54 protein-coding genes (1 of these 54 only partly in view) are annotated in these 51,470 nt (G+C 64.6%); 28 read left to right on the forward strand and 26 right to left on the reverse strand.

The annotated features are described in order from the left end of the window. The 6 genes from IVB07_RS38315 to dnaK all read right to left on the reverse strand — a co-directional run. Nucleotides 1-246: the 5' portion of a DUF1330 domain-containing protein gene (locus tag IVB07_RS38315; protein ID WP_018459601.1), read on the reverse strand. The gene continues 66 nt to the left of window position 1, outside the view; 246 of the gene's 312 nt are visible here — the first part of the coding sequence; the start codon lies at nt 244-246; its stop codon lies off the left edge, out of view. Nucleotides 247-269: 23 nt separating this feature from the next. After that, the gene (gene pyrF / locus IVB07_RS38320; RefSeq protein ID WP_018459602.1) at nt 270-980 is read right to left on the reverse strand and encodes an orotidine-5'-phosphate decarboxylase; all 711 of its coding nucleotides are present in this window, start codon (nt 978-980) and stop codon (nt 270-272) included. A 6-nt stretch (nt 981-986) separates the two neighbouring features. Continuing rightward, on the reverse strand, nt 987-1,565 hold the full coding sequence (locus IVB07_RS38325) for an NAD(P)H-dependent oxidoreductase (protein WP_026233850.1): 579 nt from the start codon (nt 1,563-1,565) through the stop codon (nt 987-989). Nucleotides 1,566-1,622: 57 nt separating this feature from the next. Next, nucleotides 1,623-2,222, reverse strand: coding sequence for an rRNA adenine N-6-methyltransferase family protein (locus tag IVB07_RS38330; protein ID WP_007598495.1), 600 nt, complete (start codon nt 2,220-2,222; stop codon nt 1,623-1,625). 88 nt (nt 2,223-2,310) lie between these two features. Beyond that, entirely contained in the window at nt 2,311-3,444 is a 1,134-nt protein-coding gene (dnaJ, locus tag IVB07_RS38335) for a molecular chaperone DnaJ (RefSeq protein ID WP_018459605.1), read from the reverse strand. A gap of 275 nt (nt 3,445-3,719) precedes the next feature. Further along, complete coding sequence (gene dnaK, locus IVB07_RS38340) at nt 3,720-5,621, reverse strand: molecular chaperone DnaK (protein WP_007598490.1); 1,902 nt, start codon at nt 5,619-5,621, stop codon at nt 3,720-3,722. 394 nt (nt 5,622-6,015) lie between these two features. On the opposite strand from dnaK, the gene IVB07_RS38345 reads away from it, so the two are divergent. Then, nucleotides 6,016-6,957, forward strand: a complete 942-nt coding sequence (locus IVB07_RS38345; RefSeq protein ID WP_018459606.1) for a hypothetical protein — start codon at nt 6,016-6,018, stop codon at nt 6,955-6,957. Nucleotides 6,958-7,103: 146 nt separating this feature from the next. Next, a complete protein-coding gene (pncA, locus tag IVB07_RS38350) occupies nt 7,104-7,826 on the forward strand; it encodes a bifunctional nicotinamidase/pyrazinamidase (RefSeq protein ID WP_026233851.1) in 723 nt (240 codons plus the stop codon). A gap of 142 nt (nt 7,827-7,968) precedes the next feature. Here the strand turns inward: pncA and grpE are convergent, their stop codons facing one another. Further along, nucleotides 7,969-8,586, reverse strand: a complete 618-nt coding sequence (gene grpE / locus IVB07_RS38355) for a nucleotide exchange factor GrpE (RefSeq protein WP_018459608.1) — start codon at nt 8,584-8,586, stop codon at nt 7,969-7,971. Nucleotides 8,587-8,682: 96 nt separating this feature from the next. Next, nucleotides 8,683-9,771: a heat-inducible transcriptional repressor HrcA gene (gene hrcA / locus IVB07_RS38360; protein WP_007598483.1), complete on the reverse strand. Its 1,089-nt coding sequence runs from the start codon at nt 9,769-9,771 to the stop codon at nt 8,683-8,685. Nucleotides 9,772-9,952: 181 nt separating this feature from the next. On the opposite strand from hrcA, the gene rph reads away from it, so the two are divergent. Genes rph through hemW form a run of 3 tightly spaced genes read left to right on the forward strand, consistent with a single transcriptional unit; the run spans nt 9,953 to nt 12,454 of the window. After that, complete coding sequence (rph, locus tag IVB07_RS38365) at nt 9,953-10,666, forward strand: ribonuclease PH (RefSeq protein ID WP_007598482.1); 714 nt, start codon at nt 9,953-9,955, stop codon at nt 10,664-10,666. 11 nt (nt 10,667-10,677) lie between these two features. Further along, nucleotides 10,678-11,313, forward strand: coding sequence for an RdgB/HAM1 family non-canonical purine NTP pyrophosphatase (gene rdgB / locus IVB07_RS38370; protein ID WP_018459609.1), 636 nt, complete (start codon nt 10,678-10,680; stop codon nt 11,311-11,313). Further along, on the forward strand, nt 11,300-12,454 hold the full coding sequence (hemW, locus tag IVB07_RS38375) for a radical SAM family heme chaperone HemW (RefSeq protein WP_018459610.1): 1,155 nt from the start codon (nt 11,300-11,302) through the stop codon (nt 12,452-12,454). The genes rdgB and hemW overlap by 14 nt, the downstream gene beginning before the upstream one ends. A 51-nt stretch (nt 12,455-12,505) precedes the next feature. Here the strand turns inward: hemW and IVB07_RS38380 are convergent, their stop codons facing one another. Further along, nucleotides 12,506-13,696, reverse strand: a complete 1,191-nt coding sequence (locus IVB07_RS38380) for a penicillin-binding protein activator (RefSeq protein ID WP_018459611.1) — start codon at nt 13,694-13,696, stop codon at nt 12,506-12,508. A gap of 408 nt (nt 13,697-14,104) precedes the next feature. On the opposite strand from IVB07_RS38380, the gene rsmI reads away from it, so the two are divergent. From rsmI to IVB07_RS38415, 7 genes are all read left to right on the forward strand, one after another. Beyond that, nucleotides 14,105-15,055, forward strand: coding sequence for a 16S rRNA (cytidine(1402)-2'-O)-methyltransferase (gene rsmI / locus IVB07_RS38385; protein WP_018459612.1), 951 nt, complete (start codon nt 14,105-14,107; stop codon nt 15,053-15,055). Next, complete coding sequence (locus IVB07_RS38390; protein ID WP_018459613.1) at nt 15,042-15,443, forward strand: YraN family protein; 402 nt, start codon at nt 15,042-15,044, stop codon at nt 15,441-15,443. The genes rsmI and IVB07_RS38390 overlap by 14 nt, the downstream gene beginning before the upstream one ends. Nucleotides 15,444-15,453: 10 nt before the next feature. Further along, the gene (gene gshB / locus IVB07_RS38395; RefSeq protein ID WP_018459614.1) at nt 15,454-16,398 is read left to right on the forward strand and encodes a glutathione synthase; all 945 of its coding nucleotides are present in this window, start codon (nt 15,454-15,456) and stop codon (nt 16,396-16,398) included. A 364-nt stretch (nt 16,399-16,762) separates the two neighbouring features. Continuing rightward, entirely contained in the window at nt 16,763-17,566 is an 804-nt protein-coding gene (gene cpaB, locus IVB07_RS38400) for a Flp pilus assembly protein CpaB (RefSeq protein WP_247767431.1), read from the forward strand. A gap of 10 nt (nt 17,567-17,576) precedes the next feature. Then, nucleotides 17,577-19,094, forward strand: a complete 1,518-nt coding sequence (locus IVB07_RS38405) for a type II and III secretion system protein family protein (RefSeq protein WP_026233853.1) — start codon at nt 17,577-17,579, stop codon at nt 19,092-19,094. A 57-nt stretch (nt 19,095-19,151) separates the two neighbouring features. Further along, entirely contained in the window at nt 19,152-19,886 is a 735-nt protein-coding gene (locus IVB07_RS38410; RefSeq protein WP_018459617.1) for a pilus assembly protein CpaD, read from the forward strand. Continuing rightward, nucleotides 19,883-21,172: an AAA family ATPase gene (locus tag IVB07_RS38415; RefSeq protein ID WP_018459618.1), complete on the forward strand. Its 1,290-nt coding sequence runs from the start codon at nt 19,883-19,885 to the stop codon at nt 21,170-21,172. The genes IVB07_RS38410 and IVB07_RS38415 overlap by 4 nt, the downstream gene beginning before the upstream one ends. A gap of 69 nt (nt 21,173-21,241) precedes the next feature. On the opposite strand, the gene IVB07_RS38420 is transcribed toward IVB07_RS38415, so the two are convergent. Together IVB07_RS38420 and IVB07_RS38425 are read right to left on the reverse strand one after the other, a co-directional pair. Further along, entirely contained in the window at nt 21,242-22,027 is a 786-nt protein-coding gene (locus IVB07_RS38420; RefSeq protein ID WP_018459619.1) for a tetratricopeptide repeat protein, read from the reverse strand. Between the two features lie 80 nt (nt 22,028-22,107). Next, nucleotides 22,108-22,353 carry a PilZ domain-containing protein gene (locus tag IVB07_RS38425; RefSeq protein WP_007598461.1) on the reverse strand — a complete coding sequence of 82 codons (246 nt, stop codon included), beginning with the start codon at nt 22,351-22,353 and terminating at the stop codon, nt 22,108-22,110. A gap of 228 nt (nt 22,354-22,581) precedes the next feature. Between IVB07_RS38425 and IVB07_RS38430 the strand changes: the two genes are divergently transcribed. The 5 genes from IVB07_RS38430 to IVB07_RS38450 all read left to right on the forward strand — a co-directional run bounded on the left by IVB07_RS38430 (nt 22,582) and on the right by IVB07_RS38450 (nt 28,201). Beyond that, entirely contained in the window at nt 22,582-24,120 is a 1,539-nt protein-coding gene (locus tag IVB07_RS38430) for a YifB family Mg chelatase-like AAA ATPase (protein ID WP_085359551.1), read from the forward strand. A gap of 55 nt (nt 24,121-24,175) precedes the next feature. Continuing rightward, nucleotides 24,176-24,517 carry a hypothetical protein gene (locus IVB07_RS38435; RefSeq protein ID WP_018459621.1) on the forward strand — a complete coding sequence of 114 codons (342 nt, stop codon included), beginning with the start codon at nt 24,176-24,178 and terminating at the stop codon, nt 24,515-24,517. A gap of 119 nt (nt 24,518-24,636) precedes the next feature. Next, complete coding sequence (locus tag IVB07_RS38440) at nt 24,637-25,104, forward strand: hypothetical protein (protein ID WP_085349256.1); 468 nt, start codon at nt 24,637-24,639, stop codon at nt 25,102-25,104. A 140-nt stretch (nt 25,105-25,244) separates the two neighbouring features. Further along, the gene (locus tag IVB07_RS38445) at nt 25,245-27,470 is read left to right on the forward strand and encodes a PAS domain-containing hybrid sensor histidine kinase/response regulator (RefSeq protein ID WP_018459623.1); all 2,226 of its coding nucleotides are present in this window, start codon (nt 25,245-25,247) and stop codon (nt 27,468-27,470) included. Nucleotides 27,471-27,571: 101 nt separating this feature from the next. Further along, entirely contained in the window at nt 27,572-28,201 is a 630-nt protein-coding gene (locus IVB07_RS38450) for a histidine phosphatase family protein (RefSeq protein ID WP_018459624.1), read from the forward strand. Between the two features lie 84 nt (nt 28,202-28,285). On the opposite strand, the gene IVB07_RS38455 is transcribed toward IVB07_RS38450, so the two are convergent. From IVB07_RS38455 to hisB, 8 genes are all read right to left on the reverse strand, one after another. Then, nucleotides 28,286-28,525 (reverse strand): hypothetical protein, encoded by a 240-nt coding sequence (locus tag IVB07_RS38455; RefSeq protein ID WP_018459625.1) that lies wholly within the window; start codon nt 28,523-28,525, stop codon nt 28,286-28,288. 106 nt (nt 28,526-28,631) lie between these two features. Beyond that, complete coding sequence (coaA, locus tag IVB07_RS38460) at nt 28,632-29,588, reverse strand: type I pantothenate kinase (RefSeq protein WP_007598451.1); 957 nt, start codon at nt 29,586-29,588, stop codon at nt 28,632-28,634. A 20-nt stretch (nt 29,589-29,608) separates the two neighbouring features. Continuing rightward, nucleotides 29,609-29,935 carry a phosphoribosyl-ATP diphosphatase gene (locus IVB07_RS38465; RefSeq protein WP_007598445.1) on the reverse strand — a complete coding sequence of 109 codons (327 nt, stop codon included), beginning with the start codon at nt 29,933-29,935 and terminating at the stop codon, nt 29,609-29,611. Between the two features lie 100 nt (nt 29,936-30,035). Next, nucleotides 30,036-30,812 carry an imidazole glycerol phosphate synthase subunit HisF gene (gene hisF, locus IVB07_RS38470; RefSeq protein WP_018459626.1) on the reverse strand — a complete coding sequence of 259 codons (777 nt, stop codon included), beginning with the start codon at nt 30,810-30,812 and terminating at the stop codon, nt 30,036-30,038. A 10-nt stretch (nt 30,813-30,822) separates the two neighbouring features. After that, nucleotides 30,823-31,569 carry a 1-(5-phosphoribosyl)-5-[(5-phosphoribosylamino)methylideneamino]imidazole-4-carboxamide isomerase gene (hisA, locus tag IVB07_RS38475; RefSeq protein ID WP_018459627.1) on the reverse strand — a complete coding sequence of 249 codons (747 nt, stop codon included), beginning with the start codon at nt 31,567-31,569 and terminating at the stop codon, nt 30,823-30,825. After that, nucleotides 31,557-32,207: an imidazole glycerol phosphate synthase subunit HisH gene (gene hisH / locus IVB07_RS38480; protein WP_018459628.1), complete on the reverse strand. Its 651-nt coding sequence runs from the start codon at nt 32,205-32,207 to the stop codon at nt 31,557-31,559. Before hisH ends, hisA begins: the two co-directional genes overlap by 13 nt. After that, complete coding sequence (locus IVB07_RS38485) at nt 32,204-32,734, reverse strand: DUF2628 domain-containing protein (RefSeq protein ID WP_018459629.1); 531 nt, start codon at nt 32,732-32,734, stop codon at nt 32,204-32,206. The genes hisH and IVB07_RS38485 overlap by 4 nt, the downstream gene beginning before the upstream one ends. Before the next feature lie 66 nt (nt 32,735-32,800). Beyond that, entirely contained in the window at nt 32,801-33,394 is a 594-nt protein-coding gene (gene hisB / locus IVB07_RS38490) for an imidazoleglycerol-phosphate dehydratase HisB (RefSeq protein WP_007604059.1), read from the reverse strand. Nucleotides 33,395-33,583: 189 nt separating this feature from the next. On the opposite strand from hisB, the gene hslV reads away from it, so the two are divergent. Genes hslV through IVB07_RS38515 form a run of 5 tightly spaced genes read left to right on the forward strand, consistent with a single transcriptional unit; the run spans nt 33,584 to nt 37,758 of the window. Then, complete coding sequence (gene hslV / locus IVB07_RS38495; RefSeq protein WP_018459630.1) at nt 33,584-34,144, forward strand: ATP-dependent protease subunit HslV; 561 nt, start codon at nt 33,584-33,586, stop codon at nt 34,142-34,144. A 3-nt stretch (nt 34,145-34,147) separates the two neighbouring features. Further along, entirely contained in the window at nt 34,148-34,633 is a 486-nt protein-coding gene (locus tag IVB07_RS38500; RefSeq protein ID WP_018459631.1) for a GNAT family N-acetyltransferase, read from the forward strand. Further along, nucleotides 34,630-35,247 (forward strand): DUF2585 domain-containing protein, encoded by a 618-nt coding sequence (locus IVB07_RS38505; protein ID WP_018459632.1) that lies wholly within the window; start codon nt 34,630-34,632, stop codon nt 35,245-35,247. The genes IVB07_RS38500 and IVB07_RS38505 overlap by 4 nt, the downstream gene beginning before the upstream one ends. A 53-nt stretch (nt 35,248-35,300) precedes the next feature. Continuing rightward, on the forward strand, nt 35,301-36,605 hold the full coding sequence (hslU, locus tag IVB07_RS38510; RefSeq protein WP_018459633.1) for an ATP-dependent protease ATPase subunit HslU: 1,305 nt from the start codon (nt 35,301-35,303) through the stop codon (nt 36,603-36,605). Nucleotides 36,606-36,633: 28 nt separating this feature from the next. After that, nucleotides 36,634-37,758, forward strand: a complete 1,125-nt coding sequence (locus IVB07_RS38515; protein ID WP_018459634.1) for a hypothetical protein — start codon at nt 36,634-36,636, stop codon at nt 37,756-37,758. On the opposite strand, the gene IVB07_RS38520 is transcribed toward IVB07_RS38515, so the two are convergent. From IVB07_RS38520 to IVB07_RS38530, 3 genes are read right to left on the reverse strand one after another with little or no spacing between them, the layout of a single operon-like run. Further along, nucleotides 37,755-38,345 (reverse strand): Smr/MutS family protein, encoded by a 591-nt coding sequence (locus IVB07_RS38520; RefSeq protein ID WP_018459635.1) that lies wholly within the window; start codon nt 38,343-38,345, stop codon nt 37,755-37,757. The two genes, IVB07_RS38515 and IVB07_RS38520, sit on opposite strands and share 4 nt — an antisense overlap. Beyond that, nucleotides 38,342-39,865, reverse strand: a complete 1,524-nt coding sequence (locus IVB07_RS38525) for an MltA domain-containing protein (protein WP_018459636.1) — start codon at nt 39,863-39,865, stop codon at nt 38,342-38,344. The genes IVB07_RS38520 and IVB07_RS38525 overlap by 4 nt, the downstream gene beginning before the upstream one ends. After that, complete coding sequence (locus IVB07_RS38530) at nt 39,843-40,538, reverse strand: Tim44/TimA family putative adaptor protein (RefSeq protein ID WP_007604067.1); 696 nt, start codon at nt 40,536-40,538, stop codon at nt 39,843-39,845. Before IVB07_RS38530 ends, IVB07_RS38525 begins: the two co-directional genes overlap by 23 nt. A gap of 415 nt (nt 40,539-40,953) precedes the next feature. On the opposite strand from IVB07_RS38530, the gene secB reads away from it, so the two are divergent. Continuing rightward, nucleotides 40,954-41,436: a protein-export chaperone SecB gene (gene secB, locus IVB07_RS38535; protein WP_007598595.1), complete on the forward strand. Its 483-nt coding sequence runs from the start codon at nt 40,954-40,956 to the stop codon at nt 41,434-41,436. On the opposite strand, the gene dnaQ is transcribed toward secB, so the two are convergent. The 4 genes from dnaQ to IVB07_RS38555 are packed head-to-tail and all read right to left on the reverse strand — an operon-like array spanning nt 41,433 to nt 44,267. Then, entirely contained in the window at nt 41,433-42,149 is a 717-nt protein-coding gene (gene dnaQ, locus IVB07_RS38540) for a DNA polymerase III subunit epsilon (RefSeq protein ID WP_018459637.1), read from the reverse strand. The genes secB and dnaQ overlap by 4 nt on opposite strands. A gap of 28 nt (nt 42,150-42,177) precedes the next feature. After that, the gene (gene coaE, locus IVB07_RS38545) at nt 42,178-42,777 is read right to left on the reverse strand and encodes a dephospho-CoA kinase (RefSeq protein ID WP_085349243.1); all 600 of its coding nucleotides are present in this window, start codon (nt 42,775-42,777) and stop codon (nt 42,178-42,180) included. Nucleotides 42,778-42,800: 23 nt separating this feature from the next. Next, nucleotides 42,801-43,409: a Maf family nucleotide pyrophosphatase gene (locus tag IVB07_RS38550; RefSeq protein WP_247295824.1), complete on the reverse strand. Its 609-nt coding sequence runs from the start codon at nt 43,407-43,409 to the stop codon at nt 42,801-42,803. 18 nt (nt 43,410-43,427) lie between these two features. Next, complete coding sequence (locus IVB07_RS38555; protein WP_018459640.1) at nt 43,428-44,267, reverse strand: pyruvate, water dikinase regulatory protein; 840 nt, start codon at nt 44,265-44,267, stop codon at nt 43,428-43,430. Nucleotides 44,268-44,728: 461 nt separating this feature from the next. Here IVB07_RS38555 and hemJ point away from each other — a divergent pair, with 461 nt between their 5' ends. From hemJ to rsmG, 5 genes are all read left to right on the forward strand, one after another. Further along, nucleotides 44,729-45,163: a protoporphyrinogen oxidase HemJ gene (gene hemJ / locus IVB07_RS38560; protein WP_018459641.1), complete on the forward strand. Its 435-nt coding sequence runs from the start codon at nt 44,729-44,731 to the stop codon at nt 45,161-45,163. A 247-nt stretch (nt 45,164-45,410) separates the two neighbouring features. After that, nucleotides 45,411-46,676, forward strand: a complete 1,266-nt coding sequence (gene rho / locus IVB07_RS38565) for a transcription termination factor Rho (RefSeq protein ID WP_007598612.1) — start codon at nt 45,411-45,413, stop codon at nt 46,674-46,676. A gap of 309 nt (nt 46,677-46,985) precedes the next feature. Then, nucleotides 46,986-48,344: a tRNA uridine-5-carboxymethylaminomethyl(34) synthesis GTPase MnmE gene (gene mnmE, locus IVB07_RS38570; protein ID WP_247295821.1), complete on the forward strand. Its 1,359-nt coding sequence runs from the start codon at nt 46,986-46,988 to the stop codon at nt 48,342-48,344. A gap of 434 nt (nt 48,345-48,778) precedes the next feature. Next, complete coding sequence (gene mnmG / locus IVB07_RS38575; RefSeq protein WP_018459643.1) at nt 48,779-50,659, forward strand: tRNA uridine-5-carboxymethylaminomethyl(34) synthesis enzyme MnmG; 1,881 nt, start codon at nt 48,779-48,781, stop codon at nt 50,657-50,659. 7 nt (nt 50,660-50,666) lie between these two features. Then, nucleotides 50,667-51,440 (forward strand): 16S rRNA (guanine(527)-N(7))-methyltransferase RsmG, encoded by a 774-nt coding sequence (gene rsmG / locus IVB07_RS38580; protein ID WP_247364504.1) that lies wholly within the window; start codon nt 50,667-50,669, stop codon nt 51,438-51,440. The last annotated feature ends 30 nt before the right edge of the window (nt 51,441-51,470 follow it).

A 51,470-nucleotide genomic window follows, 5' to 3' on the forward strand; every position in this document is an offset into this window, starting at 1 on the left:
CTGGCGCACCTTGATGTTGGCCTGGTATTCCGGCGAGTTGTAGCAGGCGATCGCGGTCTCGTAGTCCGGGAATTCGATCACGACATTGCGGGTGCGGCTGGCGCCTTCGACGGTGGTGAACTTGCCGGCGCGGACGACGAAGCGGCCACCCCATTTCTTGAAGATCGGACCATTGGCGACGGCATAGGGCTTGTAGCCCTCGTCACTGCTCACGTCGACGCGTCCGATCCAGTAGCCTTTTGCCATTGTTCTTCTCCCTGTGTTGGTAGTTAGCCGAGCGCTTGCGCGATCTCGGCCTGGATGGCCTCGGCGATCGCCCTGGAGTCCGTGGCTTCCACCACCGGCCGCCCGACCACGAGATAATCCGCGCCGGCCGCAATCGCGCGGCCCGGCGTCATGATGCGTTTCTGGTCGCCGCTCGCGGCGCCCGCCGGCCGGATGCCGGGGGTGACGAGGCTCATCTGGTGGCCGACGATCTTGCGCAAGGCTCCGACTTCCTCGGGCGACGATACCAGCCCGTCGATGCCGAGCACCTGCGCCTGCTGCGCGCGCGCTTCGACGAGCTCGGAGACGCCGAGCCGGAAGCCTGCCGCGTGCAGATCGTCCTCGTTGTAGGACGTCAGAACAGTGACGGCGAGGATCTTCAGGTTCGAGCTGCCGCGACCTTCGACGGCACCCTTCATGGTCTGCGGATAAGCGTGCACGGTGAGGAAGGTCGCGCCGAGCCTTGTGATGCTGTCGACGCCCTGCGCCACGGTGTTGCCGATGTCGTGCAGCTTGAGATCGAGAAAGACCTTCTTGCCCTGGTCGGCGAGCTTGCCGACCAGCGGCAAGCCGCCGGCATAAGCGAGCCGATAGCCGATCTTGTAGAAGGTGACGCTGTCGCCGAGCCGGTTGACCATAGCTTCCGCGGCATCAACGCTGGGCAGATCGAGCGCGACGATCAGGCGGTCTTTCGGGGCAATCTCGGCTGGCGTCATGTCACCTCACATCATGCGTTGGGAAACGTCGATCAACTGCCGCACCAGTTCCTTCAACGCGGCGATATCGCCCTCGTGCTTCAGCCTGTCCATATCGTCATAGGCCTGGTCGGCAAAGGCGAGCGTCAGCTGGCTGGCAATCACATTGGCGTGGCAGGAGGTCAGGATCAGCCGCAACGCCTGCAGCGCGCGAGCCGCGCCAAGCCGGCTCTGCGAGGCGCCGGCGAGCGCGAAGACGCGGTTGCGGAACACCTCGCCGCGCGGCTCGTGCAGCTCATGCACGCGGCTGACCCAGTCGATCGCGTTCTTCAGCAGCGGCGGCACCGAGGCGTTGTATTCGGGCGAGACGATCAACACGCCATGATGCGCGCCGATCATGCGCTTGAGATTGATCGCGTGCTTCGGCACACCGGATTTGGCCTGCAGGTCGCCGTCATAAATCGGCAGCGGAAAATCGGCGAGCGAGATCCGGGTGACGTCGACACCGGCCTGATCGAATGCATAGGCAGCGACCGCTGCCAGCTTCGCATTTTGCGAGCCGGTGCGCAGGGAGCCGGGAATGATCAGAATTTTCGGTGCGGACATCCGCTTCCATGCGTTCGGCGAAACGAGACCGCCACGCAAACAGGAATGCCGGCGGAATTAGTCCTTGCGATACACCCAGACGCGGGCCGGCGGAAGGTTCATCCAGATCCGTTCGGAGGCCTCTGTGGACACGCCGGGCAGCGATTTCGGAATCGGCGGCACCACCGCATAGGTGAACTGGACGAAGGGCGCACCGGGCGCCAGGGCCGTGAAGGCGTCGCGGATGAGCCGCAGCCGCGTCAGCATCGGTTTTGTGACCAGCGGCAGGCCGGAGACGACCGCGGAGGCCGGCGCGCTCAGCACGTTCCACAGGGTGTCGCGCAGACGATAGGCATCGCCCTGCACCACCTTGGCCTGCGGATAGCGGTCGCGCAGCAGGGCGCAGAAGCCCGGATTGTATTCGACGAGGACGAGACGTTTCTGATCGACGCCGCGCTCGACCAGGGCCGAGGTGATGGCGCCGGTGCCGGGCCCAAGCTCGACCACCGGTGCGTCCGAATTGACGTCGACGTAATGGGCCATGGTCCGGGCCAGCAGCTTGCCCGACGGCATCACCGCACCCATGTGCAGGGGCTTTTCGATCCATGACCGGAGAAAACGCACCTCGTCATCGAGACGGGGCTTCTTCAACGCACGCGCGGACGATGGCAATGGCATGTCGGGACCGGCCGGGACCGCGGGACCGCGGCGTGTCAGAAAATGGTCATAAAGACGTATAGGCCGAAAGCGGCACGGTCAAGACGCGTCAACTCGCCCGATTACCGAAGAAATCCTTGACCTTGGTGAAGAAACCCTCGGATTCCGGCTGGGTGTTGCCGGAGGAGAGTTTGTCGAACTCGGCCAGCAATTCCTGCTGCTTTTTGGTGAGATTTTGCGGGGTCTCGACCACGACCTGAACGTACATGTCGCCCATCTGGCGCGAGCGCAGCACCGGCATGCCTTTTGATGCGATGCGGAATCGACGGCTGGACTGGGTCCCCGCAGGGACCTTCACCTTGGTCTTGCCCTTCTCGATGGTCGGCACCTCGAACTCGCCGCCAAGCGCCGCCGTCACCATCGAGATCGGCACGCGGCAATGCAGATCGGCGCCGTCGCGCTGGAAGAACTGGTGCTGGGCCAGCGACAGGAAGATGTAGAGGTCGCCGGGCGGGCCGCCGCGGACCCCGGCCTCGCCCTCGCCGGCAAGCCTGATCCTGGTGCCGTCCTCGACTCCAGGGGGAATGTTGACCGACAGCGTCCGCTCGCGGGTGACGCGCCCCTGACCCGAGCAGGACGGGCAGGCGTCCTCGATCATCTGGCCGCGGCCCTGGCAGCCCGGACAGGTTCGCTCCAGCGTGAAGAAGCCCTGCGACTGCCGTACGCGTCCGGCGCCGCCGCAGGTCGAGCAGGTCTTCGGCTTGGTACCGGCCTTGGCTCCGATGCCCGAGCAGGCTTCGCAAGTGACCGAGACCGGGATCTCGATCTGCGCGGTCTTGCCGCCAAAAGCTTCCTCGAGCGTGATTTCCATGTTGTAGCGCAGGTCGGCGCCGCGCTCGCGGCCGCCACGGCCCCCGCGCTGTCCGGCCATGCCGAACAAATCTTCGAAAATGTCGGAAAAGGAGGAGGCGAAGCCCGCGCCGAAACCGGCGCCGCCACCGCCGCCCTGCTCGAAGGCGGCATGGCCGTAACGGTCATAGGCGGCGCGCTTGTCCTTGTCTTTCAGGACCTCGTAGGCCTCGTTGATTTCCTTGAACTTGACTTCGCTGGTGTTGTCCCCGGGATTACGGTCGGGGTGAAACTTCATCGCCAGCTTGCGGAACGACGATTTCAGCGCGGAATCGTCGGCATCGCGTTCGACTTCGAGGGTTTCGTAGTAGCAGCGCTTGGTGGACGTGGACATGATGAGCTCGGTCTATCCGATCGCGATTCAAGTCGGAGCGAAGCAACGTCGCCATGCAGCGATATAAGCACCCTTCCGCCTCGCGGCAGAGGATTGCACGGCAGTGTTCAGAATAACGGCTGGGAATTGATCGATCGTAACGGCCCCGATTTTATCAGTGCCGATTTTATCAGTGCCTTGGCTTGTCGAGCCCGACACGATGGCCTCCCCCGCGAGGGAGGAGGCCGTTGGCGTGTGGAGGGTCCAAGCCGTCCGCATCATCACCCTCGCGGGGTTCAGGCGGACTTCTTGTTGGTCTTGTCGTCGTCGACTTCGGTGAATTCCGCGTCGACGACGTCGTCCTTGGCCGCATCCTTCTTGGCGTCGGCCTCGGCCTGCTGCTTGTACATGGCCTCGCCGAGCTTCATCGAAGCCTGGGCCAGCGTTTGGGTCTTGGCCTTGATCGCTTCGGCATCGTCGCCCTTCAGCGCTTCCTTGAGGTCGCTGACGGCATCCTCGATGGCGCGGCGCTCGGTCTCGGCGACCTTCGAACCGTGCTCGGCCAGTGCCTTCTCAGTCGAATGCACCAGTCCATCCGCGTCGTTTTTGGCAGTCACGGCCTCGCGGCGCTTCTTGTCCGCCTCGGCATTGGCCTCGGCGTCCTTGACCATCTTCTCGATGTCGGCTTCCGACAGACCGCCGGAGGCCTGGATGCGGATCTGCTGCTCCTTGGACGTGGCCTTGTCCTTGGCCGAGACGTTGACGATACCGTTGGCGTCGATGTCGAAGGTCACCTCGATCTGCGGCATGCCGCGCGGGGCCGGCGGAATGCCCATCAGGTCGAACTGGCCGAGCATCTTGTTGTCGGCCGCCATTTCACGCTCGCCCTGGAAGACGCGGATGGTGACCGCGTTCTGGCTGTCCTCGGCGGTCGAGAACACCTGGCTCTTCTTGGTCGGGATCGTGGTGTTGCGGTCGATGATGCGGGTGAACACGCCGCCCAGAGTCTCGATGCCCAGCGACAGCGGGGTCACGTCGAGCAGCAGCACGTCCTTGACGTCGCCCTGAAGCACGCCGGCCTGGATCGCGGCGCCGATCGCCACGACTTCGTCTGGGTTGACGCCCTTGTGCGGCTCCTTGCCGAACAGCTGCTTCACGACTTCCTGGACCTTCGGCATGCGCGACATGCCGCCGACCAGCACCACTTCGCCGATCTCGGCGGCGGTGAGGCCGGCATCCTTCAGCGCCTTGCGGCAGGGCTCGACGGTCTTCTGAACGAGGTCATCGACCAGCGCCTCGAACTTGGCGCGGGTGAGCTTCATCGTCAGATGCTTCGGGCCGGTCTGGTCCGCGGTGATGAAGGGCAGGTTGATCTCGGTCTGCGTCGTCGACGACAGCTCGATCTTGGCCTTTTCGGCGGCTTCCTTTAGGCGCTGCAACGCGAGCTTGTCGTTGCGCAGGTTGATGCCCTGCTCCTTCTGGAATTCGTCGGCGAGATAGCCGACCAGGCGCATGTCGAAGTCTTCGCCGCCGAGGAAGGTGTCGCCGTTGGTCGACTTCACCTCGAACACGCCGTCGCCGATTTCGAGAATCGAGATATCGAACGTGCCGCCGCCGAGATCGTACACGGCGATCGTGCCGGCCTTGGTCTTGTCGAGGCCGTAGGCGAGCGCGGCCGCGGTCGGCTCGTTGATGATGCGCAGCACTTCAAGGCCCGCGATCTTGCCGGCGTCCTTGGTCGCCTGGCGCTGGGCGTCGTTGAAGTAGGCGGGCACGGTGATGACGGCCTGGTCGACCTTCTGGCCGAGATGGGCTTCCGCGGTCTCCTTCATCTTCTGCAGGATGAACGCCGAGACCTGCGAGGGCGAGTAGGTCTGGCCGTCGGCCTCGACCCAGGCGTCGCCGTTGGAAGCCTTCACGATCTTGTACGGAACGAGCTTCTTGTCCTTCTCGACCATCGGGTCGTCGTAGCGGCGGCCGATCAGGCGCTTCACTGCGAAGAACGTGCGCTCGGGATTGGTGACGGCCTGGCGCTTGGCCGGCTGGCCGACGAGGCGCTCACCGTCGTCCGTCACGGCGACGATCGAAGGCGTCGTGCGCATGCCTTCGGAATTCTCGATGACTTTGGCGTTCTTGCCATCCATTACGGCGACGCACGAATTCGTGGTGCCGAGGTCGATCCCGATGACCTTTCCCATGGTCCTGTATCCTTGTTTTTGCGGCAGGCTGGCTGGGCCCAGAAGGCACCCGAACCGAAACCCCCTAAGATCAAACATTCGCGATATTGCGATGGTTGGGGGTCATATAGGAGGGGGGGAGGTGCCTGCAAGGACCGAACGCAAGTTTCGGCCGTGAAAACATTGGGTTTTGGAAGAACATATCCGGGCTGCACCGCCCTTGCGGGTGAGGAATTATTAACAGGTCCGCGATTGGCCGGCATCCGCTACCGCATCCCGCCCCGCCCTGTTGCGGCCAGACCAAAACCGTTAAAAGGCGGGCAGCCGGCCGGGCTCGTCCTCGGGCTGCCTCGCGCGACAAAGCGGCCGGCTGGCCACCATCGAACGGCCTCAATGTGAACCAATCAGAGTGCCCATGAAGCTGATCCGCCCCCTCGCCGCGCTCGCCCTCCTCGTCGCCTCTACGCTTCCGGCTCTGGCCGCCGACGCCGTTTTCCCACCCGGCTTGCGCCTCGGCATGGTGCCATTGGTCGGCCTCAGCACGGCCAAGACCTTTCCCGGCTTCGAGAGCGAGGACGGCAACGTCAAGGTGCTGATCACGGAGCTGCCGCCGGCCGCCTATGGCGAGGTCGTGAGCGCCTTCAACTCCAACCCGGCCGGCACCAACGGCGTCAAGCAGGACAAGATCGAGACGCCCGCGGGCGTGGCCTATTTCACCACGGAGAGCGGCAAGGCGGGCGAGACGCCAGTGCGGCGCTATTCGATGATCGTGCCGGGCGCCGGCTTCTCCGGCTACGTCGCGGTGCAGATTCCGGAGAATGCGATCAAGATCTACACCGACGAGGCGGTGCGGCAGATGTTCGCGAGCGTCGTCACCCGGAAGCAGGTCTCGGCCGAAGAGCAGATCGCACTGATGCCGTTCAAGATCACCGATCTCGCCGACTTCAAGGACGTCCGCACGCTGGCGCCGGGCTCGAGTATCATCCTGGCCGACGGCGACGAGAGCTCCGGCTATGAATCGAAGCCGTTTATCATCCTCGGCGTGATTGGCGCCACACCGCAAGCCGCCGACGACCGCGCCCGCTTCGCCCAAGAGGCGGCGCTCCAGATTCCCGGCGTGCGCGAGTCGCGCGTCACCATGTCCGAGCCGATCCGCATCAGCGGCCAGCAGGGTTTCGAGACCCGGATCGACGGCGTCAGCGGCAAGGACAAGACGCCGGTGACCGTGGTGCAGTGGATCCGCTTCAGCAGCGGCGGCGCCTCGCTGCGCATCATCGCCAGCGCCCCGCGCGAGCAATGGCCGGCCGCCTTCACCCGCTTCCGCGCGGTCCGCGACGGCATCCAGCCGAAGGGCTAGCAGCATCCGCAAGCGGGAGAGGTGCACCGAACCCGCGGCTCAAGCCCAACCACTCACCAAAGCCGGCTGCATTTTCGGGCTTCTGTTCGTATACGAACGGAACTAGGCTCCCCCTCCGTTGAGTTCATCCTGGAGGGAGGCGAATGATGCTGGATCGGCGACAAGTCTTGGCGGCGCTCGGGACGAGCGCGCTCGTGGCGCTCGCGCCAACCGCAATTCTGGCAGCGGCATCGATCAAGCCGGACGATGCATCCGCGCTGCTCGTGATCGACGTGCAGAATTGCTTCCTGCCCGGCGGCAGCCTCGCCGTGAAGGAAGGCGAGCAGGTGGTGCCCGTCATCAACAAGATCTCGAAAGCATTTTCGAACGTGGTGATGACGCAGGACTGGCACACGCAAGGCCATATTTCCTTCGCGTCAGTCCACGCCGGCAAGAAGCCGTTCGAGACCGTCGATCTTCCCTACGGCAAGCAGGTGCTGTGGCCCGACCATTGCGTGCAGGGCACCGACGGCGCCGCGCTGTCGAAAGACCTTGCGATCCCGCACGCCGAGCTCATCATCCGCAAGGGTTTTCACAAGGACGTCGACAGCTATTCGGCCTTCCTCGAAGCCGACGGCAAGACCTCGACCGGTCTCGCCGGCTATCTGAAGGCGCGCAAGATCAAGCGCGTCTTCGTCGCGGGGCTGGCGACGGATTTCTGCGTCGCCTGGACCGCGCTCGACGCGCGCAAGGCGGGCTTCGAGGTCTATGTGGTGGAAGACGCCTGCCGCGGCATCGACAATCAGGGTTCGCTGGCAAAAGCCTGGGCCGACATGGCAAAGGCCGGCGTGAAGCGGATTCAGTCCGCGGATATCGCGGCGAGCGCGTAGGCCCGGTCAAAAAACTGCAAGACCCTCAGCCTGAGGAGCGCGCTTCTTCGCGCGCGTCTCGAAGGATGAAGGCCGCGCTGCAGCAGCGCGGCCTGCATGGTTCGAGACGGCGCTGACGCGCCTCCTCGCCATCAGGATCGACTTAGTTGGCCGCGCCGTTCGGCTCGTTGCTGTTGGCAGCGGGCGCAACCTTGGCGCCGCCCTTGGCGACACCGACCAAGGCGGGACGCAGCACGCGCTCGCCGATGGTGTAGCCGGCCTGCATGACCTGCACGACCGTGCCTGCGGGCACCGACGCATCGGGCACCTCGAACATCGCCTGCTGGAAGTTCGGGTCGAACTTCTGGCCCGAGGGGTCGAACTTCTTCACGCCGTGTTTTTCCAGCGCGCTGAGCAGCGAGCGCTCAGTCAGCTCGACGCCCTCGATCAGCGAGGCGAGGCCTGCATCGGCCGCCGCACGGGCTTCGGCCGGAACGGCATCGAGCGCGCGCTGCAGGTTGTCGGCGATGTCGAGCACGTCGCGGGCAAAGCCGGTGATGCCGTAGAGGCGGGCATCCGCGACCTCCTTGGTGGTCCGCTTGCGCAAATTCTCCATTTCGGCCAGCGTCCGCAGCATGCGGTCGCGCGCCTCGGCGACTTCCTTCTGCAGAAGCTCGACGGAGCCGGGCTCGGGATCGTCGGGCATGATGTAGGGTTTTGACACCACGGGCTCGCCGGCCGCAGCACTCGTGTCTTCGGGTTGCCGGTCTCGATCGGTCATCGGCTCTCTTTTCGCATTCGTCTCAGGGGGTTTCTGGCCCGGATATCGTGCTTCGGGCGGCGAAAATCAAGCGCCCGTGATCGGCCCGGCCGCCGGTCAGCCCCCCAAGAGCCGGCTGACGATGCGGGCAGCGTAGTCCACGGTGGGGATCACGCGGGCATAATTCAGCCGCGTCGGCCCGATCACGCCCAAAACGCCGACGATATGGCCGGCGGCGTCCCGATAGGGCGAGATGATGGTGGACGAACCCGACAGCGAGAACAGCTTGTTCTCACTGCCGATGAAGATCCGCACGCCTTCCGCGGTTTCGGCCCGGCCGAGCAGGTCGATCACGCCGCGCTTGGTCTCGAGATCGTCGAACAGCAGGCGAACGCGCTCGAGATCCTCCAGCGCATGCAAATCCTCGAGCAGATTGGCGTGGCCGCGGACGATGAGCTGACGATCCTCGTTCTCGCCGCCGGACCAGCTGGCGATGCCGGCCGAGATCACCTTGTGCGTCAGCTGATCGAGCTCGGTGCGCGCCTCTCCGAGCGCGGTCTCGAGCTCCAGCCGCGCCTCGGCCAGGGTCCGGCCCCGAATGCGGGCATTGAGGAAGTTGCCGGCTTCGGTCAACGCCGAGGATGGAACTCCCGGCGGCAGCGTCAACACGCGATTTTCGACCTGCCCGTCCTCGCCGACCAGGATCACCAATGCCTTTTCCGGTTCCAAGCGGACGAATTCGATATGTTTCAGCCGCGCATTGGATTTCGGCGTCAGCACGACGGCGGCGGCGCGGGTCAGGCCGGAGAGCCGCGTCAATGCCTCCTCGAGCGCAGCCTCCACCGATTGCGCGTGGCCGACGGAGGTCAACTGGCTCTGGATCGCCTGCCGTTCACTGTCATTGAGGTCGCCGACCTGCATCAGGGCATCGACGAAGAACCGCAGGCCAAGTTCCGTCGGCAATCGGCCGGCGGAGGTGTGCGGGGCGTAGATTAGGCCAAGCTGTTCCAGATCGGCCATGACGTTGCGGACCGAGGCCGGCGAAAGCGGCATGGCAATCAGGCGCGAAATATTGCGCGAGCCCACCGGCTCCCCGGTCGCGAGATAGCTTTCGACGATTTGACGAAAGATGTCGCGGGAACGCTCGTTGAGCTGGGCGAGGCCCGCGCGCGGCGCGATCAGATGGATCGGATCGTGATGGGCCACAGACGGTAACTCCTCTAAGACACAGGTAATTTGTCTATCCCGGATGCTTCTGACAAGCGTGGCGTTGGCGGATTGGAAATCGGGGGTGAAGAAGGCCTCGATCTTCCCCCTTGCCGCCCACCCTCACCCCCCCTACAAGCACCGCCAACAGCACTTTTTTGAGAGTTTTGGAGGATTTCCCATGCGGCCAAGCCGCCGTGCGCCCGACGAATTGCGCCCCGTGACGCTGGAGCGCGGCGTGGTCAAATATGCGGAAGGCTCGTGCCTGGTGAAATTCGGCGACACCCACGTGCTGGTCACCGCCACGCTGGAAGACCGCCTGCCGCCATGGCTGAAGGGCCAGGGCCGCGGCTGGGTCACCGCCGAATACGGCATGCTGCCGCGCGCGACCTCGGAACGCACCCGCCGCGAGGCCTCCGCCGGAAAGCAGAGCGGCCGCACCGTCGAAATCCAGCGCCTGATCGGCCGCTCGCTTCGCACCATCATCAATCTCGAAGCGCTCGGTGAGCGCCAGATCACGGTCGATTGCGACGTGCTCCAGGCCGACGGCGGCACCCGCACCGCCTCGATCACCGGTGCCTGGGTCGCGCTCGCCGATTGCGTCAGCTGGATGAAGGCGCGCAACATGGTCAAGGCCAATGTGTTGCGCGACAACGTCGCCGCGATCTCCTGCGGCATCTACAAGGGCACGCCCGTGCTCGACCTCGACTATGCCGAGGACTCCGAAGCCGACACCGACGCCAATTTCGTCATGACCGGCGATGGCCGCATCATCGAGGTCCAGGGCACCGCGGAACGCGAGCCATTCACGGAAGCCGAGTTCCTGGCGTTGATGGCGCTGGCGCGCAAGGGCGTCGCGCGTCTCGTGGACTTGCAGAAACTGGCGGTAGCGTAGTCAATAGCCCGATGCACCGCCGAATCACCGGAAAGCTGGTTATCGCGACCCATAATCCCGGCAAGCTCGCCGAGATGAAGGAGCTACTCGCGCCTTACGGCATCGAAGCAGTGTCGGCCGGCGAGCTCGGCCTTCCCGAGCCGGAAGAAACCGGAAACGATTTCCGCAGCAATGCCGCGATCAAGGCGATCGCGGCGGCGCAGGCAACGAAGCTGCCGTCTTTCGCCGATGATTCCGGCATCGTGGTCGACGCGCTCGACGGCGCGCCCGGCATCTACTCGGCGCGCTGGGCCGGCCCGAACAAGGATTTTGCCGCAGCGATGGCGCAGATCGAGCGTCTGTTGCAGGAGCGCGGCGCGACCACGCCGGCCAAACGCAAGGCGCACTTCGTTTCCGCGCTCTGCGTTGCATGGCCCGACGATCATCTCGAAGAGGTCGAGGGGCGCGTCGACGGCACGCTGGTGTGGCCGCCGCGCGGCACCGCCGGCTTCGGCTACGACCCGATGTTTTTGCCCGACGGCCATAGCCGCACCTTCGGCGAGATGGAGAGCATCGAGAAGCACGGCCTGCCGCCGCTCGGTCTCGGCCTGTCGCATCGTGCCCGCGCCTTCGTGAAACTGGCGGAGATCTGCCTTGAGCCGCGCTAAGGAAGCCTTCGGCGTCTACGTGCACTGGCCGTTCTGCCTGTCGAAGTGCCCCTATTGCGACTTCAACAGCCACGTTCGCCACGCCCCGATCGACGAGCCGCGGTTTGCGTCAGCATTCGCGCGCGAAATCGCTGCGACCGCCGAGCGCGCGCCCGGACGCGAAGTCACCTCGATCTTTCTCGGCGGCGGTACGCCCTCGCTCATGCAGCCTGCAACCGTCGGCGCTGTGCTCGACGCCATCGGCAAGCACTGGACCGTGGCGAAAGACGTCGAAGTCACGCTGGAGGCAAACCCGACCAGCGTCGAGGCTACGCGCTTCGCCGGCTATCGCGCCGCCGGCGTCAACCGCGTCTCGCTCGGCGTGCAGGCGCTCGACGATGCCTCGCTGAAAGCGCTCGGCCGCATGCACAGCGCGCGCGAGGCCCTCGATGCCGTCGCTATCGCGCGCCGCTCGTTCGATCGCTATTCGTTCGACCTGATCTACGCCCGTCCCGACCAGACGCCGGCGATGTGGGCCGATGAATTGCGTCTCGCGATCGGCGAGGCGGCCGAGCATCTGTCGCTCTATCAATTGACGATCGAAGAAGGCACGCCGTTCTTCGGCCTACATCAAGCCGGCAAGCTGAAGACGCCGGATGAAGCGGTCGCACGCGCGCTCTACGACGTCACGCAGGAGACCTGCGACAGGCTCGGCCTGCCCGCCTACGAGATTTCAAATCACGCGCGGCGCGGCGCCGAGTGCCGGCACAATCTGGTCTACTGGCGCGGCGAAGAATATGCCGGCATCGGCCCCGGCGCCCATGGCCGCCTCGACATCGACGGTATCAGGCACGCGACCGCCACCGAGAAGCGCCCCGAAGCCTGGCTGATGCGGGTCGAGACCAACGGCCACGGCGTCGTCACCGACGATCTCCTCAACAGCGAAGAGCGCGCCGACGAATTCCTGCTTATGGGATTGCGCCTCGCCGAGGGCATCGACCCCGAGCGTTACAAAGCGCTCTCCGGCCGCTCACTCGATCCCAAGCGCATCACGCTGCTGAGCGAAGAAGGTGCAATCACGGTGGATGCAACGGGACGGCTGCGCGTGACGAGCAGCGGTTTTCCGGTGCTGGACGCGGTGGTCGCGGATCTCGCGGCGTAAAGTCTCTCCATCGTCGTCCTGGCGAAAGCCAGGACGACGTCGAGGAAACAGCTACGCCCCAAAGCTCTTCGGCGAGCCCGCGACCGCAACGCCGCCGCCGGTCGTGACCTTCATCACCGCCAAGCCCCGCTCATTGGTGCCGTCGGCGCGAAAGCGGAACAGGCCGTCGATGCCGGCAAAGCCAGAGGGATTGGTGAGCACGTCCGACGAAAAGCGCGTCGTGCCCTGCGTACGCGCCAGCGCGGCCACCAGGGCGACCGCATCATAGGCAAGCGTGGCGGTGCGCACGGGCTCGGCGCCATATTTGGTGCGATAGCGGCCGGAGAAGGCGCGGAAGCCGGCCGGGTCCGGCGCGGCGTAGAGGCCGCCTTGCAAGTTGGAGCTGGCATAGACGCGCGGACTGTCCCACAGGCCGGTGCCGAGCAGCTGGATATTGCGCAGATTCGCACCCGCCGCGCTCATCGCATCGGCGACCGAGACGACGGCGTCGCCATCATCGGCGATGAACAGCGCATCGGCGCTGCCGAGCTGCTGCGCCACGGTCCGGGCCGGCGTGGCGCGATCGGCGCCGTATTTCTCGAACGCGACGATGCGCCCTCCGCGGCGCGGCACCGCCGCCTTCACCGCGGCCTCGACCACATTGCCATAGGCATTGTCGGGCACGAGCACGGCGACGGAGCGCTTCCCGATGCTGGCGGAATATTCGACGATGCGGTTGACGTCGGACTCCGGCAGGAAGCTCAGCAGATAGACACCGCGGCCGGCGATGCTGGAATCGGTCGAGAACGCCATCACCGGGATGCCGCGCGTGCGCGCGATCTGCGCCACCGCAGGCACCGACTGCGCGAATAGCGGCCCCAGGATGATCTCGGCGCCCTCATCGACCGCCTGCTGCGCACTGGCCTGCGCGCCCTGCGGGCTACCATTGTCGTCCTTGATCAGGAGCTGGATGTTGGGATTCTGGAACTCGGCCAGCGCCATCTCGGCGGCGTTGCGCATCGACTGCGCGGCAAGGCCGGCATTGCCAGATGCCGACAGCGGCAGGATCACGGCAACCTTCACCCCGCCGGTGCCGGCGGTCGTCGCCTGTTGCGGCGGGCCGGCCGGCTGGGCCGGAGGCGGGGAGGAACTGCTGAACGGATTGGAGAACTGGCTCAGGCTCTGCTGCACGCCGGCGCAGGCCGACAGCAGCGGCGCGCCGAGCAACAGACCGAGCGCGCTTCGCCGCGTCGCCCCTGACATCAGGGGCCCCTGAACGGGAGACTCCTCCGAAAAGGAGGATCTGGGATCACGTGGGCCCGTCATGACAGTTTCTCTTCCGACCGACCGTCGCCAGCCGGTCACGACATTCTTTCCACGACACCGGCCATGGATTCAGGCATATTGTCGGCAAATAGTTAACTCAAACAAAAGGATAATGCCCGCTTAACGCGGCTTCCTTTCAAGTTCTGGCTAGCTGTCTGCCGTCCGTCACCCAGCATCAAGGCGGCGTTTCCGCCGCGAATATGGCGCTGACGCTTCATTCCCTGGGGAATGTGATGCCGAATGGATCACATTCCAGTCCTGCCTCGCCCCTTGCCTCGCCCAGGCACGATCTTTTTCCGGGGACCGGTTCCCAGCCCCGGGGATCATACCTAAGTTCGTCTGATTATGCGCGCAAAGCCGTCCCCGACAAACACACCTGAGACGACGGAGGCCGCCTCGCGCGGTTTCTCCGTCGACGCCCATCGGCTTGTCGCGCCGAAGGCCGCGCCTGGCCTGCACCTGGTGGCGACCCCCATCGGCAATCTCGGTGACATCACGCTGCGGGCGCTGCAGACCCTCGCCGGGGTCGACGTCATCGCCTGCGAGGACACCCGCATCACGCGGCGTCTGACCGAGCGCTACGACATCTCTGCGCAGCTCAAGCAGTATCACGAGCACAACGCTGAAGCGGCCCGTCCGAAGATCCTGGAGCGGCTTTCGCAGGGCGGCTCGATCGCGCTGGTGTCGGATGCCGGCACGCCGTTGATCTCGGACCCCGGCTACAAGCTGGTGCGCGAGGTCTGCGCCGCCGGCCACGCGGTCTACGCGCTGCCCGGCCCGTCCTCGGTGCTGGCGGCGCTATCGGTCGCAGCGCTGCCGACCGACCGCTTCTTCTTCGAAGGCTTTCTGCCTTCGAAATCCGCCGCGCGAAAGTCGCGCGTGGCCGAGCTTGCGCGCATCGATGCGACGCTGGTGATGTTCGATTCCGGCAACCGCGTGCAGGACACGCTCGCCGAGCTCGCCGAGATCATGGGGACCCGGGAAGCCGCGATTTGCCGCGAGCTGACCAAACTGCACGAGCAGATTTCGCGCGCGACGCTGCGTGAGCTGGCGCGCGATGCCGACACGCTGGAGACGCGCGGCGAATTCGTGCTGGTGATCGCTCCGCCTGCGGCGGATGCCGAGATGCTGACATCGGATGCGCTCGACGACGTCCTGCGTGAGCAGCTTGCCGCGAACAGCGTCAAGGATGCGGTGGCGCATGCGGTCGCCCTCTCGGGCCGGCCGCGCCGCGAGGTCTATGCCCGCGCGCTTGAGCTTGCCAAAGATCTGCGGGGCGGCGATGGCGAAGACTGACGTCCCGTCGGAACCGAAAATCGCCTCGCCCGAGCGCGTCGCCGCGTTCCACACCGGCATCTCTGCGGAAAGCCGCGCTGCGGCTTATCTCATGGCCAAGGGCTACCGCATCCTCGCCAAACGTTACCGCACGCCGCATGGCGAGATCGACATCGTGGCGCGCCGCCGCAATTTGATCGCCTTCGTCGAGGTCAAGGCGCGCGCGACGCTGGACGACGCCGCCTTCGCCGTGACGCCGCGCCAGCAGCAGCGCATCATCGATGCCGCGCAAGGCTGGCTCGTCGCGCATCCCGAGCATGCGGAATTTGAAATGCGATTCGATGCCATGCTGATTGCGCCGAAACGACTTCCACGCCATGTGTTGGCGGCATTCGACGCCTCGACCTGAAAGGCAGACCATGAAACTGAACGTCGCCGTCCAGATGGACCCCATCGCCCGCATCAACATCAAGGGCGATTCCACCTTTGCGCTGCTCCTGGAGGCGCAGAAGCGCGGCCACGGCCTGTCCTATTACACGCCCGACAAGCTCTCGATGGTCGGCGAGGAAATCGTCGCTCCGGTTCAGCTGCTCACCGTGCGCGACGAGCCCGGCAATCATTTCACCCTGGGCGAACCCAGGCGCGAGGCGCTCAACAGCTTCGACGTGGTGTTGCTGCGCCAGGATCCGCCGTTCGACCTCGCCTACATCACCTCGACGCACCTTCTCGAACGCATCCATCCGAAGACACTCGTCGTCAATGACCCCGCATCGGTGCGCAACGCGCCGGAAAAGCTGTTCGTGATGAACTTCCCGCAGCTGATGCCGCCGACGCTGATCTCGCGCGATCTCGACGAGATCAACGCCTTTCGCGACAGGCATGGCGCCGTCGTCATGAAGCCGCTGCACGGCCATGGCGGCGCTGCGGTGTTCCGCGTGATGCCGCAGGACATGAATTTCGGCTCGCTGTTCGACATGTTCTCGGTGACATTCAAGGAAGCCTGGGTGATCCAGCAGTTCATCCCCGAGGTGAAGCACGGCGACAAGCGCATCATCCTGATCAACGGCGAGTTCGCGGGCGCGGTGAATCGTGTCCCGGCCGCCGACGACCTCCGCTCCAACATGGTGCGCGGCGGCGCTGCGCAGGAGACCGAGCTCACGCCGCGCGAGCGCGAGATCTGCGCTACCGTCGGCCCGGCGCTGCGCGAGCGCGGGCTGTTGTTCGTCGGCATCGACGTCATCAACGGCAACCTCACCGAGATCAACGTGACCTCGCCGACCGGCATCCGCGCCATCGCGCGGCTCGGCGGACCGGACGTTGCCGCAAAGCTCTGGGACGTGATCGAGCAAAAGCGCGCGAAGTAGCCGCCGGCCCGTAGCCCGGATGGAGCGCAGCGAAATCCGGGATGCCACATCATGTTCAGCGGCCCCGGATTGCGCTTCGCTCCATCCAGGCTACGTAATGCATGCGCGGCATCACCCCACACACCACTAACCACCCATTCACCATGACGCCGCGCGCATCATTCGAACGCAGTGGCCGCACTGCGTGAAACTACGGGGCCGGTGGCCGACCGGCTAACGCGACGTTCACCATCTGCCGAAAGACCACAGCGCGGCCGTCGATCACATTCGGCCTCGCAACACCGCTTATACTTTTGCTGCCTACTCATCGATGTCGGGGAGCCCGCCAGGTGCGGTTCGAGTGCCCCGCGTAGAGTAGAAGCGTATGAACACCGCACGCATTGTCGTTCTCGTCATCGCACTGGGCGCCGGCGGCGTCGCTGCGTATCTGGCGAGCGGCTATGACAACAAGCCCGCGCCCGTTCTCCCCGTCGCCGAGAAGCTGCCGACGGTCGAGGTCCTGGTCGCCAAGAACGACATCCAGCTCGGTCAAGCCGTGAAGCCCGAGGACCTGCAATGGCAGCTCTGGCCGGCGGCGACCGCGAGCAGCGCCTTCATCCGCCGCGACAACAGGCCCGAGGCGCAGATCCAGATTGCAGGCTCGATCGCACGCGTGCCGTTTATGCAGGGCGAGCCAATCCGCGAGCAGAAGCTGGTCAGGGCCGACGGCTCCGGCTTCATGGCCGCGATCCTGCCGTCGGGCATGCGCGCCGTCTCCACCGAGATTTCAGCCGAGACTGCCGCCGGCGGCTTCATCCTGCCGAATGACCGCGTCGACATCATGCTGACCCGCCGCCTGAAGAATCCTGACGGGGCCGCCGGTAACGACCTCATCCTATCCGAAGCGATCCTGACCAATATCCGCGTGCTCGCGATCGACCAGGCGCCGAAGGAAAAGGAAGGCCAGAACGCCGTCGTCGGCAGGACCGTCACGCTCGAGCTTAAACCCGACCAGGTCGCCGCGCTATCGGCAGCGCGCCAGGGCGGCACGCTGACACTCGCGCTGCGCAGCATCGTCGATGCCAACTCGGTCGACAGCACGCCCGAGGACCAGGCGAGCAAGCGGTCCGGCGGGGTCAACGTGATCCGCTACGGCGTACAGGCGCGGCAACTGACGTCACAGAAGTGATGGGGACATGATGAACTACGGGGATGATCGGACGGGCATGCGCATTCGGGGGAATCGCGCGCGCTCGTTCTGGACGGGGACGATGCTGACCCTGGGGCTCCTCGCAGCCCCCGATGTCGTCAGCGCCGCAGATGCGCCGGTCGGCGACCAGGCGCCGATGCAGGCAGCCGATCTCGATGTTTCGCCGGTCGGGACGATCGCGCCGGCGAAGACGCGCTTCCTGTCGCTCGGCGTCGGCAAGTCCGCCGTCATCGACCTGCCGCGCGACGTCAAGGACGTGCTGGTCGCCGATCCCAAGATCGCCAATGCCGTGATCCGCTCGGCCCAACGCGCCTATATCATCGGCGGACAGGTCGGCCAGACCAACGTCGTGTTCTTCGCCGCAGACGGCCAGCAGGTCGCCGCCTACGATATCGCGGTGAAGCGCGATCTCAACGGCATGCGCACGGCGCTGCGCCAGTCGCTGCCGGGCGTGCAGATCGAAGGCGTCGGCGACAGCGTGATGCTGACAGGCTCGGTATCGAGCCCGGTCGAGGCCCAGCAGGCCGGCGACGTCGCCGCGAAACTGGTCGGCGGCTCCGACAAGGTGGTCAATAACATCATCGTGCGCGGCCGCGACCAGGTGATGCTCAAGGTCGTCGTCGGCGAAGTGCGCCGCGATATCGTCAAGCAGTTGGGCGTCGATCTCAGCGCCAGTCTGAACGCCGGCACCGCGGTGGTGAACTTCAACAATTCCAACCCGTTCTCGGTCAGCGGCGGACCGATCGTCAGCAACAACGGATTAGGTGTCGCCGGTCTCACCAAAGGCTTCGCGACCGTCAGCGCCACGATGCGCGCGATGGAAAGTGCCGGTGTCATGCGCACGCTCGCCGAGCCGAGCCTGACCGCGATCTCCGGCGAATCCGCCACCTTCATCGCCGGCGGCGAATTCCCCATTCCCTCGGGCTATGCCTGCGATCCCGTCACCCACGTTTGCACCACCCAGATCACCTACAAGAAGTTCGGCATCTCCCTGAACTTCACCCCGGTCGTGCTGAGCGAGGGACGGATCAGCCTGCGGGTGATGACCGAGGTGTCCGAGCTGTCGAACCAAAGCGCCATCACGGTGACCCAGGCGCTGTCGTCGAGCTCGACCAACTCGATCACCATCCCCTCGATCCAGACCCGCCGCGCCGAAACGACGCTGGAAATTCCCTCGGGCGGCTCGATGGCCATGGCCGGCCTGATCCAGCAGCAGACCAAACAGGCGATCAACGGCCTGCCCGGCGTCGACCAGGTGCCGATCATCGGCGCGCTGTTCCGCAGCCAGGACTTCGTCAACAACGAAACCGAGCTGATGGTGATCGTGACGCCCTATGTGGTGCGCGCGGTGGCTCAGAAGGAGCTGTCCCGCCCCGACGACGGCTTCGCCCCGGCGTCTGACGCCCAGACGGCGCTGCTCGGTCGCATGAACCGCCTCTATGGCGTCGCGCGCCGCGTCGATCCGATCGCGGGCACGCCCGGCGATTTCGGCTTCATCATCGACTGACGACGAACGGACAGGTTGGGGAACGGGGCAAGAGACGGGGCACGAGGGGATGAAGCGATGACGAAGACCATGGCCGATCGACGTCGCGGGTTGAGCGTCGCGCTGGCACTGACGGGGCTCTCCGTCATGCTGGGCGCCTGCAACACCACCGGCGAGATCGTCACCCAGACGGTGCCGACCGACTATCGCCAGCGTCACCCGATCGCGGTCGAGGAAGCCAAGAAGTCGATCGTGATCTTCGTCGGCAAGGCTCGCGGCGGCCTCTCGGCCGCGCAGCACGCGGACGTCGCCGGCATTGCCCGGGACTGGGTGCGCGAAGGCACCGGCTCGGTCGTGGTCGACGTCCCGGTCAACGCGGCGAATTCGCGCGCGGCGGCGGCGACCTATCACGAGATCCGTTCCGTGCTCGCATCCGTCGGCGTGCCATCGCGTGCCATCGTCCAGCATCCCTATCGGCCCGAGGATCCAGGGCTGCTGCCCACCATCCGCCTGAGCTATTCCCGGATCGCCGCGGTCGCCGGCCCCTGCGGGCTGTGGCCGGAAGATATCGGCCCCTCCATCCTCGACCCCGGCTACAACGAGAACCGGCCCTATTTCAATCTGGGCTGCGCCAGCCAGCGCAACCTCGCGGCCATGATCGACAATCCGGCCGACCTGGAGCAGCCGCGGTCCGAGACGCCGGTCTATAACGCACGGCGTGACATGGCCTTCGAGCGCTATCGCAAGGGCACGCCGATCGCGAGCAGCAATCCAGACGCCGACAAGGCCAAACTCAGCGATACAGGCAGATGACACGCGTCCACGACGAAGAAGCGGACGATCCGCAGCACCCCGAGGAACACATTGCGCCGGTTCCTCGCATCTCCGTGCAAGCCTTTTGCGAGACCGCGCAGACGCTCGCCGCGGTGACCGCGGCCGGGCAGGATCGCCGTCTCGCCAAGGCGCATCTCACGGCCAAGGACGGTGGCCTCGCGGCGGCAATCGAAGTCTATGAAACGATGCCGACGCCGAACGTCATCGTGATCGAATCCGACGGCACCCGCGACATCCTCGAGGGCCTCGACGACCTCGCCGGCGTCTGCGATCCCGGCACCCGTGTGGTCGTGATCGGCAATCCCAACGACACCGCGCCCTATCGCGAGTTGGTCCGCCGCGGCGTCAACGACTATGTGGTGGGACCGGTCGAAACGCTCGACGTCGTCCGCTCGATCTGCAGCCTGTTCTCGGCGTCCGAAACCATCATCACCGGCCGCGTCATCGCGGTGGTCGGGGCCAAGGGCGGTGTCGGTGCCTCCACCGTCGCGCACAATGTGGCCTGGACCATCGCCCGCGACCTCGCGCTCGATTCCGTCGTGATCGATCTCGACCTCGCCTTCGGCACCGCGGGTCTCGACTACAACCAGGACCCGGTGCAAGGCATCGCCAATGCGGTGCTGTCGCAGGATCGGCCGGACACGGCCCTGATAGAGCGTCTGCTCTCCAAATGCACCGAGCGTCTCAGCCTGCTTGCTGCGCCCGCCACCCTTGACCGCGTCTACGATTTCGGCGCGGAGGCCTTTGACGCGGTGTTCGACACGCTGCGCATGACCACGCCCTGCATCGTGCTCGATGTTCCCCATCAATGGTCGGGCTGGACCCGTCGCGCGCTGGTCAACGCGGACGACATCGTCATCGTGGCCGAGCCCGATCTTGCGAACCTGCGCAACACCAAGAACATGCTGAACGTCTTGAAGGCGGCGCGGCCGAACGACCGGCCGCCGCTCTACTGCATCAACCAGGTCGGCATGCCCAAGCGGGCGGAGATCGAGGTCAAGGCCTTCGCCAAGACCATGGAGAGCCAGCCGATCGCGGTGATCCCGTTCGATTCGAAGCTGTTCTCGACCGCGGCCAACAACGGCCAGATGATCGCGGAGGTCTCCAAGAGCCACCGCACCACCGAGCTGTTCCAGAACATGGCGAACCGCCTCGCCGGGCGGGGCGAAGTGAAGAAGCCGAAGCGCTCGCTGCTCGGGCCGCTGCTGAAGAAGCTGAAGGGCAGGTCGGGTCGCGGGTCAGCCCCGCATCGCAAGGCATCCTGAGCAAGGCGTTCTGAGCAAGGCGTTCGGACCAAGGCTTCCTGACACGGCATCCTGACGCGCGCGAGCGAGTTACTTCTCCGCCCGCTGCTGCTTCTTCACCAGCAACTGCCGCAGCGCCGTGACCTTGGCCGCCGCCTGATCCGGCGGCAGGTCCGCCTTCACGATGGCTTCGGCCTCGGCCTGCTTTCCTTCGAGTCCCAGCACGAGCGCGAGATTGGCGCGCACGCGGAAATCGGCGGGATTGCGCTCGTGCGCCCGGCGCATCGTTTCCTCAGCCCGCGGCAGATTGTTCTGCAGCATGTAGGACAGTCCGAGATTGGACAGCACCGACGGCTCGTCCGGCACGATCTTCAGCGCGGCGGCGTAATATTGCTGCGCCTCCTCGTTGCGACCGAGCTGATCGAGCGCGGCGCCTTGCGCCGACAGGATATGCCAGTCGGGATCCTCGGGCGAATGCGCGCGGCCGAGGACGTCGAACGCCTGCTGGAAACTGCCGCTGTCGGCGAGCGCACGGCCGTAGCCGGCGAGCAGCGCCTTGTTGCTGGAATGGGCGAGCACGGCCTGCTCCAGCACCGCGAGCGCCTGCGCGCGCTGGCCGGTCTGGCGCAACGCCTTGCCGTATTCGAGCGCGACGTTGGGATCGCCAGGCTTGGCGCGATAGCGCTCGCGCAGCGCATCCATGTCCGGCTTCACGTCCGGCTTGGCCTCGGCCCTGCCAGCCGTGTCCGACTTTCCGCCGAGCGCGCCGGTGATGTCCTCGATGCCGGTTGTCTGACAGCCGCCGAGGGCCAGGATCAGAAGCGCGGAAAACAGATATCTCGCCGGAAGAGAGGCGACGGACAAACGCTTGGACATACTCTGATCACTCGGCGACTGATCAGAGATGCTTACCGATTAACGCTAAAGTCCCGTTAAGGCGGGGCGCTTCCGAAAGCTCAGTCGGTGAATTCAGCGCCGAACTCGCAGCCGATGCGCCAGCGCAGGCGGCACTGCCGGGAATAGTCGGGCGCGAAGATGATGGTGAATTGCGGCGGCACTTCCAGAAATTCCGCCACGACTTTCACGCCGCCATCCGAAATATCCGTGATCGTGCAGTCCCGCGGCAGCGAACCCGCGCCAAAATGAATCTTGGCGAGCCGCGTGCACATCCGTCGTTCGCTTCTCCGGCGATTTGCAAGCATTTGAATTGTTCACCCGTTAGACCACGGCCCATCCCGCACCCCTAGGAGTAGCGGACATTCGTTGGAATGTGCTGAGCAGAGCAGCTTGCATTCGAGGCGTAGTGTCTTCGTCGTGTTTACGATTGGTTAGGACCTTCCGGCGCCCCTCGACCCGTTCCTGTATTGTTCTTGCAAGAATTGGCCCGCTCTGCTACCCCTAATTGTGCAAAAGGGCAGGCTGGTTCGGGCATGGTTCAGCGGGTTTCTACCGTCGCCTTTGAGGGGATCGAGGCCCGCGCGGTCGACGTGCAGGTGCAGGTCGCGCCCGGTCTGCCGGCCTTCGCGATCGTCGGTCTCCCGGACAAGGCGGTGTCGGAGGCGCGCGAGCGGGTCCGCTCGGCGCTGATCGCCTCGGGGCTGGCGCTGCCGGCGCGGCGGATCACCGTCAATCTCGCGCCCGCCGATTTGCCCAAGGAGGGCAGCCATTATGACCTGCCGATCGCGCTCGGCCTGATGGGGGCGATCGGCGCGATCCCTCCGGATGCGCTGTCCGGCTTCACCGTTCTGGGCGAGCTTGGCCTCGACGGATCGATCGCGCCGGTGGCCGGTGTTCTTCCCGCCGCGATCGGCGCCAATGTGCGCGAGGAGGGGCTGATTTGTCCGGCGGCTTGCGGCTCGGAAGCGGCATGGGCGAGCCCGGACATCCAGATCATCGCCGCAAGTTCGCTGATCCAGATAGCCAACCATTTCAAGGGAACGCAGGTGCTGTCGCGGCCTGTGCCGAAGGTGCATGAAGCAGCAAGCTCGCCGCTCGACCTGCGCGACATCAAGGGCCAGGAGAGCGCCAAGCGGGCGCTGGAGATCGCGGCCGCCGGCGGCCATCACCTGCTGATGATCGGCGCGCCCGGCGCGGGCAAATCGATGCTGGCGGCACGCCTGCCCTCGATCCTGCCGCCGCTGTCACCGGGCGAGTTGCTCGAGGTCTCGATGATCGCCTCTGTTGCCGGCGAGATCGAGGGCGGCGCACTGACGGCGCGGCGGCCGTTTCGCTCGCCGCATCATTCCGCCAGCATGGCTGCGCTCACCGGCGGCGGCATGCGCGCCCGGCCCGGCGAGATCTCGCTCGCGCATCAGGGCGTGCTGTTCCTCGACGAGCTCCCCGAATTCGATCCGCGCGTGCTGGATTCGCTGCGCCAGCCGCTGGAGAACGGCGAGGTCTCGGTGTCCCGCGCCAATCACCGCGTCACCTATCCCGCACGCTTCATGCTGGTCGCGGCGATGAATCCCTGCCGCTGCGGCAATGCGTTCGAGCCCGGCTATGCCTGCAAGCGCGGCCGCATCGATCGCTGCACGGGCGACTACCAGGCCCGCATCTCGGGGCCGCTGATGGACCGCATCGATTTGCGCATCGAGGTTCCCGCGGTGACCGCGGCCGATTTGATCCTGCCGCCGCCCGCAGAGGGCTCGGCCGAAGTCGCCGCGCGCGTGGCGGCGGCGCGGGATATCCAGCTCGCCCGCTACGCGGACGCCGGCCTGCCGAAGGTTCGCACCAATGCCGAAGCGCCGGCCTCGGTGCTGGAGGAGATTGCCAAACCGGATGCGCAAGGCCAGAAGCTGCTGCGCGACGCCGCCGAGACCATGCGGCTGTCGGCGCGCGGCTATCACCGCGTGTTGCGGGTGGCGCGCACGCTGGCCGATCTCGATCATGCGGACAGGATCGGCCGGCTGCATCTCGCCGAGGCCTTGTCCTACCGCGCACTCGCGGAGGATGTGCGCCAGATCGCCTGACCGATACGCCCGCGGCATCTTCCTGACGAACAGCACGTTCCCCGAGAGTGAAGCTATGACCGACGCCAATGCCTGCACCATCAGATTTGTTCGTGCGTCCCAATACGCTGATTGGCTGAGGTCATACGAGCTGTGGGTCAACGGGACCAGCGTTGGGAAGCTTGCGCGCAACGGCGTGTTGGAGATCACGCTGCCGGCCGGCGCCTGCACGATCGAGGCGACCATTGATTGGGGCAGGAGCCAGCCGCTCGTCGTTCGCACCACTCCCGGCCAAACCGTCGAGATCGAGGTCAGGAACAGGTGGGGTGCCTGGGCGGCGCTGTGGGCGATCAGCTTCGGCAAAAACAGCTATTTGGTTCTCACTGAAGTCGAGCGAAAAACGAACAGAAGCGCCTGACCGACTGAGATCCTCATCCCCGGATACCGGCATCAACCCGGCGGTAACGAGTTTCCTTTACGCTCTGCAAACCATAAGGCCCATCAGTTCCCCGTACCGGGCCCGGCGAGTAGCGCGTCATGTTGCGTTTCAAGATCCTGGCGTCGGTTGTTCCCCTGTTGGCGGCCGCGGTGTTTGCCCGAAGCGAGATCGGATCGGTCTCGCATCCCTGCATCGCCCTCGGCGACACCTCGGTCGAGCTGACGTCGCTGTTCTGGACCGCCGGCGTGCATGTCGCCTTCACCGATGATCCCGCGCGCGCCACGGTGCGGGTTCAGATCACCGAGGATGCGGACGCGGCCGACTTCGCCGTCGTCGACGACGGCCTCGGCTCGGAATCGGAGTCCTGCCAGGCCAACCCCTCGACTCGCCTGATCTCGATTGCCGCGCAGCCCGTCGACGGCGGTCAGGTGATCTATCTCTCCACCGAGGGGCCGGCGGATTACCGTGTCTATGTGCGCTCGAAAACCTTCTCGCAGCGCGAGGCGGCGGCGCTGATCGTCGGCGCCCGCGGCGGCCACCGCCGTCTCCAGGCCGCCTCGCTTTGAGCCGCGTCGCTTTGCGCCGTTAACGCCTCGTCAACCCTGTTTGGAGGCGGTCGCAGGGCCTCAAACTGTTCGCAAGGTCGGCAGCACATCGTCGTTTACAGCGAGCGTAGCGTTTTAAGAAAACAGTCGGGTCGGTGGCGATGGGTCGGACGTTCCGGATCAAGGTGCGCATGCGCCGCTTCAGGCGACAGCACCCCCGAATCGCCTTTGCGATCCGCTCCTTCATGATCTTCTCGGCGACCTTCGGCGGCGCCTATGGGTTTGTCTCCGGCAGCCGGTCCGAGACGTCCGGCTACGATCCCAATGCATTTGCGATCGGCGTCAGCTTCCTGTTCGCGCTCGCCTGCCTCGGCCTCGCCACGCTCAGCATGCGCCTGCGCTTCGTCAACAAGCGGATGCGGGCGCTGGCTGCCCACAACGAAACGCTGATCGACCGCAATTGGGAGCTGAAGGAAGCGGAAGAACGCGCCCGCAGCCTGTTCGAACAGCAGGGCGATCTGATCGTGCTGCGCGACACAAATGGCTGCATCACCTTCGCCAACGACGCCTATTGCGCGCTTGCCGGACAGGCGCGCGGCGCGCTGGTCGGCACGCGCTTTGATTTCGCCGTGCTGGAGCAGGGCGACAGCGCCCGCGAGAGCAACGGCACGCGCATTCACGACCAGAAGATCACAACCCCGCTCGGCGCGCGCTGGATCGCCTGGCGCGAAGGCTATGTTCGCCTCGACGCCGGCCAGCCCGCCGAATTGCAGAGCGTCGGACGCGACGTCACCGACCGCACCGAGACCGAGCGCGCGCTGTCCGACGCCCGCGATCAGGCCGACGCCGCCAACCGGGCCAAATCGCGCTTCCTGGCGATGGCGTCGCACGAGATCCGCACGCCGCTGAACGGCATCATCGGTATGGGCGGGCTGCTGCTCGACACCACGCTGACGCCTGAGCAGTCGACCTACGCCAAGGCCGTGAAGACCTCCGGCGAAGCGCTGATGGCGCTGATCGAGGAGTTGCTCGACTATTCCAAGATCGAAGCCGGCAAGCTCGATCTCGAGCAGCGTCCCTTTTCGCTCTCGGCCCTGATCGAGGACATCACCGAGCTGCTCGCGCCGCGCGCGCAGGCGAAGCAGCTCGAGATCGCCGCCTATGTCGACGAGCGGCTGCCGCTCGAAGTGGTCGGCGACGCCGCGCGGCTGCGCCAGGTGCTGCTCAACCTCGCCGGCAACGCCATCAAGTTCACTGCGAGCGGCGGCGTCGCGCTGATCGTCGAGCTCGGCATCTGGCCGAACGAGATCAGTTTTCTGGTGCGCGACACCGGCATCGGCATCGCAGCCGACGCGCAACAGCGCATCTTCCGCGAATTCGAGCAGGCCGACGAACGCGTCGCCCGCACCTATGGCGGCACCGGCCTCGGTCTCGCCATCAGCGAGCGCATCGTCAAGCGCATGGGCGGCCGCATCACGCTCACGAGCGAGCCGGGCAAGGGTTCGACCTTCGAGGTCGCGATTCCGCTCGCGCCAGCGCACGCTGGCGCAGAACAGACGGCGTTCCCCGTCCCCGATCTCACCGGCAAGTCGATCCTGCTGATCGCCGACGGCATCGAGGCCTCCTTGATCGCGCGCCGGCTGGAGCGCTGGGGCGGCCAGACCTGCATGGTGACGGACGTCGCGGTGGCGGAAGCGCTGCTGCCGGAACGCTCATGGCATTCGGTCCTGATCGATCGCGCGCTCGGCGCTGCCACCGCCGACCGCCTCGGCGAAGCCGCACGCAGTCATGCGACGCAACGCCTCGTGCTGCTGACGTCCGGCTCGCGCCACGAGAAACTTTCGCCGGCCTTCACGGGCTTCCTGGTGAAGCCGCTGCGCGCGGCCTCGCTCGCCGCACGCCTCACGCTACCCCCGGAGGTCGCCTCGCCCGATCTCGCGCCGGAGCCCTCGGCCCCATCCACCGCCGCGGTACCGGCGAAAGGCCTGTCGGTTCTCGTCGCCGAGGACAACGAGATCAACGCGCTGTTGATGCGCTCGCTGCTGACGAAACTCGGCCACCGCGTCGTCATCGCGATCAATGGCGAGGCCGCGCTGGAATCCTGGCTCGGCGCGGCATCGGCCGGCACGCCCTATGATCTCGTGCTGATGGACATCCAGATGCCGCAGCTTGACGGCATCGAAACGACAAAGCGAATCCGTGCGCATGAGGCAGCTAGAGGCGGCCATCACACGCCGATCCTCGCGCTCACCGCCAATACGCTGGTGGAAGATCGCTACGCCTGCTTTGAAGCGGGCATGAACGGGTTTCTGATCAAGCCGCTCGATCGCGAGAAGCTGGAAGAGGCGCTGGCCGGACTGGCGGCGGCGCGGCAGCTCGCGGTTTGATTCGGATTTCATAGGAACCTGATCTCGGCCGGTAATCGACAATTGAAATCGACCGCGTCGCACGTCACCATCCTCTGGGGCATTTAAACAGAGGATTTCGCATGAACGTGCTTTGCCGCCTCGCTTTCGTGATCCTTCTCTGTGGTTCCACTCAAGCCGCCGCGGCCGATAGCTCGCAACTGATCGCCTCGCTCAAGCAAGGCGGCTACGTGCTGGTGTTTCGCCACACCGCTACCGACGACAGCCAAAAGGATGTCTACCCTTTCAAATTCGACGACATGAGCGCCCAGCGTCAGCTCAGTGAAAAGGGCCGGGACATGGCGCGCCAGATCGGGACGGCCATCAAGGAACTCGCGATCCCGATCGGCGACGTCTACACCAGCCGGCTGAACCGCGCGATCGAGGCCGGCAGACTGATCTCCGGCCGCGAGATCAAGCCGGTCGACGCATTGACGGACAGCAGTAACGCGAGTGCGTCGGGCATGGCAAATCCGACCGGTGCAAATGCAAAGGCGGGCCAGGCCGTGCGGCAGTTCGTCGATGCGCCGCCCAAGGCCGGCACAAACACCTTCCTGGTCACCCACAAGACCAACATCGCCGATGCCTTCGGCAAGGAGGCCGGGGACGTGCAGGAAGGTGAAGCCTTCGTCTACAAGGCCGGCGGCTCGGGTCCCGCAACCTTTGCAGGACGCATCAAGCCTGCGGATTGGATCGCGAAGGCAGGCAAGTGAGCCACCTGCCGGCGACGCACGTCAGCTTGGGTGCGGAGCAGGCCGGGAGCCCGGCATCACTGCGCGCTCCGACGGGATGAACCGTTATGCGGCATAAGCCATAAACCGCGGCGCAGACAGCTTGTCATGCGGCGCCTGGCCTCCCCTGAACATGGTGTCTACCTGGGCGGCGCGCTTGCAATGCGGACACACGAAGAGATGCGCGATGATCGGGGTCGGCTCGTCCGCGAGCAGTTCGGAGCGGAACCACTTCATCTCGATATGGCAGTCCGGGCAGGTCGGTGCTTCGAGATGCTCGGCGGCGCTTCTGAGACGATCAACCATGGGGCCCGTTTGCGTTTCCGAAAGCCATAACCAAATACCCCTCGCCGGTCTGCAACAAAAGATACTCAGCCCGAAATTTGACAAAGGGCGCCGTCCATCAAGGCTGCTACAGCCGCCTGAGCGCCACGCTCGCCACCGTGTGATCGGCGCCCTTCTTCAGGATCAGGGTCGCGCGGGGACGAGTCGGCAGGATGTTGTCCTCGAGATTTGCGAGGTTGGTGCGTTCCCAGATCGCGATCGCGGTGGCGGTGGCTTCCTCGTCCGACAACAGCGCGTAGCGATTGAAGTAGGATTTTGGATTGGTGAACGCGGTGTCGCGCAGCGACAGGAAGCGCCTGATGTACCACTGCCGCAGCGCCGCCTCGTCCGCGTCGATATAGACCGAGAAATCGAAGAAGTCGGACACCACGGGCACGGCCTTGCCGTCACGCGGCAGCTTGCCGGTCTGCAGCACGTTGACGCCCTCGACGATCAGGATGTCGGGCTGGTCGATCTCGGCCCACTGGTTCGGCACGATGTCGTAGGTCAAATGCGAATAGACCGGCGCGCGCACATGGCGGCGGCCGGCCTTGATGTCGGAGAGGAAGCTGAGCAGCAGCGGCAGGTCGTAGCTCTCCGGAAAGCCCTTCTTCTGCATGATGCCCTGCCGCTCCAGCACGGCGTTGGGATACAGAAATCCGTCGGTGGTGATCAGCTCGACCTTGGGACGCGGCGACCAGCGCGCCAGCAGCGCCTGAAGCACGCGGGCCGTGGTGGATTTTCCAACCGCGACCGAACCGGCGACGCCGATGATGTAGGGCATCTTGCGGTCGCGGATGTTGAGGAACTGGCGCTCCGCGTAATAAAGCCGCTGCATCGCATCGACATAAATCGACAGCAGGCGCGACAGCGGCAGGTAGATGTCCTCGACCTCCTGCAAATCGAGGCGGTCGTGCAGCGAGCGTAGCCGGTCGAACTCGCCCGGCTCCAGCGTCATCGGCGTGTCGTCGCGCAGTCGCGACCACTCCTCGCGCGTATAGACGCGGTACGGATTATACTGCTGCTCGGGTGCGCGGATATCCATGACGCGACTCTCCACCTCGGCTAGCTGCCGCCCTTACGCGACGCCTTTTCTTCCAACCCTGACATATTGGTCCGCTTGTCCAATGCGGCCTCGACCTCTTCCAGCTTTACGCCGCGGGCCTTGAGCAGCACAAGGAAATGATAGAGCAGGTCGGCGCCTTCGGCGATCAGATGCGCGCGATCGTTTTCGACTGCTGCGATTACGGTTTCGACTGCCTCCTCACCGAACTTTTTGGCGCAATGTTCGGCGCCCTTGTCGAGGAGCTTGCGGGTATAGGACGCCTCGCCACCCGCTGCCGCGCGGGCGTCGATGGTCTCGGCCAGATCGTGGATGGTGAAACGCGGCATACAAATACTCGGAAAACGCGCCTTGGCCGATGATTGGCCGGTTTCTGACGGGATAAGCCGGTTCCCGCCGATGATTTAGCATTTTTAGGAACGGGAGTCGTCAGGCATCGAGGCGCATGGGCAGCCCGCGCCGGGACATGTGCTCCTTGGCTTCGCGGATGGTGAATTCCCCGAAATGGAAGATCGAGGCGGCCAGCACGGCGGTGGCGTGGCCGTCGCGAATACCGTCGACGAGGTGATCGAGATTGCCGACGCCGCCCGAGGCGATCACAGGAACGGGAATGCTGTCGGCGATCGCCCGGGTCAGCGGGATGTCAAAACCCTGCCGCGTGCCGTCGCGGTCCATCGAGGTGAGCAGGATTTCACCGGCACCGAGCGAGACCACTTCCTGGGCATATTCGATGGCATCGATGCCGGTCGAGTTGCGGCCGCCATGCGTGAATATCTCCCAGCGCTCTCCGCCACCGGCGCGCTTGACCCGCTTGGCGTCGATCGCGACCACCACGCACTGCCCGCCGAATTTCTCGGCGGCTTCCTTGACGAACTCGCGCCGCGACACCGCGGCGCTGTTGATCGAGACCTTGTCCGCACCGGCGCGCAGCAGGGTCTTGATGTCGTTCACCTCACGCACGCCGCCGCCGACGGTGAGGGGCATGAAGCAGGCTTCCGCGGTGCGCTGGACCACGTCCAGCATGATGCCGCGATTCTCATGGGTCGCGGTGATGTCGAGAAACGTAAGTTCGTCCGCGCCGGCGGCGTCATAGGCGATCGCCGCTTCGACGGGGTCACCGGCATCGCGCAAATCGACGAAGTTGACGCCCTTGACGACCCGGCCGTCCTTGACGTCGAGGCAGGGGATCACGCGCACCTTGAACATCGGAGGTCTCCTAGGCAGCGCCTGCGTTACGGATCAGGGCGAGGGCGGACGCAGGATCGAGCCGGCCGTCATAGAGCGCGCGGCCGGCGATCGCGCCGGCGAGTTTTTTCGCGCGCGGCGTCAGCATCGCCTTGACGTCCTCGATCGAGGCGAGGCCGCCGGAGGCGATCACGGGAATCGAGATCGCATCCGCCAGCGCAATGGTCGCATCGAGATTCAAGCCTTTGAGCAGGCCGTCGCGCGCGATGTCGGTGAAGATGATGGCGGCAACGCCGGCATCCTCGAAACGCCGTGCGATCTCCAGCACCGTCACCTGCGAGGTCTCGGCCCAGCCTTCGACCGCGACCTTGCCGCCACGTGCATCGAGCCCGACCGCGACGCGGCCGGGGAATTTCCTGGCGGCAGCCTTCACCAATTCGGGGTCGCGCACCGCGGCGGTGCCGATGATGACGCGGGTGATGCCCTTTTCGAGCCAGGCTTCGACAGTCGCGAGATCGCGAATGCCGCCACCGAGCTGCACCGGAATCGTGATCGTCTTCAGCATCGCCTCGACGGCCTGCGCGTTCACAGGCTTCCCGGCAAACGCGCCGTCGAGGTCGACGACGTGGAGATACTCAAAGCCTTGCGCGACGAAGCTCGCCGCCTGCGCAGCGGGATTGAGGTTGAACACGGTCGCGCGCGCCATGTCGCCCTGTTCGAGGCGCACGCATTGGCCGTTCTTGAGGTCGATCGCGGGAAAGAGAATCACGGTTTCCATCGCAAAAAATTCGAGATCAGGGCGAGGCCGAAGCGCTGGCTCTTCTCGGGGTGAAACTGCGTCCCGATCGCGGTGTCCTTGCCGACGATCGCGGTGACGGGCCCGCCGTAATCGGCGCGCGCGAGCACGTCCGCCTCGTTGGTGGCGTTGAGGTGGTAGGAGTGCACGAAATAAGCGTGCTGGCCCTTGGGGCCGAGCGGCAGCCTGTCCAGCACCGGATGCTCGCGCAGCACATCGAGCGTATTCCATCCCATGTGCGGGATCTTCAGCCTCTCGTCGTTCGGCGTGATCTTCTCGACGTCGCCGCCGATCCAGTTCAGCCCTTGCGTGATCACATGCTCCTTGCCGCGGGTGGCGAACAGCTGCATGCCGACGCAGATGCCGAACATCGGCCGCGCCTTGACGCGCACCGCTTCGGTGATCGCCTCGACCATGCCGTTGACGGCATCGAGCCCGCGCCGGCAATCAGCGAAGGCACCGACGCCCGGCAGTACCAGACGGTCGGCGCTGTAGGCCTGGTCTGGATCGCTGGTGACGAACACCTTTTGCGGGTTGTCCATGCCGCGCGCGGCGCGCTCGAACGCCTTGGCGGCCGAATGCAGATTGCCGGAACCGTAATCGATGATGGCGACGCTCATCTTGACCCTCCCGGTTCTGGAAACAAACCAATGATGCCACCTGCCGGCATTGGCGGCGGGTTGGAGAATTGCTGACCCGGCACGTTGCGGGTCGGCGGCGGGCCACCGCGATCGACGGCCCATTGATCGTTGACGATGCCGCGCTGCTTCTGGCTCCAGCGCTCGAAGAAGCGGCGCTCGGCGGTGTCCTCGTCGTCGGAAATCACCACGTCGAGCTGTCGCCATTTACCGCGCGAGAGCGTCCAGCGTCGCAGGCTGGAGGCCTCGAATCCCATCAGCAGCGCGACGATGATGTCGGCGAAAAAGATCGACGAACGGCCGACACCGAGGCTGGACAGCCCGACGTTGAAGGCGGCAACGAAGATCACCCAGCCGATCAGCGCCAGCCACAGCCGATTCCACAGCAGCCAGAGCGGTCCGAAGATCATCGCCCAGAAATGGAAGCCGTCGCGCACGAAGACGAACTTGTCGGTCGCGCGCAGATCGGATCCTGCGGGGGAGGGAGCATGAACTGTGTAGACGGACATGGCGATGCCCCGTTCCCTAGGAATTCAGTGATACCGCAAACGGCGCGGGCCGCGGGCCGAAAGATGTCAGCCGCCGAGCGAGCCCTTGGTGGACGGGATTTCGCCCACCGCCTTCGGATCGATCGCGACGGCGGTGCGCAGCGCCCGTGCCAGACCCTTGAAGCAGGACTCGGCGATATGGTGGCTGTTATCGCCATATAGGGTCTCGACGTGAAGAGTCACGCCGGCGTTCATGGCGAAGGCCTGGAACCACTCGCGCACCAATTCGGTGTCGAACTCGCCGATCTTGTCGCGGGGGAAGTCGACCTTGAACACCAGGACCGGGCGGCCCGAGATGTCGATGACCACGCGTGACAGCGTCTCGTCCATGGGCATGTGCACGCCGGCATAGCGGGTGATGCCCGCCATGTTGCCGAGCGCCTGCTTGACGGCCTGGCCGAGCGCGATGCCGGTGTCTTCGGTGGTATGGTGATGATCGATGTGCAAATCGCCGACCGCCTTGACCGTGAGGTCAATGCGGGAATGGCGGGCGAGGAGATCGAGCATATGGTCGAAAAAGCCGATGCCGGTCGCGATATTGGACACGCCGGAGCCATCGAGGTTCACGGTGACCTCGATGTCGGTTTCCTTGGTCTTGCGCTTGATCGTCGCGGTGCGCATCAAAACACGCTTCCATCCTAGTTCGGGCCGAAAACGCCGGTCTTTTAACAGCCAAATGACGCCTTCGCTACTGCGGCAACGGCTGGCCGGGCCTCTACTTCTGCCTATGGTGAGCAAATTGGGCCCGGAGCGGCCCGTTGTGCCCCCGCTCCCGACCGCCTAAATCAGCCCGGTCAACGAGGATCATTCATGCAGGACTCCCCAAACAGCTCGCCGGGCTGGCACGGCACCACGATTTTGACGGTCCGCAAGGGCGGCAAGGTGGTGGTCGGCGGCGACGGCCAGGTCTCGATCGGCCAGACCGTGATCAAGCACAACGCCAGGAAGGTCCGGAAACTCGGCAAGGGCGACGTCATCGGCGGCTTTGCCGGCGCCACCGCCGACGCCTTCACGCTGTTCGAGCGTCTGGAAGCCAAACTCGAGCAATATCCGGGGCAATTGACCCGGGCCGCCGTCGAGCTCGCCAAGGACTGGCGCACCGACCGTTATTTGCGGCGGCTGGAGGCCATGATGATCGTCGCCGACAAGGACGTCTCCCTGGTGCTGACAGGCACCGGCGACGTGTTGGAGCCCGAAGCCGGCGTCATGGCGATCGGCTCCGGCGGGAATTACGCGCTGGCGGCCGCCCGCGCCCTACTCGACACCGACAAGGACGCCGAGACCATCGTCCGCCGCTCCCTCGACATCGCCGCCGATATCTGCGTCTACACCAACCGCAATGTGACCATCGAAGCGCTGTCGGCCGGGTAGGCCATGGCCCTCGCCTACACCTTCCGCCCGATGACCGCGGCCGTTCTGCCGCTGATTCGGCGATGGCTGGGCGAAGCGCATGTGCGGGAATGGTGGGGCGATCCGGACGAGCAGTTCGCGCTCGTGAGCGGCGATCTCGGCGAGCCGGCAATGGACCAGTTCATCGTGTTGGCCGAAGGCAAGCCGTTCGGCTATCTTCAATGCTACCGCCTGACCGCCTGGAATACGGGTGTTGGGCCGCAACCGGAGGCCACCCGTGGCATCGATCAGTTCATCGGCGAAAGCGACATGATCGCGCGCGGGCACGGTTCGGCATTCATCCGGCAATTCGCCGACGCGCAGTTGCGGCAGGGCCTGCCGCGCATCGTCACTGATCCTGATCCGCTCAACGCGCGCGCCGTGCGCGCCTATGAGAAGGCCGGCTTTGTCCGCGACCGCATGGTCGAGACGCCCGACGGGCCCGCACTCCTGATGGTGCGCGAGCCATGACGCTGGCAACCACGCATGAGAGCAAGGCCGCGTTTCCGCCGCTCGCCTGGGTCGGCATCGCGCTGCTGCTGCTGGCGATGCAGGCCTCGATCCTGCTTGCGATGGGCCGGGTGCCGATCTGCACCTGCGGCTATGTCAAGCTGTGGCATGGCGTGGTGAACAGCTCGGAGAATTCGCAGCACATCGCCGACTGGTACACCTTCTCGCACATCCTGCACGGCTTCCTGTTTTACGGGCTGACCTGGCTGCTGTTCGCGCGGCTGCCGTTCGTGTCTCTGTCCTGGCCCGCCCGCCTGATCATCGCCATTCTGATCGAAGGTGCCTGGGAGATCGTCGAGAACTCGCCCTTCATCATCGAACGCTACCGCGCCGGCACGATCTCGCTGGATTATTTCGGCGACAGCATCGTCAATTCGATCTCTGACAATTTGTCCATGATGCTGGGCTTCCTCGTAGCGCGCCTGCTGCCTGTATCAGTGACCATCCTGCTTGGGCTCGCCTTCGAAATCATGCTGGCGCTGCATATTCGCGACAATCTGACGCTCAATATCCTGATGCTGATCCATCCGATCGAGGCCGTGAAACTATGGCAATCGGGTCCGCCGATCATCTGACGGCCAAAAAAAGCGGCTTGTCCCGCCCCGCATCTGATCCTAGCTAAGGTCCCATGACAGACTTCTCCCCCCGCGAAATCGTTTCCGAACTCGACCGTTTCATCGTCGGCCAGGCCGATGCCAAGCGCGCCGTCTCGATCGCGCTGCGCAACCGCTGGCGGCGGCAGCAGCTCGAAGGCTCCTTGCGCGAAGAGGTGCTGCCGAAGAACATCCTGATGATCGGCCCGACCGGGGTCGGCAAGACCGAGATCGCGCGGCGGCTCGCCAAGCTTGCCAACGCGCCGTTCCTGAAGGTCGAGGCGACGAAATTCACCGAGGTCGGCTATGTCGGCCGCGACGTCGAGCAGATCGTGCGCGATCTCGTCGAGGTCGCGATTTCTCAGGTCCGCGAGCGCAAGCGCAAAGACGTGCAGGCACGTGCGCAGCTCGCCGCTGAGGAGCGCGTACTTGATGCCCTGGTCGGCGCCAATTCCAGCGCCGCGACGCGGGACTCCTTCCGCAAGAAGCTGCGCGCGGGCGAGCTCAACGACAAGGAAATCGAGATCGAGACGCAAGGCGGCGGCAGCGGCTTTCCGATGTTCGAGATCCCGGGCATGCCTGGCGCGCAGATGGGCGCGGTTTCGATCGGCGACATCTTCGGCAAGCTCGGCGGACGCAGCAAGACGCGGCGGCTGACGGTGGAGAGCTCGCACGAGATCCTCATCAACGAGGAATCCGACAAGCTGCTCGACAGCGATCAGTTGACGATGGAGGCGATCAGTGCGGTCGAGAACAACGGCATCGTGTTCCTGGACGAGATCGACAAGATCTGCGCCCGCGAAGGCCGCGCCGGCGGCGACGTCTCGCGCGAGGGCGTGCAGCGCGACCTGCTGCCGCTGATCGAGGGCACCACCGTCTCGACCAAGCACGGCGCGGTGAAGACCGACCACATCCTGTTCATTGCCTCAGGCGCCTTCCACGTCGCAAAACCGTCCGATTTGCTGCCGGAATTGCAGGGCCGCCTGCCGATCCGCGTCGAGCTGCAGGCGCTGACCCGTGACGACATGCGCCGCATCCTGACCGAGCCGGAGGCTTCGCTGATCAAGCAATATGTCGCGCTGATGCAGACCGAAGGCGTCACGCTCGACATCACCGACAACGCCATCGACGCGCTTGCGGACGTCGCGGTGGCCGTGAATTCCACCGTCGAGAACATCGGCGCGCGGCGGCTGCAGACCGTGATGGAGCGGGTGCTGGACGAGATCTCCTTCACCGCCCCAGATCGCAGCGGCGAGACCGTCAGGGTCGACGCCGATTTCGTGCAGAAGCACGTCGGCGACCTCGCCAAGAACGCGGATTTGAGCCGGTTCATTTTGTAATTCCGGACGGTCGCGCTATGGATGCGGCGTGACCGCACGCTTCCTGCAAAACCCCTGGCGCCTGCTGCTCGCGATCAACGCGGCAATCATCGTTGGCGTCTTCGTTCACAAGATCCAGCTGCCGCCTTACGTCCCCTACATCCACCTCCTCGTCGATTACCATTTTGGCTTCATCAAGCGCGCGCTGATCGGGACGATCGTCGCGCTGTTCACCGACAAGGTGCCGCTATGGCTGGTGTTCGCGCTCGGCGGCGCTACATGGCTGGTGACGCTCGGGCTGTACGCAAGACTATTCCAGACAACGTTCGGCTTCACCGCGAAGACATTGCCGACGTTCGTCTTCATCGCGGGCTCGCCGTTCTTCCTCAAGAACTTCATGCACACGCTCGGCCATTTCGACATCTATGGCTGCGCGCTGGCGATCGTCCTGCTGCTGGTGCCGGCCGGCTCGCTGCTGTTCGTGGCGCTGGCTGCGCTGTTCTCGATCGTTCTCGTCCTGATCCACCACATCCATCTCTTGATGTATGTGCCGACCATCATCACCATCGTCGTGATCAGGCATTATCTAGCGCATGGCTGCGATCGCACCAATGTCGCGTTCGGCATCATGGCCCTGCTGGCCGTCTCCGCGCTGTTCTTCGCCGCGCAGTTTTGGGGAACGATGCCGGTCCCGGAGGCGGATTTCGTCGCCGATCTGAAGAGCCGGATGGCCGATCCGTCGCGGACCGACCTGCTGCAGTTTGCCTACATCTGGTATCAGCCGTTGGCGAAGGAGATTTCCGACACTTGGGGCCGCCTGCCGCACAACATCCTCGGCGTGCCCGTGTTCGCGCTGCTGATCTGGCTGCACACACCGCTGTGGCGCTATTTTGCAAATTTGATCGGCGCGCTCGCAAGCGACACGCATCGCCGCCTCGTCATTGCGGCGCTGATCGGCGTCAGCCTCGCCTATGTCGTGATGTTCGCGATGGTATTCGACTATTCGCGCTGGATCTCGAACTGGGCAGTCTGCATGTTCCTGATCCTGCACGCGGTGAAGATGCTGCCCGCCGCACGCGAGACGCCGCTGATTTCGGCGGAAGATCAGACGACAAATATCTTCGGCCTGATTGTCACATTGATCCCGCGCGTCGGAATCGTGCGGCCGTTCTAATATCTCGCCCGCCTGATCCGCACGTAGAGCGCGCCCTCGCCGCCATGGCCGATACCGGCCTCTTCGAATCCGACGACGAAGGCCCGGAATTCCGGCAGGCTCAGCCATTCCGGCACCTGACGGCGCAGCACGCCGCTTTCGCCGCCGCTTCGGCCCTTGCCGGTGATGACCAGCACGAAGGTCAGGCCGTCATGATGGGCGCGGTGCAGGAAGCCGCTCAGCGCGCGGTGGGCACGCATCTGGGTCATGCCGTGCAGATCGAGCCGCGCCTCGATCTCGCTGCGCCCGCGCGACAGCTTTGTGCGCTCGCGCTTGCCGAGCGGCGCCAGCGGCGGCACCGCCGGCTTCGCTGCGCGCGGTGCCGGGGCAGCGGCAATCGGACGTGGCGACGGCGCAATCCGGGGGGCGGGCGCTGCAGGCGAAGACTCGGTGCGTGGTGCAGCTTGCGCCTTCGCCGCACGATGCTTTCTCAGCGGCTTGACCTGCTTTGCGACCGTATCCCACAGCGCGCGCTCTTCCTCACTCAGCGCGCGACGGCGCGGCGAGGGACGAGGCTCCAGCACGGGCGGACGGGACGATCGCTTCATTGTTGCCGATGGGAGCGATTTTTCACCGGCCGCCGCGGCTCCTGAACTGGCTCGATCACGGGACGCGGCACCGGCAGCGGGACTGGACCGGCGACAGCGACCGTCTCGCTCTTGCTTTGCAGCTCGGCAGGCGGCTTGTCCTTCGCAGGCTCCGTTTGCGGAAACAGCTTTGCGATCTTCTCCGAGGGCCGCGGGTCCGGCACCGGGAGCCGCGCGCCGCGCGTTGTGGGATCGAGGCTCTTCGGCACCAGCATCACGAAATGCATGGCATGGCGCAGCCGTCCGGAGACCCGGCCGGCATCCTGACCCGCGCCGAAATAGAGATCGGCGCGCGCCGGACCGATGATGGCCGAGCCCGTGTCCTGCGCGATCATCAAGCGATGGAACGGCGTCTTCGCGCGTTCGGAATCGATCGGCAGCTCGCCTTCGATGAAAAACGGGGTGCCGTAGACGTGGAGCGATTTGTCGACCGCGATCGAGCGGCCGGCCGTCAACGGAATGCCTTGCGCGCCGACCGCCTCCTCCTTGTCGGATAGATTGACCTCGCGAAAGAAGATGTAGGAGCGGTTCTGGCGGCGCAGCTCCTTGGCACCGTCAGGGGTCTGCGCCATCCACTCCCTGATCTTCTGCATCGACATCTCTTCCTTTGGAATGATGCCGCGCTCGATCAGGATGCGACCGACCGCCGTATAGGGATAGCCGTTATAGGCGTCGTAGTTGAGCCGGACCGTGCCGCCGTCGTCGAACTTGATCCGCGCCGAACCCTGGATCTGGGCGAACAGCAGATCGGTCGGGTCCTTCAGCCAGGCAATCTCGAGTCCGCGGCCGGCGATCTTGCCGTCCTCGATCTCGGCGCGGTCGTAATAAGGCACGAGCTTGCGGCGGCCGATCTTGCGATAGACCGGGCCCTTGTTGGGCAGGCTGACCGAATCCTGCTTGTAACCGCGCACAAAGAGATTCGAGGGGCGGCGATAGACCGGGACATTGTAGACGTCGGTCTGCGTGCGCGATCCCTCCAGCACCGGTTCGTAATAGCCGGTGACGAAACCATCGGGCTCGCCGAGGCGCGAGATCCGCAGCGGCGCAAAATTCTCCTCGAAGAAGGTTTTGGCCCGAGCGTCGTCGGTAAGCTCGAGCGATTTGGCGACCCGGCAGGGTTCGCCCAGCGAGGCGCCCAAAGCCTTCGGTTCGGGAGCGCCGGTCTGCGCGTTGATCGGACGGCAGCTCGCGCGAAAGGTCTTGTAGGCGGCGAGATGATTGTCGTCGCCCCAGCCCTTCACGTCGGCCCAGGCCAGCGGCAGATATTGGGCGCCGGGAATTTCGAGCGGCAGGGGAAGCTGCGGATATGGCAAGGCGCGCGGCGGCGCGGCAGGCAATTCCGGGAGATGATGGTGATGGCTGCGATAGTGGCGCCGCGCCGCCTCAGCGCCGAGTGAAAACGACGACAGCGCGACGGCACCTGCGCAAAGCGCCGTCGCGCTGGTCTTCAGGAAAACCTTAATTCGCGCTTCCGGTGCCAACCAGCTTCCAGTTCGGATCGCGAGAAGTGATGTCGCGGGCGAAAGTCCAGATGTCGGTGATGTCGGCGACCGTGTCGGCGCTTCCGTCGACGATGTTGCCGGCCTTGTCCCGGGTGGCCGAGATCATCTGCGAGACGAAGCGGATCGTGAGCTGGGCGGTGCGGTCGCGCAGTTCGGCGCCGACGAGCTCGGCCTTGTCGATCGAGACAAAACGCGTCTCGGTCTTCTGCTCGTTCTTCTCGCGCTCCTTGATCGCGGCATCGAAGCTTTCATAGACCTCCGACGACAGCAGGTCGCGCAGCGCGCGGCGGTCGCCATTGGCAAAGGCCAGCACGATCATCTCATAGGCGCCGCGGGCGCCGGAGATGAAATGCCGCGGATCGAAGGTGGAATCCTTTTCGACGATGGCGTCGAGACCCTGGGCGAGCACGGTGCCCGGCTCGGTCAGGCCCTTCCAACGGTCGGAGGGCGGGGTCGGCTCGGCCGTCGGCGCCAAGGGAGCCTGGTCGATGACCTTGCCCGGCATGGTGACGACGTTCTTGTCCTGGGCGCCCTGGAGCGCGTTGCGGTCGAACGGCGGCCGCTCGTTGCCCGTGCGCTGCCCCAGCACGCTGCGCAGCCTCAGAAAGATGAAGACCGCCAGCGCCAGGAAGATGATGGTGTAGATGTCCACGTCGTATTCGCTTTCTGGTCGTCTGTAGAAGGGGCCGTCTCGAAAGGATCGTGCCGGGAAAATCGATCCGGCCAGTAGACCGTTCCATACCGGAACGGCAAGTCTACATCACCATTTTGGGTCCGCGCGTCAGGTCCGTGGGATGTAGGCACGAAATCTTGCCCGGCCAATGGCGCCTTTTGGCACAGCACCGAGTGTAGCGCGTTTTATGCTTAAGGGGAAACCCGATCCTGCCCGGAAATCGCGCATCTTCAATCGTTTAAGGCGCAGTTGCGCTGGATCGCCGGGGTGAACGCCACAGTTGTGGGCGTGGCCGGAATTCCCCATCCGGGACCGTTCGTCCTTGTGGAACGAGGTAGCCCTATGTTAGCCAACCGCCGCGAAATTCAGCCCAATCGGGTAAGGAGACACTCTTATGACCAACGGTAACGGCACCCCTCCCGAGGCGGCCCAGGCTCCCCAGCTCAACGTCCTGGCGCAATATACCAAGGACCTCTCGTTCGAAAATCCGAATGCGCCCAGCTCGCTCCAGCAGCAGAGCCAGCCGCCCCAGATCAACATCCAGATCAATGTCAGCGCCAACAATCTCAGCGAACAGGAGTTCGAGGTGACGCTGTCGGTCGAGGGCAAGGCCGAGACCGCCGGCAAGATCATGTTCTCGTTCGAGCTCGCTTATGCCGGCGTCTTCCGCATCTCCAACGTGCCGAAGGACAATTTGCATCCGCTGGTCATGATCGAATGCCCGCGCCTGCTGTTCCCGTTTGCCCGTGAGATCATCGCCACTGCCGTGCGCGACGGCGGGTTCCCGCCTTTGATGCTGGATCCGGTCGACTTCGTCGGCCTCTATCGCCAGAACATGGAGCGGCAAATGGCCGCTCAGCCGAGCGGCCAGGCTTAACCAGCCAAAGGGGCGGCTGGAGCGGGCAAGAACTCGTTCCAGATCGCCTTGTCGCCGAGCGTTGCGATGAAGGCCCGGTGGGCCTCGCGCTCGGCGTCCGAAATGCGCGGGGTGAGCGGCGCCGGCCGTTGCCGCCGAGGCGCATCGGCAGCCCCATTGGCGCGAGTCTCTTCGGATTCCGAAGCAAGCAGCAGCTGCGACTGCCGCGCCCCGACCAGATCCACATAGACTTCCGCAAGCAGCTCGGCGTCGAGCAATGCGCCGTGCTTGGTGCGGCGTGAATTGTCGATCGCATAGCGTGAGCAGAGATCGTCGAGCCGGTTCGACACGCCGGGATGCTTGCGCCGAGCCAGCAGCAGCGTATCGACCAGCCGCTCGCGCGGGATCGCCGGGCGCTTGATCCGGTCGAGCTCGGCATTGATGAAGCTGATGTCGAACGAGGCATTGTGGATCACCAGCGGCGCGTCGCCGATGAACTCCAGAAAATCGTCGACGACCTCGTGAAACAGCTGCTTCGTCGCCAGGAATTCGGCCGACAGCCCGTGCACCGCAAAGGCTTCTGCCGGCATGTCCCTTTCGGGATTGATGTAGACGTGGAAACTCTGCCCCGTCGGCATGCGATTGAGCATCTCGACGCAGCCGATTTCGACCAGGCGATCTCCCCGCAACGGGTCAAGGCCGGTGGTTTCTGTGTCGAGAACGATTTCGCGCATGATCTGGGAAGCCGTGTCAGGCGGCGAATCAGGCGCGCCGCTGCGGCATCTTAACGACGTCGGCGAGGATGTGCGCGATTTGGGCGCGCACCGGTTCGAGTCCGTGGGATGTATCCACCACGAAATCGGCACGCCTGCGCTTTTCCGCATCGGGTGTCTGCTTGGCGATGATGGCGTCGAGCTTGGCCTCGTCCATCGTGCCGCGCGCCAGCACCCGCTCGCGCTGCAGTTCCGGAGACGTGGTGACGACGACTACGGCATCGACCCGCGTCTCGCCACCCGTCTCGAACAGCAGCGGTATGTCCAGCACCACGACCGGCGCGTTGGCGGCTTCGGCGTCGGCGAAGAACTTTTTCCGGGAAGCGCCGAGCATCGGATGGACGATCTGCTCGAGCTGCTTGATGGCCGCAGGATCGTGCACCACACGCGCCGAGAGTTTTGGCCGATCAACCTTGCCGTTCGCGGTAGTGCCGGGGAAGGCGGCCTCGATCGCGGGTGCGGCCTCGCCCTCATAGAGCTGATGGACGGCCGCATCGGCATCGTAGACAGGCACGCCAGCCTCCGCGAACAATTTCGCGGTGGTGGATTTGCCCATCCCGATCGAGCCGGTCAGTCCCAGGATCCGCATCAGCGCCCAACCATATCTGCCAGTCACACCGCAACTAGCCGCTCGCGCCGCAGGAACGCAAGCAGCGGCAGCAGCGGCAAGCCGAGAATGGTGAAGTGGTCGCCCTCGATACGCTCGAACAAATGGATCCCCAGGCTTTCGAGCTGATAGCCGCCGACGCTGGTGCTGACGGCGCCGCCGGCGATGTCGAGATAGGCCGAAAGCTCGGCCTCGGTCATCTGCCGCATCGTGAGGCAGGCAACCGAGACGTCCTCGAAGATGATCTCGCCATCGCGTGCGATCGCCACGGCGGAATTCAGCTCATGGCTATGGCCGGAGAGATCGCGCAGCTGCGCCAGCGCCTGGGCGCGGCCCGCTGGCTTGTTGAAGAGGCGATCGCCAAGCGCCAGCGTTTGATCAGCACCAATGACGGTGCTTCCAACGTGATGGGCCGAGACTGCCTTGGCTTTTTCGCGCGCCAGCAGCAGGGCAATCTCGCGCGGACCAGAAAGCCCGGAGGCGGCCTGGATGCCGCGCTCGTCGATATCAGCCGTGATCGCCTTGAACTCGAGCCCGGCATTCGCCAGGAGCATCTTTCTCGCGCTGCTCTGCGAGGCCAGGATCAACGAAGATTTGCCGAGCCAGAGACCCATCGCGAAACTATCCCAAAGCTATTCAGAAGGCCGGTTACGCTGACGATCGCTGTAAAGTTTCATGATCGCCGCGGCGGTTTCCTCGATCGAGCGCCGCGTGACGTCGAGCAGCGGCCAATCGTGCTTGGCGCTCAGCTTGCGGGCAAATGCGACCTCCTCGGCGACCGATTGCTTGTCGGTATAAGTGTCGCTGCTGGAATCGGCCCCCATGGAGAGCAGGCGGTTCGTGCGCACCTGGATCAATCGTTCCGGCGTCGCATGCAAGCTCACCACCAGCGGTCGCGTCAACGTCTCCAGTTGCGAGGGCACCGGAATGCCTGGAACCAGCGGCACGTTGGCAGTGCGGATGCCTCGGTTGGCAAGGTAGATCGACGTCGGGGTCTTGGAGGTGCGGGAAACGCCGACGAGCACCACGTCCGCGTCGTCGAGCCCTTCGACATGCTGGCCGTCATCGTGGATCATCGTGTAGTTCAACGCGTCGATACGCTTGAAGTATTCGGCATTGAGCACGTGCTGGGCGCCGACCCGGCCGGTCGTGGCAGCTCCGAGATAGGCCTCGAACAACTGCATCACCGGCCCGATGATCGACAGGCTCGGAACATTGATCCCCTTGCACTTATCCTCGAGCCTCGAAACCAGATCCTTCTCGAGCAGCGTGAACAGCACGATTCCCGGCGCTTCCTCGATCTCGTCGAGCACGCGATCGAGCTGTTTCTGGCTGCGCACCAGCGGATAGACGTGCTCGACCGGGGTCACGTTGGCGTACTGGGCGGCAACGGCGCGCGCGACCGTGATCAGCGTCTCACCGGTGGAGTCGGAGACGAGGTGCAGATGGAAATAATTGTTCGAAGTCGGCACAAAAGCCCTTTGTATGGAGTCGGTGTGGTTTGTGGATTTCTGTGGAGCTTAACCTCCCGGAAAGGGATGTGCGACACCGGGGGCGGGACAACGGCGGATTTTCTTCACACCGCTGCCCCTGAGAACAACTTCGACGCCCTCCCGAAAGGGAAACGGGATTGCGTCGATAACCCTCTTGATAAGCTGCCGACAGAAACGCGCAAGCCTTTGAAGCTGACCGACTTATCGAAAGCGGCCGGAGCTGTCAGAGGATATGTTGATGGATGTGAACAAGCGCGTGTGAACGGGCGGACGGAGATGTGTGAGTCCAATTCACCGTCACATAGACTCAAACCTTAAGAATCTAAGATTCTTATTGGAGAAGGGCGCTACGGACGGATATGTGTGCAGGCAAGACCTTAACGAGTTCTTACTATCCCCAACGTTTCCCCTCGGCTGGGCAGGAATCCGGACCCCCAGACATGTTTGAAGACGTCTACCTCTGGATCAAGGCGCTGCATGTGATCGCCGTCATTTCCTGGATGGCGGGCATGCTCTATTTGCCACGGCTGTTCGTTTATCATTGCGAGGCTGAAGTCGGCTCGCAGCAGTCGGAAACGTTCAAGATCATGGAACGGCGGCTGTTCAAGGCGATCATCAACCCCGCTATGATCGTGACCTGGCTCGCCGGGCTCTACCTCGCCTGGGCTGGACACTGGTTCACTTTCGGCTGGCTGCACGTAAAACTGGCACTGGTCCTGGCGATGTCCGCGGTCCACGGCTTTTTTTCGCGCTGGCTGAAGGATTTCGCGGCGGACCGGCGCCCCCGGAGCCAGAAATTCTATCGGATTATCAACGAGGTACCAACTGCCTTGATGATTCTGATCGTCATCATGGTGATCGTGAAGCCGTTCTAGGCAGCGGTCGCGAACAATCGCTCAGTGCTTCTGCTTGCGGAGTGTGAGGCGATTTTCTATATTAGCGATATCCCACCCAACGCAGGCGGATGTGGTCGTGTCTGAGCTTTCCAGAGGCCGGACACCCCATCAGGTTTGAAGCCTCACCGGCGCTCTCCTTGCCAGACCTGCGGACCTTACCTTTTCGCGTCCGCATTTCAGAGCCTCCTCGCACCCCCCTCCCAGGTTACCCCACAGGACCACCCCAATGCGGGAAATCAAACTCCAGGACCTCAAGTCGAAGACGCCGGCCGAGCTCGTCTCGTTCGCGGAAGAGAATGGGGTCGAGAATGCCAGCACCATGCGCAAGCAGGAGCTGCTGTTCGCCATCCTCAAGCAGCTTGCGCTCGCCGAGACCGACATCGTCGGCGAAGGCGTCGTCGAGGTTCTCTCCGACGGCTTCGGCTTCCTCCGCTCGCCCGATGCGAATTATCTGCCGGGCCCGGATGACATCTACGTTTCGCCCTCGCAGATCCGCCGTTTTGGCCTGCGCACCGGCGACACTATCGAAGGCCACATCCGCAGCCCGAAGGAGGGCGAGCGCTATTTCGCGCTGCTGAAGGTCAACACGCTCAATTTCGAGGACCCGGAAAAGGCCAAGCACAAGGTCAATTTCGACAACCTCACGCCGCTGTTTCCGAATCAGCGCTTCCGCATGGAAATCGACGACCCCACGCGGAAAGACCTGTCTGCAAGGGTGATCGACATCGTTGCGCCGATCGGCAAGGGTCAGCGCGCGCTGATCGTCGCGCCGCCGCGCACGGGCAAGACCGTGCTGATGCAGAACATCGCGCACTCGATCGCGCATAATCATCCCGAGTGCTATCTGATCGTGCTCCTGATCGACGAACGTCCGGAAGAAGTCACGGACATGCAGCGCTCGGTGAAGGGCGAGGTCGTCTCCTCGACCTTCGACGAGCCGGCGGTGCGCCATGTCCAGGTCGCCGAGATGGTGATCGAGAAGGCCAAGCGTCTGGTTGAGCATGGCCGCGACGTCGTGATCCTGCTGGACTCCATCACGCGCCTCGGCCGCGCCTACAACACCGTGGTGCCGTCATCGGGCAAGGTGCTGACCGGCGGTGTCGATGCCAACGCGCTGCAGCGGCCGAAGCGGTTCTTCGGCGCCGCCCGCAACATCGAAGAGGGCGGCTCGCTGACGATCATCGCGACTGCGCTGGTTGATACCGGCAGCCGTATGGACGAAGTCATCTTCGAAGAGTTCAAGGGCACCGGCAACTCCGAGCTGATCCTCGATCGCAAGGTGTCGGACAAGCGGACCTTCCCGGCGATCGACATTTCGCGCTCCGGCACCCGTAAGGAAGAGCTGATCACCGATCCGGTGGTCTTGAAGAAGATGTACGTACTCCGCCGCATCCTGAATCCGATGGGGACGATGGACGGCATCGACTTCCTGCTCGACAAGCTGCGCTCGACCAAGAGCAATTCCGAGTTCTTCGATTCGATGAACACCTGATTGCAGTGCAACATGATCCAAAGGGCGCCTTCGGGCGCCCTTTTTCTTTGTGCGACTTTGTTGCAGCGAGCTGCAGCATGGCGGGGCGTTGTCGTCTGGAGTAGGCGTCGTCTAAGATGTTGATATAATTTATGAATAGCGGATCGAGGGATGCCGCTCATTCCGTTGCAAGTGGTTCTTGCAGTAGACGCTCGCGAATTTATTGCATCGCACTATTGGTTTTGCTGCGAGAATCCAAGCAGCATAATCGCTCGATTTGTCAGCCGAAACGGATGTTTGCCTTTTCCCTTTCAGCCGGACAAATAGGCTATGTATCCGCGAGACCACACCATCTTTGCACTGTCGTCTGGCCGTCCGCCAAGTGCGCTTGCGGCGGTGCGTGTCTCCGGGCCAGGCGCCAGCCTGGTGCTGACGACGCTGGCGGGCAAGCTGCCGGCGCCGAGGCAGGCCAGCCGCCGGCTCCTTCATGACGGCGTGGGCCAGCCGATCGACGATTCGGTGGTGTTGTGGTTTCCGGGGCCCGGCAGCGCGACCGGCGAGGACGTCGCCGAATTTCACGTCCATGGCGGCCGCGCGGTGCTGGCCGCACTGTTTACCGCAATTTCCGTAATTCCGAATATGCGAGCTGCCGAACCGGGCGAATTCACCCGGCGCGCCTTCGAGAACGGCAAGCTCGACCTGACCGAGGCGGAGGGCCTCGACGATCTCATTCATGCCGACACCGACCGCCAGCGCCGCCAGGCGTTGCGGCAGTTGCAGGGTCTCCTCGGCAATCGCGCGCGCGACTGGCGCGAGCGCATCATCGACGCCTCGGCCTTGATCGAGGCCGGCATCGATTTCTCCGACGAGGGCGATGTGCCCGCCGAGTTGAGAGCGCCTGCGGTCAAGGCGATCAGTGCGCTGCATGACGAAATCGCAGAAGTCCTTGCGGCACAGGGACAAGCTGAACGCTTGCGCGACGGCCTGGTGGTTGCGATCGCGGGCGAGCCGAATGTCGGCAAGTCGACGCTGATCAACCAGCTCGCGCGCCGCGACGTCGCGATCGTCTCGCCGCATGCCGGCACGACACGCGATGTGATCGAGGTGCAGCTCGATCTTGATGGCTATCCCGTCACGGTGATCGACACGGCCGGCATTCGCGAGACCGACGATCCGGTGGAGCAGGAGGGTGTTCGCCGGGCGCGAGCCCGAGCCGAAGACGCCGACCTCGTGTTGTGGCTGGTGGAGGCGGGGCGCGCGGTCGATCCGGCCGCAATGCCGTTGCTGGGGAAGTCCGGCAATGCAGGCAGCCGCTCCGGCGGTTCGGTCTGGATCGTGCGCAACAAGATCGATCTCGGCGGGGTCGAGGACGTCGGCCTGTACGGTGAGTTCGGAATCGCCGCCAGCCGGGGGGACGGCATTCCCGCGCTGGTCGATGCTATGGTGAAATTCGCCGCCGACTTCTTCGGAACGACTGAGGGCGCGTTGGTGACCCGGGCCCGGCAGCGGGATTTGCTGCGCCGGGCGTCGGACAGCTTGCGGCGGAGTCTGGAGCTTGTAGAAGACGGCGAGGAGCTTGCCGCCGAAGAGCTGCGCGCTGCGGCCTATGCCTTGGGCCGGCTGCTGGGTCGGGTGGATGTCGAGGACGTCCTGGGGGCGATTTTTCAGAAGTTCTGCGTTGGGAAGTAGCCCTAGTTCTTCATTGTACAACTAGCCTTTGTTCCACTTCTTCGTTTCACGTGAAACACTGCGGTCGCGTTCCGAGACGTTTCACGTAAAACGTGACTCCATTACCCATATTTGCTGGCAAACGTGGCAGCTAAGGGAGCGGGTGAGCGGAGAGATCCCGGATCACTCCGCTCGCGATGATGGGAGTATGCCGCTGCCATCGAGCTTCGAGACCGGGCCGCATCTGGACGTTACGGCCCTTCAGTAGACACTTTATGCGTCGGGAGCTCCGTTTTCTCCCACTGAAAATGATAATCTTTCCAAGGGCGGTTCTACTGTGCCTGGGGTTGTTTTCGCGAAAAACATCTGGGCTCCGCTTGCACCGTTTCACGTGAAACAACCGCCTTTCCAGTTTCCGCTTCCGGCTTCCCCGCCTCTGAGCTAGAAGTCCGTCCATGCGCACAGAGCGAGAGAGCTTCGACGTCATTGTGATTGGCGGCGGCCATGCCGGCTGTGAGGCCGCTTCTGCCTCTGCCCGGATGGGCGCGGCGACCGCTCTGGTGACGCACCGCTTCTCCACGGTCGGCGCGATGTCCTGCAATCCCGCCATTGGCGGTCTCGGCAAGGGCCATCTGGTTCGCGAGGTCGACGCGCTCGATGGTCTGATGGGCCGGGTCGGCGACGCCGGCGGTATTCAGTTTCGCGTTCTCAATCGCCGTAAGGGCCCAGCGGTCCGTGGTCCGCGCGCGCAGGCCGACCGGAAGCTCTATGCGGCCGCGATGCAGGCGGCGATCCGGGAGACCGAGGGTCTTTCCGTGGTCGAAGGCGAAGCGGACGAGCTGATCGTGGTCGAGGGACGGGTGATCGGCCTGCGCCTGGCAGATGGCCGCGAGCTTCGGGCAGGGGCTGTCGTCGTCACCACCGGCACCTTCCTTCGCGGTCTGATCCATCTCGGAGAGAAGAATTGGCCCGCCGGCAGGGTCGGCGAGGCGCCTGCGATGGGCCTTTCGACCTCGTTCGAGCGCGCCGGATTCACCCTTGGACGGCTCAAGACGGGCACTCCGCCGCGTCTGGATGGCACGACGATCGACTGGTCGGCGGTCGAGATGCAGCCGGGGGACGAGCCTCCGGAGCCGTTTTCGATGGTGACCGAGCGGATCACGACGCCGCAGATCCAGTGCGGAATCACCCGAACCAATTCCGCCACCCATGAGGTGATCCGGGCCAATGTTCATCGCTCTCCGATGTACTCCGGCCAGATCAAGAGCTCCGGACCGCGCTATTGCCCCTCGATCGAGGACAAGATCGTTCGCTTCGGCGATCGCGACGGTCACCAGATCTTCCTGGAGCCGGAAGGGCTCGACGACAGCACTGTCTATCCCAACGGCATCTCGACCTCGCTGCCGGAGGACGTTCAGCTCGCCATTCTCGCAACCATTCCCGGCCTGGAGCGGGTGAAGATGGTCCGGCCGGGCTATGCCATCGAATACGACCACATCGATCCGCGTGAGCTCGATCCGACCCTCCAGACCAAGCGCCTGCGCGGTCTGTTCCTGGCCGGCCAGATCAATGGCACCACGGGGTACGAGGAAGCTGCCGGCCAGGGCATCGTGGCCGGGCTGAACGCGGCATTGGCTGCGAGCGGCGCCGCGCTGACAGTGTTCGACCGAGCTGATGGCTATCTTGGCGTCATGGTCGACGACCTCGTCACCCGCGGCATCAGCGAACCCTATCGGATGTTCACCTCCAGGGCCGAGTACCGCCTGACACTGCGTGCCGACAATGCCGATCAGCGTTTGACCGAGAAGGGCGTCGCTCTGGGCTGCGTTGGCAGCGCCCGGACGGTGCATCATCGCGCCAAGATGGACGCCCTGAATGCGGCACGAGCGCTCTCGAAGTCGCTGACGATCACTCCGAACGAAGCGATCAAGCATGGTCTGTCCCTGAACCGGGACGGCCAGCGGCGCTCGGCTTTCGAACTGATGGCCTATCCCGATATTGGCTGGAGCCAGGTCCGTGCGATCTGGCCCGAGCTGTCCGGCATTGATCCCGTCATTGCCACCCATCTCGAGATCGACGCGAAGTACGATGTCTATCTGGAGCGCCAGAGCGCGGACGTCGAAGCCTTCAGGCGGGACGAGGGGATGGTGTTGTCGGACGTCGATTACCAGCAGGTCCCCGGTCTCTCCAATGAGGTGCGGGCCAAGCTGGAGAACGCGCGGCCGTTCACCGTTGGCCAGGCCGGCCGAATCGACGGCATGACGCCTGCCGCGCTCGGCATTCTTGCGGCCTATCTCCGCCGCGAAGCGCGGAAGACTTCCAAAGTAATCGCATAGGTTTCACGTGAAACAGCGCGGGCCGGCCGGCGGCAGATCGTCTTCAGGAAAACCCTCGGCGGGTGAGGGTGCCGGTGTTCGCTCCGAACCGGCGCCTGCCCGGCCAAAGATCGACAAGGCCAGCGCCAACGATCGATCGTGGGACGTCGTCATTGCAGCCGACAAGGTTGCGGCGCTCAACCTCGCGCCTGTTTCACATGAAACGGAAGCCCGGCTCGATCGCTACATCGCACTGCTGCGGGAGTGGCAGGCCAAGACCAACCTCGTCGCGCCCTCGACATTGCCGTACCTCTGGACCCGGCACATCGCCGACTCTCTTCAGCTCGTCGCTCTCGCCCCATCGGCCAAACGTTGGGCCGACCTCGGCAGCGGTGGCGGCTTTCCCGGGATCGTCCTGGCCTGCGCCATGGCCGGGACGGCCGGGGCGAGCGTCCATCTGGTCGAGCGAATCGCCAAGAAGGCGGCCTTCCTGCGCGAAGCCGTGCGCGTCACGACATCTCCGGGAGTCGTACATCTCGCTGAGATCGGGGATAATGTGGATAGAATCACCGGCCCGGTCGATTGCGTCACCGCGCGTGCGCTGGCTCCGCTACATCAACTCATCGGCTTTGCGGAGCCGCTGATGCGCCGGGGCGCAAAGGCGTTGTTTCTCAAGGGTCAAGATGTAGAGTCTGAATTGACCGAAGCCACTAAATATTGGAATATTCAGCCGCAGCTCCACCACAGCCGTACAGGCGACGGTTGGATCGTCGAGCTGGCTTCCGTCGAACGGCGCGGGTGAGGCGTCAGGGGCCGAGTGGGGGAATTTGCG

The organism is Bradyrhizobium sp. 172 (genome assembly GCF_023101065.1).
In the GTDB taxonomy this organism is placed as follows: domain Bacteria; phylum Pseudomonadota; class Alphaproteobacteria; order Rhizobiales; family Xanthobacteraceae; genus Bradyrhizobium; species Bradyrhizobium canariense_D.

What these genes read in the sequence shown, in the direction of transcription:
- dnaQ (WP_018459637.1), bottom strand. Translation starts at nt 42,149, where the DNA reads ATGCGCGAAATCGTTCTCGACACAGAAACCACCGGCCTTGACCCGTTG.
- IVB07_RS38425 (WP_007598461.1), bottom strand. Translation starts at nt 22,353, where the DNA reads ATGCTTGCAAATCGCCGGAGAAGCGAACGACGGATGTGCACGCGGCTC.
- rdgB (WP_018459609.1), top strand. Translation starts at nt 10,678, where the DNA reads ATGCACCGCCGAATCACCGGAAAGCTGGTTATCGCGACCCATAATCCC.
- IVB07_RS38505 (WP_018459632.1), top strand. Translation starts at nt 34,630, where the DNA reads ATGACGCTGGCAACCACGCATGAGAGCAAGGCCGCGTTTCCGCCGCTC.
- pyrF (WP_018459602.1), bottom strand. Translation starts at nt 980, where the DNA reads ATGACGCCAGCCGAGATTGCCCCGAAAGACCGCCTGATCGTCGCGCTC.
- hslU (WP_018459633.1), top strand. Translation starts at nt 35,301, where the DNA reads ATGACAGACTTCTCCCCCCGCGAAATCGTTTCCGAACTCGACCGTTTC.
- pncA (WP_026233851.1), top strand. Translation starts at nt 7,104, where the DNA reads ATGCTGGATCGGCGACAAGTCTTGGCGGCGCTCGGGACGAGCGCGCTC.
- mnmG (WP_018459643.1), top strand. Translation starts at nt 48,779, where the DNA reads ATGCGCACAGAGCGAGAGAGCTTCGACGTCATTGTGATTGGCGGCGGC.
- hisH (WP_018459628.1), bottom strand. Translation starts at nt 32,207, where the DNA reads ATGAGCGTCGCCATCATCGATTACGGTTCCGGCAATCTGCATTCGGCC.
- secB (WP_007598595.1), top strand. Translation starts at nt 40,954, where the DNA reads ATGACCAACGGTAACGGCACCCCTCCCGAGGCGGCCCAGGCTCCCCAG.
- gshB (WP_018459614.1), top strand. Translation starts at nt 15,454, where the DNA reads ATGAAACTGAACGTCGCCGTCCAGATGGACCCCATCGCCCGCATCAAC.
- coaE (WP_085349243.1), bottom strand. Translation starts at nt 42,777, where the DNA reads ATGCGGATCCTGGGACTGACCGGCTCGATCGGGATGGGCAAATCCACC.
- mnmE (WP_247295821.1), top strand. Translation starts at nt 46,986, where the DNA reads ATGTATCCGCGAGACCACACCATCTTTGCACTGTCGTCTGGCCGTCCG.
- IVB07_RS38430 (WP_085359551.1), top strand. Translation starts at nt 22,582, where the DNA reads ATGGTTCAGCGGGTTTCTACCGTCGCCTTTGAGGGGATCGAGGCCCGC.
- dnaK (WP_007598490.1), bottom strand. Translation starts at nt 5,621, where the DNA reads ATGGGAAAGGTCATCGGGATCGACCTCGGCACCACGAATTCGTGCGTC.
- IVB07_RS38415 (WP_018459618.1), top strand. Translation starts at nt 19,883, where the DNA reads ATGACACGCGTCCACGACGAAGAAGCGGACGATCCGCAGCACCCCGAG.
- IVB07_RS38380 (WP_018459611.1), bottom strand. Translation starts at nt 13,696, where the DNA reads ATGTCAGGGGCGACGCGGCGAAGCGCGCTCGGTCTGTTGCTCGGCGCG.
- IVB07_RS38345 (WP_018459606.1), top strand. Translation starts at nt 6,016, where the DNA reads ATGAAGCTGATCCGCCCCCTCGCCGCGCTCGCCCTCCTCGTCGCCTCT.
- IVB07_RS38325 (WP_026233850.1), bottom strand. Translation starts at nt 1,565, where the DNA reads ATGTCCGCACCGAAAATTCTGATCATTCCCGGCTCCCTGCGCACCGGC.
- IVB07_RS38330 (WP_007598495.1), bottom strand. Translation starts at nt 2,222, where the DNA reads ATGCCATTGCCATCGTCCGCGCGTGCGTTGAAGAAGCCCCGTCTCGAT.
- coaA (WP_007598451.1), bottom strand. Translation starts at nt 29,588, where the DNA reads ATGGATATCCGCGCACCCGAGCAGCAGTATAATCCGTACCGCGTCTAT.
- IVB07_RS38445 (WP_018459623.1), top strand. Translation starts at nt 25,245, where the DNA reads ATGGGTCGGACGTTCCGGATCAAGGTGCGCATGCGCCGCTTCAGGCGA.
- IVB07_RS38500 (WP_018459631.1), top strand. Translation starts at nt 34,148, where the DNA reads ATGGCCCTCGCCTACACCTTCCGCCCGATGACCGCGGCCGTTCTGCCG.
- IVB07_RS38550 (WP_247295824.1), bottom strand. Translation starts at nt 43,409, where the DNA reads ATGGGTCTCTGGCTCGGCAAATCTTCGTTGATCCTGGCCTCGCAGAGC.
- IVB07_RS38420 (WP_018459619.1), bottom strand. Translation starts at nt 22,027, where the DNA reads ATGTCCAAGCGTTTGTCCGTCGCCTCTCTTCCGGCGAGATATCTGTTT.
- hisB (WP_007604059.1), bottom strand. Translation starts at nt 33,394, where the DNA reads ATGCGCACCGCGACGATCAAGCGCAAGACCAAGGAAACCGACATCGAG.
- hslV (WP_018459630.1), top strand. Translation starts at nt 33,584, where the DNA reads ATGCAGGACTCCCCAAACAGCTCGCCGGGCTGGCACGGCACCACGATT.
- grpE (WP_018459608.1), bottom strand. Translation starts at nt 8,586, where the DNA reads ATGACCGATCGAGACCGGCAACCCGAAGACACGAGTGCTGCGGCCGGC.
- rsmI (WP_018459612.1), top strand. Translation starts at nt 14,105, where the DNA reads ATGCGCGCAAAGCCGTCCCCGACAAACACACCTGAGACGACGGAGGCC.
- IVB07_RS38485 (WP_018459629.1), bottom strand. Translation starts at nt 32,734, where the DNA reads ATGTCCGTCTACACAGTTCATGCTCCCTCCCCCGCAGGATCCGATCTG.
- IVB07_RS38410 (WP_018459617.1), top strand. Translation starts at nt 19,152, where the DNA reads ATGACGAAGACCATGGCCGATCGACGTCGCGGGTTGAGCGTCGCGCTG.
- IVB07_RS38440 (WP_085349256.1), top strand. Translation starts at nt 24,637, where the DNA reads ATGTTGCGTTTCAAGATCCTGGCGTCGGTTGTTCCCCTGTTGGCGGCC.
- hemJ (WP_018459641.1), top strand. Translation starts at nt 44,729, where the DNA reads ATGTTTGAAGACGTCTACCTCTGGATCAAGGCGCTGCATGTGATCGCC.
- IVB07_RS38520 (WP_018459635.1), bottom strand. Translation starts at nt 38,345, where the DNA reads ATGAAGCGATCGTCCCGTCCGCCCGTGCTGGAGCCTCGTCCCTCGCCG.
- IVB07_RS38455 (WP_018459625.1), bottom strand. Translation starts at nt 28,525, where the DNA reads ATGGTTGATCGTCTCAGAAGCGCCGCCGAGCATCTCGAAGCACCGACC.
- hisF (WP_018459626.1), bottom strand. Translation starts at nt 30,812, where the DNA reads ATGTTCAAGGTGCGCGTGATCCCCTGCCTCGACGTCAAGGACGGCCGG.
- rho (WP_007598612.1), top strand. Translation starts at nt 45,411, where the DNA reads ATGCGGGAAATCAAACTCCAGGACCTCAAGTCGAAGACGCCGGCCGAG.
- cpaB (WP_247767431.1), top strand. Translation starts at nt 16,763, where the DNA reads ATGAACACCGCACGCATTGTCGTTCTCGTCATCGCACTGGGCGCCGGC.
- rph (WP_007598482.1), top strand. Translation starts at nt 9,953, where the DNA reads ATGCGGCCAAGCCGCCGTGCGCCCGACGAATTGCGCCCCGTGACGCTG.
- IVB07_RS38465 (WP_007598445.1), bottom strand. Translation starts at nt 29,935, where the DNA reads ATGCCGCGTTTCACCATCCACGATCTGGCCGAGACCATCGACGCCCGC.
- IVB07_RS38450 (WP_018459624.1), top strand. Translation starts at nt 27,572, where the DNA reads ATGAACGTGCTTTGCCGCCTCGCTTTCGTGATCCTTCTCTGTGGTTCC.
- IVB07_RS38435 (WP_018459621.1), top strand. Translation starts at nt 24,176, where the DNA reads ATGACCGACGCCAATGCCTGCACCATCAGATTTGTTCGTGCGTCCCAA.
- dnaJ (WP_018459605.1), bottom strand. Translation starts at nt 3,444, where the DNA reads ATGTCCACGTCCACCAAGCGCTGCTACTACGAAACCCTCGAAGTCGAA.
- IVB07_RS38405 (WP_026233853.1), top strand. Translation starts at nt 17,577, where the DNA reads ATGAACTACGGGGATGATCGGACGGGCATGCGCATTCGGGGGAATCGC.
- hisA (WP_018459627.1), bottom strand. Translation starts at nt 31,569, where the DNA reads ATGGAAACCGTGATTCTCTTTCCCGCGATCGACCTCAAGAACGGCCAA.
- IVB07_RS38390 (WP_018459613.1), top strand. Translation starts at nt 15,042, where the DNA reads ATGGCGAAGACTGACGTCCCGTCGGAACCGAAAATCGCCTCGCCCGAG.